General features: G+C 68.2%; 56 protein-coding genes (2 of these 56 running past the window's edge). 29 read left to right on the top strand and 27 right to left on the bottom strand.

What is annotated here, in order from left to right:
• Together ACGFIF_RS24190 and ACGFIF_RS24185 are read left to right on the top strand one after the other, a co-directional pair.
• Positions 1-471, top strand: the 3' portion of a protein-coding gene (locus tag ACGFIF_RS24190; RefSeq protein ID WP_393157442.1) for a cob(I)yrinic acid a,c-diamide adenosyltransferase. It extends 114 nt beyond the left edge of the window; 471 of the gene's 585 nt are visible here — the last part of the coding sequence; the start codon falls outside the window, past its left edge; it ends in the stop codon at positions 469-471.
• Positions 468-1,748 carry an FAD-binding oxidoreductase gene (locus tag ACGFIF_RS24185; protein WP_393157441.1) on the top strand — a complete coding sequence of 427 codons (1,281 nt, stop codon included), beginning with the start codon at positions 468-470 and terminating at the stop codon, positions 1,746-1,748. The genes ACGFIF_RS24190 and ACGFIF_RS24185 overlap by 4 nt, the downstream gene beginning before the upstream one ends.
• Here the strand turns inward: ACGFIF_RS24185 and sppA are convergent.
• The 4 genes from sppA to ACGFIF_RS24165 form a co-directional block, all read right to left on the bottom strand.
• Complete coding sequence (sppA, locus tag ACGFIF_RS24180; protein WP_393157439.1) at positions 1,729-3,381, bottom strand: signal peptide peptidase SppA; 1,653 nt, start codon at positions 3,379-3,381, stop codon at positions 1,729-1,731. The genes ACGFIF_RS24185 and sppA overlap by 20 nt on opposite strands.
• Before the next feature lie 37 nt (positions 3,382-3,418).
• Positions 3,419-4,546 (bottom strand): CU044_5270 family protein, encoded by a 1,128-nt coding sequence (locus tag ACGFIF_RS24175; protein WP_393157438.1) that lies wholly within the window; start codon positions 4,544-4,546, stop codon positions 3,419-3,421.
• Complete coding sequence (locus ACGFIF_RS24170) at positions 4,546-5,172, bottom strand: RNA polymerase sigma factor (protein WP_393157437.1); 627 nt, start codon at positions 5,170-5,172, stop codon at positions 4,546-4,548. The genes ACGFIF_RS24175 and ACGFIF_RS24170 overlap by 1 nt, the downstream gene beginning before the upstream one ends.
• A 147-nt stretch (positions 5,173-5,319) precedes the next feature.
• The gene (locus ACGFIF_RS24165) at positions 5,320-5,652 is read right to left on the bottom strand and encodes a hypothetical protein (RefSeq protein ID WP_393157436.1); all 333 of its coding nucleotides are present in this window, start codon (positions 5,650-5,652) and stop codon (positions 5,320-5,322) included.
• Between the two features lie 132 nt (positions 5,653-5,784).
• Here ACGFIF_RS24165 and ACGFIF_RS24160 point away from each other — a divergent pair, with 132 nt between their 5' ends.
• From ACGFIF_RS24160 to ACGFIF_RS24145, 4 genes are all read left to right on the top strand, one after another.
• Positions 5,785-6,117: an STAS domain-containing protein gene (locus tag ACGFIF_RS24160; RefSeq protein ID WP_393157434.1), complete on the top strand. Its 333-nt coding sequence runs from the start codon at positions 5,785-5,787 to the stop codon at positions 6,115-6,117.
• A 79-nt stretch (positions 6,118-6,196) separates the two neighbouring features.
• A complete protein-coding gene (locus ACGFIF_RS24155; RefSeq protein WP_393157433.1) occupies positions 6,197-8,176 on the top strand; it encodes a protein meaA in 1,980 nt (659 codons plus the stop codon).
• A 497-nt stretch (positions 8,177-8,673) separates the two neighbouring features.
• On the top strand, positions 8,674-9,498 hold the full coding sequence (locus ACGFIF_RS24150; protein WP_393157432.1) for an aldo/keto reductase: 825 nt from the start codon (positions 8,674-8,676) through the stop codon (positions 9,496-9,498).
• A 250-nt stretch (positions 9,499-9,748) separates the two neighbouring features.
• Entirely contained in the window at positions 9,749-11,071 is a 1,323-nt protein-coding gene (locus ACGFIF_RS24145; RefSeq protein WP_393157431.1) for a hypothetical protein, read from the top strand.
• Positions 11,072-11,370: 299 nt separating this feature from the next.
• Here the strand turns inward: ACGFIF_RS24145 and ACGFIF_RS24140 are convergent, their stop codons facing one another.
• Positions 11,371-12,780: an IS1380 family transposase gene (locus tag ACGFIF_RS24140; protein WP_393157429.1), complete on the bottom strand. Its 1,410-nt coding sequence runs from the start codon at positions 12,778-12,780 to the stop codon at positions 11,371-11,373.
• 320 nt (positions 12,781-13,100) lie between these two features.
• Positions 13,101-13,589 carry a pyridoxamine 5'-phosphate oxidase family protein gene (locus tag ACGFIF_RS24135; protein WP_393157428.1) on the bottom strand — a complete coding sequence of 163 codons (489 nt, stop codon included), beginning with the start codon at positions 13,587-13,589 and terminating at the stop codon, positions 13,101-13,103.
• An 84-nt stretch (positions 13,590-13,673) separates the two neighbouring features.
• Here ACGFIF_RS24135 and ACGFIF_RS24130 point away from each other — a divergent pair, with 84 nt between their 5' ends.
• The gene (locus ACGFIF_RS24130; protein WP_393157426.1) at positions 13,674-15,551 is read left to right on the top strand and encodes a hypothetical protein; all 1,878 of its coding nucleotides are present in this window, start codon (positions 13,674-13,676) and stop codon (positions 15,549-15,551) included.
• Here ACGFIF_RS24130 and ACGFIF_RS24125 read toward each other — a convergent pair.
• The 3 genes from ACGFIF_RS24125 to ACGFIF_RS24115 form a co-directional block, all read right to left on the bottom strand.
• Positions 15,544-16,251 (bottom strand): isocitrate lyase/phosphoenolpyruvate mutase family protein, encoded by a 708-nt coding sequence (locus ACGFIF_RS24125; RefSeq protein ID WP_393157424.1) that lies wholly within the window; start codon positions 16,249-16,251, stop codon positions 15,544-15,546. The genes ACGFIF_RS24130 and ACGFIF_RS24125 overlap by 8 nt on opposite strands.
• Before the next feature lie 8 nt (positions 16,252-16,259).
• Positions 16,260-16,721, bottom strand: coding sequence for a carboxymuconolactone decarboxylase family protein (locus ACGFIF_RS24120; RefSeq protein ID WP_393157422.1), 462 nt, complete (start codon positions 16,719-16,721; stop codon positions 16,260-16,262).
• A 79-nt stretch (positions 16,722-16,800) separates the two neighbouring features.
• A complete protein-coding gene (locus ACGFIF_RS24115; protein WP_393157421.1) occupies positions 16,801-17,634 on the bottom strand; it encodes an alpha/beta fold hydrolase in 834 nt (277 codons plus the stop codon).
• A gap of 227 nt (positions 17,635-17,861) precedes the next feature.
• Here ACGFIF_RS24115 and ACGFIF_RS24110 point away from each other — a divergent pair, with 227 nt between their 5' ends.
• Both ACGFIF_RS24110 and ACGFIF_RS24105 read left to right on the top strand, forming a co-directional pair.
• Complete coding sequence (locus ACGFIF_RS24110; protein ID WP_393157419.1) at positions 17,862-18,794, top strand: GTP-binding protein LepA; 933 nt, start codon at positions 17,862-17,864, stop codon at positions 18,792-18,794.
• Positions 18,791-19,375: a TetR/AcrR family transcriptional regulator gene (locus tag ACGFIF_RS24105; RefSeq protein ID WP_393157417.1), complete on the top strand. Its 585-nt coding sequence runs from the start codon at positions 18,791-18,793 to the stop codon at positions 19,373-19,375. The genes ACGFIF_RS24110 and ACGFIF_RS24105 overlap by 4 nt, the downstream gene beginning before the upstream one ends.
• Positions 19,376-19,390: 15 nt before the next feature.
• Here the strand turns inward: ACGFIF_RS24105 and ACGFIF_RS24100 are convergent, their stop codons facing one another.
• The 5 genes from ACGFIF_RS24100 to ACGFIF_RS24080 all read right to left on the bottom strand — a co-directional run bounded on the left by ACGFIF_RS24100 (position 19,391) and on the right by ACGFIF_RS24080 (position 22,708).
• Entirely contained in the window at positions 19,391-19,810 is a 420-nt protein-coding gene (locus tag ACGFIF_RS24100) for a VOC family protein (RefSeq protein ID WP_393157415.1), read from the bottom strand.
• Positions 19,811-19,916: 106 nt separating this feature from the next.
• Positions 19,917-20,348, bottom strand: a complete 432-nt coding sequence (locus tag ACGFIF_RS24095) for a DUF5994 family protein (RefSeq protein WP_393157413.1) — start codon at positions 20,346-20,348, stop codon at positions 19,917-19,919.
• A gap of 42 nt (positions 20,349-20,390) precedes the next feature.
• The gene (locus tag ACGFIF_RS24090; RefSeq protein WP_393157412.1) at positions 20,391-20,759 is read right to left on the bottom strand and encodes a lipopolysaccharide assembly LapA domain-containing protein; all 369 of its coding nucleotides are present in this window, start codon (positions 20,757-20,759) and stop codon (positions 20,391-20,393) included.
• A 114-nt stretch (positions 20,760-20,873) separates the two neighbouring features.
• On the bottom strand, positions 20,874-21,548 hold the full coding sequence (locus ACGFIF_RS24085; protein ID WP_393157411.1) for a response regulator: 675 nt from the start codon (positions 21,546-21,548) through the stop codon (positions 20,874-20,876).
• The gene (locus ACGFIF_RS24080) at positions 21,545-22,708 is read right to left on the bottom strand and encodes a sensor histidine kinase (protein WP_393157410.1); all 1,164 of its coding nucleotides are present in this window, start codon (positions 22,706-22,708) and stop codon (positions 21,545-21,547) included. Before ACGFIF_RS24080 ends, ACGFIF_RS24085 begins: the two co-directional genes overlap by 4 nt.
• 151 nt (positions 22,709-22,859) lie before the next feature.
• Between ACGFIF_RS24080 and ACGFIF_RS24075 the strand changes: the two genes are divergently transcribed.
• The 3 genes from ACGFIF_RS24075 (at position 22,860) to ACGFIF_RS24065 (ending at position 25,546) form a co-directional block, all read left to right on the top strand.
• Positions 22,860-23,759: an ABC transporter ATP-binding protein gene (locus ACGFIF_RS24075; RefSeq protein WP_393157408.1), complete on the top strand. Its 900-nt coding sequence runs from the start codon at positions 22,860-22,862 to the stop codon at positions 23,757-23,759.
• Positions 23,756-24,562 (top strand): ABC transporter permease, encoded by an 807-nt coding sequence (locus ACGFIF_RS24070; protein ID WP_393157407.1) that lies wholly within the window; start codon positions 23,756-23,758, stop codon positions 24,560-24,562. Before ACGFIF_RS24075 ends, ACGFIF_RS24070 begins: the two co-directional genes overlap by 4 nt.
• A 63-nt stretch (positions 24,563-24,625) precedes the next feature.
• Positions 24,626-25,546 carry a hypothetical protein gene (locus tag ACGFIF_RS24065; RefSeq protein WP_393157405.1) on the top strand — a complete coding sequence of 307 codons (921 nt, stop codon included), beginning with the start codon at positions 24,626-24,628 and terminating at the stop codon, positions 25,544-25,546.
• A gap of 36 nt (positions 25,547-25,582) precedes the next feature.
• On the opposite strand, the gene ACGFIF_RS24060 is transcribed toward ACGFIF_RS24065, so the two are convergent.
• Positions 25,583-26,071: a hypothetical protein gene (locus tag ACGFIF_RS24060; protein WP_393157404.1), complete on the bottom strand. Its 489-nt coding sequence runs from the start codon at positions 26,069-26,071 to the stop codon at positions 25,583-25,585.
• On the opposite strand from ACGFIF_RS24060, the gene ACGFIF_RS24055 reads away from it, so the two are divergent.
• Together ACGFIF_RS24055 and ACGFIF_RS24050 are read left to right on the top strand one after the other, a co-directional pair.
• Positions 26,061-26,330, top strand: a complete 270-nt coding sequence (locus tag ACGFIF_RS24055) for a hypothetical protein (protein ID WP_393157403.1) — start codon at positions 26,061-26,063, stop codon at positions 26,328-26,330. The two genes, ACGFIF_RS24060 and ACGFIF_RS24055, sit on opposite strands and share 11 nt — an antisense overlap.
• A 99-nt stretch (positions 26,331-26,429) precedes the next feature.
• A complete protein-coding gene (locus ACGFIF_RS24050) occupies positions 26,430-27,509 on the top strand; it encodes a TRAP transporter substrate-binding protein (RefSeq protein WP_393157402.1) in 1,080 nt (359 codons plus the stop codon).
• Positions 27,510-27,528: 19 nt separating this feature from the next.
• Here ACGFIF_RS24050 and ACGFIF_RS24045 read toward each other — a convergent pair whose 3' ends face one another.
• Entirely contained in the window at positions 27,529-28,209 is a 681-nt protein-coding gene (locus ACGFIF_RS24045; RefSeq protein ID WP_393157400.1) for a TetR/AcrR family transcriptional regulator, read from the bottom strand.
• A 120-nt stretch (positions 28,210-28,329) separates the two neighbouring features.
• Here ACGFIF_RS24045 and ACGFIF_RS24040 point away from each other — a divergent pair, with 120 nt between their 5' ends.
• From ACGFIF_RS24040 to ACGFIF_RS24025, 4 genes are read left to right on the top strand one after another with little or no spacing between them, the layout of a single operon-like run.
• Entirely contained in the window at positions 28,330-29,322 is a 993-nt protein-coding gene (locus ACGFIF_RS24040) for an NAD(P)-dependent alcohol dehydrogenase (RefSeq protein WP_393157399.1), read from the top strand.
• A gap of 42 nt (positions 29,323-29,364) precedes the next feature.
• Positions 29,365-30,264, top strand: coding sequence for an ABC transporter ATP-binding protein (locus ACGFIF_RS24035; protein ID WP_393157398.1), 900 nt, complete (start codon positions 29,365-29,367; stop codon positions 30,262-30,264).
• Positions 30,261-31,064 (top strand): ABC transporter permease, encoded by an 804-nt coding sequence (locus ACGFIF_RS24030; RefSeq protein WP_393157397.1) that lies wholly within the window; start codon positions 30,261-30,263, stop codon positions 31,062-31,064. The genes ACGFIF_RS24035 and ACGFIF_RS24030 overlap by 4 nt, the downstream gene beginning before the upstream one ends.
• A 26-nt stretch (positions 31,065-31,090) precedes the next feature.
• A complete protein-coding gene (locus ACGFIF_RS24025; protein WP_393157396.1) occupies positions 31,091-32,485 on the top strand; it encodes a PLP-dependent aminotransferase family protein in 1,395 nt (464 codons plus the stop codon).
• 4 nt (positions 32,486-32,489) lie between these two features.
• Here ACGFIF_RS24025 and mmuM read toward each other — a convergent pair whose 3' ends face one another.
• From mmuM to ACGFIF_RS23995, 6 genes are all read right to left on the bottom strand, one after another.
• Positions 32,490-33,368, bottom strand: coding sequence for a homocysteine S-methyltransferase (mmuM, locus tag ACGFIF_RS24020; RefSeq protein ID WP_393157395.1), 879 nt, complete (start codon positions 33,366-33,368; stop codon positions 32,490-32,492).
• Positions 33,358-34,284: an FAD-dependent oxidoreductase gene (locus ACGFIF_RS24015; RefSeq protein WP_393157394.1), complete on the bottom strand. Its 927-nt coding sequence runs from the start codon at positions 34,282-34,284 to the stop codon at positions 33,358-33,360. The genes mmuM and ACGFIF_RS24015 overlap by 11 nt, the downstream gene beginning before the upstream one ends.
• A 21-nt stretch (positions 34,285-34,305) precedes the next feature.
• Positions 34,306-35,400: an esterase-like activity of phytase family protein gene (locus tag ACGFIF_RS24010; protein WP_393157393.1), complete on the bottom strand. Its 1,095-nt coding sequence runs from the start codon at positions 35,398-35,400 to the stop codon at positions 34,306-34,308.
• Between the two features lie 70 nt (positions 35,401-35,470).
• Positions 35,471-36,793 (bottom strand): enolase C-terminal domain-like protein, encoded by a 1,323-nt coding sequence (locus ACGFIF_RS24005; protein WP_393157392.1) that lies wholly within the window; start codon positions 36,791-36,793, stop codon positions 35,471-35,473.
• The gene (gene kdgD / locus ACGFIF_RS24000) at positions 36,790-37,704 is read right to left on the bottom strand and encodes a 5-dehydro-4-deoxyglucarate dehydratase (RefSeq protein WP_393157390.1); all 915 of its coding nucleotides are present in this window, start codon (positions 37,702-37,704) and stop codon (positions 36,790-36,792) included. The genes ACGFIF_RS24005 and kdgD overlap by 4 nt, the downstream gene beginning before the upstream one ends.
• Positions 37,705-37,787: 83 nt before the next feature.
• Positions 37,788-38,687: a LysR substrate-binding domain-containing protein gene (locus ACGFIF_RS23995; protein WP_393157389.1), complete on the bottom strand. Its 900-nt coding sequence runs from the start codon at positions 38,685-38,687 to the stop codon at positions 37,788-37,790.
• A 117-nt stretch (positions 38,688-38,804) separates the two neighbouring features.
• Between ACGFIF_RS23995 and ACGFIF_RS23990 the strand changes: the two genes are divergently transcribed.
• From ACGFIF_RS23990 to ACGFIF_RS23975, 4 genes are read left to right on the top strand one after another with little or no spacing between them, the layout of a single operon-like run.
• Positions 38,805-39,815 carry a tripartite tricarboxylate transporter substrate binding protein gene (locus ACGFIF_RS23990; protein WP_393157388.1) on the top strand — a complete coding sequence of 337 codons (1,011 nt, stop codon included), beginning with the start codon at positions 38,805-38,807 and terminating at the stop codon, positions 39,813-39,815.
• Positions 39,816-40,313: a tripartite tricarboxylate transporter TctB family protein gene (locus ACGFIF_RS23985; protein ID WP_393157387.1), complete on the top strand. Its 498-nt coding sequence runs from the start codon at positions 39,816-39,818 to the stop codon at positions 40,311-40,313. It begins immediately after the preceding gene.
• Positions 40,314-40,321: 8 nt separating this feature from the next.
• Positions 40,322-41,821 carry a tripartite tricarboxylate transporter permease gene (locus ACGFIF_RS23980; protein ID WP_393157386.1) on the top strand — a complete coding sequence of 500 codons (1,500 nt, stop codon included), beginning with the start codon at positions 40,322-40,324 and terminating at the stop codon, positions 41,819-41,821.
• Positions 41,818-43,071, top strand: coding sequence for a glucarate dehydratase family protein (locus tag ACGFIF_RS23975; RefSeq protein WP_393157384.1), 1,254 nt, complete (start codon positions 41,818-41,820; stop codon positions 43,069-43,071). The genes ACGFIF_RS23980 and ACGFIF_RS23975 overlap by 4 nt, the downstream gene beginning before the upstream one ends.
• Here ACGFIF_RS23975 and ACGFIF_RS23970 read toward each other — a convergent pair.
• Positions 43,046-43,801 carry a FadR/GntR family transcriptional regulator gene (locus tag ACGFIF_RS23970; protein WP_393157383.1) on the bottom strand — a complete coding sequence of 252 codons (756 nt, stop codon included), beginning with the start codon at positions 43,799-43,801 and terminating at the stop codon, positions 43,046-43,048. The two genes, ACGFIF_RS23975 and ACGFIF_RS23970, sit on opposite strands and share 26 nt — an antisense overlap.
• Positions 43,798-44,925 (bottom strand): mandelate racemase/muconate lactonizing enzyme family protein, encoded by a 1,128-nt coding sequence (locus ACGFIF_RS23965; protein ID WP_393157381.1) that lies wholly within the window; start codon positions 44,923-44,925, stop codon positions 43,798-43,800. The genes ACGFIF_RS23970 and ACGFIF_RS23965 overlap by 4 nt, the downstream gene beginning before the upstream one ends.
• A gap of 198 nt (positions 44,926-45,123) precedes the next feature.
• Here ACGFIF_RS23965 and glsA point away from each other — a divergent pair, with 198 nt between their 5' ends.
• Positions 45,124-46,551, top strand: coding sequence for a glutaminase A (glsA, locus tag ACGFIF_RS23960; RefSeq protein ID WP_393157380.1), 1,428 nt, complete (start codon positions 45,124-45,126; stop codon positions 46,549-46,551).
• A gap of 51 nt (positions 46,552-46,602) precedes the next feature.
• On the opposite strand, the gene glmS is transcribed toward glsA, so the two are convergent.
• Both glmS and ACGFIF_RS23950 read right to left on the bottom strand, forming a co-directional pair.
• Positions 46,603-48,423, bottom strand: coding sequence for a glutamine--fructose-6-phosphate transaminase (isomerizing) (gene glmS / locus ACGFIF_RS23955; protein ID WP_393157378.1), 1,821 nt, complete (start codon positions 48,421-48,423; stop codon positions 46,603-46,605).
• Between the two features lie 71 nt (positions 48,424-48,494).
• Complete coding sequence (locus tag ACGFIF_RS23950) at positions 48,495-48,773, bottom strand: hypothetical protein (protein ID WP_132213826.1); 279 nt, start codon at positions 48,771-48,773, stop codon at positions 48,495-48,497.
• 263 nt (positions 48,774-49,036) lie between these two features.
• Between ACGFIF_RS23950 and ACGFIF_RS23945 the strand changes: the two genes are divergently transcribed.
• Positions 49,037-50,917, top strand: coding sequence for a M4 family metallopeptidase (locus tag ACGFIF_RS23945; RefSeq protein ID WP_393157377.1), 1,881 nt, complete (start codon positions 49,037-49,039; stop codon positions 50,915-50,917).
• On the opposite strand, the gene nucS is transcribed toward ACGFIF_RS23945, so the two are convergent.
• Entirely contained in the window at positions 50,918-51,583 is a 666-nt protein-coding gene (nucS, locus tag ACGFIF_RS23940) for an endonuclease NucS (RefSeq protein WP_393157376.1), read from the bottom strand.
• 73 nt (positions 51,584-51,656) lie between these two features.
• Here nucS and ACGFIF_RS23935 point away from each other — a divergent pair, with 73 nt between their 5' ends.
• The 5 genes from ACGFIF_RS23935 to ACGFIF_RS23915 all read left to right on the top strand — a co-directional run.
• The gene (locus tag ACGFIF_RS23935) at positions 51,657-51,980 is read left to right on the top strand and encodes a hypothetical protein (RefSeq protein WP_393157374.1); all 324 of its coding nucleotides are present in this window, start codon (positions 51,657-51,659) and stop codon (positions 51,978-51,980) included.
• Positions 51,977-52,858: a class I SAM-dependent methyltransferase gene (locus ACGFIF_RS23930; protein ID WP_393157373.1), complete on the top strand. Its 882-nt coding sequence runs from the start codon at positions 51,977-51,979 to the stop codon at positions 52,856-52,858. The genes ACGFIF_RS23935 and ACGFIF_RS23930 overlap by 4 nt, the downstream gene beginning before the upstream one ends.
• On the top strand, positions 52,858-53,307 hold the full coding sequence (locus tag ACGFIF_RS23925; RefSeq protein WP_393157665.1) for an NUDIX domain-containing protein: 450 nt from the start codon (positions 52,858-52,860) through the stop codon (positions 53,305-53,307). Before ACGFIF_RS23930 ends, ACGFIF_RS23925 begins: the two co-directional genes overlap by 1 nt.
• Positions 53,308-53,371: 64 nt before the next feature.
• Positions 53,372-55,150, top strand: coding sequence for a 3-hydroxyacyl-CoA dehydrogenase family protein (locus ACGFIF_RS23920; RefSeq protein ID WP_393157372.1), 1,779 nt, complete (start codon positions 53,372-53,374; stop codon positions 55,148-55,150).
• 47 nt (positions 55,151-55,197) lie between these two features.
• Positions 55,198-55,473 carry the beginning of a hypothetical protein gene (locus tag ACGFIF_RS23915; RefSeq protein WP_393157370.1) on the top strand. It continues 726 nt past the right edge of the window, so 276 of the gene's 1,002 nt are visible here — the first part of the coding sequence; the start codon lies at positions 55,198-55,200; the stop codon falls past the right edge of the window.

The raw sequence follows: 55,473 nt of genomic DNA, 5'->3' as shown, positions 1-55,473 counted from the left end.
GTGGACGAAGCGAACTCCGCGATCGGAGTGGCCATCGCCGCCGGGCACCTGAACAGCACCCTGGTGCTCCTGCTGACCAGGATCCAGAACGATCTGTTCGACGTCGGCGCCGACCTGTGCAACCCGGTCACGCCGAATCCGGAGTACCCGCCGCTGCGCATCACCCAGGACTACATCGACCGGCTCGAAGGCTGGTGCGACGACTACAACAGCCGGCTGACCAAGCTCCGCTCGTTCATCCTGCCCGGCGGCACCGAGGGCGCCGCCTACCTGAACGTCGCCCGGACCGTCGTACGGCGGGCCGAACGCGCCGGCTGGGCCGCCGTCGAGGTGCACGGCCCGTCGGTGAACCTGCTCGCCCTCACCTACCTCAACCGCCTCTCCGACCTGCTGTTCATCCTCGGCCGCGTCGCCAATCTCTCCTCCGGCGGCGATGTGCTGTGGGTCCCGGGCGGCGAGCGCACTCCGTGACCGTCGGCTGGCTCCGGCCGGGTTCCGTCGAGTACGAGGCGGCCCGCCGGCCGGCGATGCCCCGGTACGGCGAGATCCGCCCGGCCGCGATCGCGCGGTGCTCATCGGCAGCGGACGTGGTCGAGGTGCTGGCCGAGGCACGAAGGACCGGAGTGCCGGTCGTACCTCGCAGCGGCGGGCATTGTTTCGCCGGCCGCTCGTCGACCACCGGCATCGTCCTCGACGTCTCCCCGTTGACCTCGGTCGAGGTGACCGACGGCGTGCTGTGTGCCGGTGCGGGCATCCGGCTCAACGAGCTGTACGACGCGCTCGACGCGGCCGGCGTGACCATTCCGGGCGGCTGCGGTCCGACCGTGGGGATCGTGGGCCTGACCTTGGGTGGCGGGATCGGTCTGCTGGGCCGGATGCACGGGCTGACCTGCGACAGTCTGGTGGCGGCGGACGTCGTGCTGGCGGACGGCCGCGTCATCACCTGCTCCGACGAGGACGACGCGGACCTGTTCTGGGCGCTTCGCGGTGCGGGTGGCGGGCAGTTCGGAGTGGTCAGCCGGCTGTGGTTCTCGACCCTGCCGGCTCCGGTCGCGACGCGGTTCCACCTCACCTGGTCGCGTGCGGACGCGGTCGCTGTGATCGACGCGTGGCAGCGCTGGGCGCCGTACGCGCCGGACGAACTCAACGCCAACGTCCGCTTGGCCGCCGACGCGGTTCACCTGTTCGGGCTGACCGTCGGTGAGTTCGCCGCTCCTGTTGACCTCCCGCCGTCGTCCTCGATCGTCGAGGAGTTGCCCTATCGCCAGTTGAAGCGGTCCTTCGTCGGGCTTGGCGCGGAGGCCGATGAGGTCCAAAGGATCGAGGTCAGTAAGTCGGAGTTCTTCGCGCAGCCGATTCCTACGGCGGTGCTTGAGGAGTTGGTGCGGGCAGCTCCGGGCGAGGTGAACTTCACGCCGATGGGCGGCGCCTACAACCGCGTCCCCGCCGACGCGACCGCGTTCGCCCACCGCGACACGGCCTTCCTGCTGGAGCTCATGGCGAGCGCACCTGCGGTGAATCTCGAGGCGACCGAGGCCGACCTTCGCGCGAGACTGGCCGGTGTCTTCAAGCCACTCGCGCCGTACGGCACCGGCCGGGTCTACCCGAACTTCCCCGACCCCATGCTCGAAGACCCACACCTGGCGTACCACGGCGAGAACCTCGACCGTCTGCGGAAGGTCAAGCAGGCCTACGATCCGGACGGGTTCTTCGCCTTCCCGCAGTCGCTCAGCCCAGCTGCCAGTTGAGGGGCATCCGCAACAGCCCTTCCGGCGGCAGGCCCAGCGCGCTGTAGATACCAGTGGTCAGGCCGTCGAGGGTTAGGGGCTGAGCCTTGACGGCCAGGTCATCGGTGGTCGTCGGCGCACGCAGCTGGTCCAGGAGGTTCCGGTGCGGAACCGTGGCGAGCGCGATGTTGTCGCGGTCCAGGCCGGCCCGGTTGCAGGCAATGGTGAGCGCGTGCTGGAAGCCGCCGAGCTCGTCGACGAGCTTGCGGGCGTGCGCGTCGGCACCCGTCCAGACCCGGCCGCGCGCGAGACTCTCCAGCTCGTCCTCGGGTAGCCCGCGGTCCTGCGCCGCCTTGGCGACGAAGTCCTTGTAGATGCGGTCGAGAGTCTCCTCCAGCCGCGCCCACTGCTCGTCGGTGAATTCCTCCTGCGCGGAGAACATCCGTGCGTTCTCGCCCTCTGACACGGCCTGCTGCGTGATCCCGATCCGGCCGAGCGCATCCCGCACGACGCCCTTGCCGGTCAGTACGCCGATCGAGCCGGTGATGGTGCCCGGTTGCGCGACGATCACATCCGCCGGCATCGCGACGAAGTACCCGCCGGACGCGGCCACACTGCCCATCGACACGATCACGGGTCGTCCGGTGGACCTCAGCCGCAGTACCTCGTTCCGGATCGCGTCCGACGCGACGTACGACCCACCTGGGCTGTCCACCCGCAGTACAACGGCCCTGACCTTGTCGTTGTCGGCCACAGCACGCAGCGCGGCTCCGACCGTGTCAGAGCCTGAGCTGGAACCACCGAGCGGGCTACTGGAGTTGCGGCCCACGTTGATCGCACCAGAGACCCGTACGACGGCCACCACCGGTTTCTGCGGCCAGGGGAGCTGCTTGCGCAGGTCGTGCAGAGTCCGAGGCCCGCGGCGGATGTACCGCTCGGCCAGGAGCCGGGTGGTCTCGCCGAGTCCCTTCCGCAGCTCGTCGTACACATCGGAGCGGTAGCCAAGCCGGTCGACCAGCCCCACTTCGAGTCCGGTCTGTGCCGGCAGCGGTGCACTGTCCACGAGCGCCCTCACTCGGGCGGTGTCCAGCCGGCGTCGTACGGCGATGCCCTCGACGATCTGCTCGTACGCCGATTCGGCCAGCCGCGACGCCATCTCGCGGGCCGGCTCCGTCATCTCCTTCTCGGTGAAGGTGTCCGCGGCGGTCTTGTACTCCCGGCGCTTGCCGAACTGCGGGATCACGCCGGCCTTGTCCAGGGCTGCGCGAACGAAGACGGCCTGCACGGAGATGCCGGTGATCGCGAGGTCGCCGGACGGCTGCATCCAGATCTCGTCGAACGCGGTGGCCAGGTAGTACGGCACGGTCCCCTGGCCGGTCTCGCCGAACGACTCGGTCCACGCGACCGCGGTCTTGCCCGACGTCCGGAAGTCCGCGACCGCCTCACGCAGGTCCTGCACCTGGGCGAGCGACAACCGCTGGCCACCCAGATGGGCGACCAGACCGACGACATTGTCGTCGCGCGCACCCTTCCGAAGGGCCGCCACCAACTCACGCAGTGTCGGCAGGTGCCGCGACCGGAACGCGGCCACCGGCGAAGCGGGCGGCGTCTCCAGCACACCCCTGGTCAGATCCAGCTCAAGCAGAATCCCCATACCCCGACCCTAGTCGCCTCTGACAAGACCGTGTGGGTCAGCGGATGGTTGGGGACGGTGGCTTGGGGTTTTGGTCGGTCCAGCCGGATTCGAGGACGACGGTCGCGCCGGGCTTGCCGTACGTCGAGCTGAGCAGGCGACCGGTGGTGGGGTCGATGATGTAGCGGGCGCCGCCACGGAACAGGAACGTCCTGCCGCCGCTCGGCTCCTTCGGGTTCACGTTGATGGTGATCTCGGTGCCGGTGCGGCCGATCGGGTCCTTGACCCCGGTGCGGACGTGGGTGCCGGGGAGCGCCGCCAGGACGCGGAGGGCCGCGCCGCGAAGCTTCGGGGGAGAGGGCATCTCGAACAGCAGCCGGCCGGCGGCAGCGAAGACGACGTAGTCGCGCATGGTCGCCGTCGAGCCGGGGTCGGCGCCGCGGGCGAGGACGGCCTGGAGCTTGACCGGGTCGGTCGGGAGGGCCGCGATCTGCTGCGCAGTCAGGGGTTTGTCGCCGGTCAGGTAGTAGCCGGGCGGGACGTCGTCGAAGGCCATCTCGTTCACCACCGGATCGGTGGCAGCGACGGTGATCGGGTCCTTCTCGTACTCCAGCTGCCACGATTGTGGTGAACCCTGTGCCTGCCATTTGGACGCGTCGGTCGGGGTGGCGGGTCGATAGCCGAGGTTGACCCAGCCGAACCACGACTGCAAACCCGGCTTCATCGGCATCCAGCTCTCGCTGATCGACCGCCGCTCCAACGTGTACTTCGGGCTCCCGACCCGCGTCGTCGCAGTCAGCTGCAGACTCCGCACCCGGAAGAACTTCCCCGAGACCTTCTCATTGGTCTCCTGCTGCACAGCCGCCTCGATCAACACCCGGCTTGCGGCCGTCAATCGCGGTGCGGTCGGTGTGATCGTTGCCGGTGCCGCTCCCGGCGCATCCCCGGAACCAGGTCCTCTAACCAACGGCACCCCCAGACCCGCCACGACCACCACAGCGGTAGTCGCGGTCAGAGCAGTCCCCACCCACCCCGCTCTAGCAGCACCCCACCACCTCTGCGGCGCTGTCTCCACTTCCGCTTCGCGGATCACCAACTCCACCCGCCGTCGCGCAGCGGCGGTCGTCTCCGGAGTTGGGCCCTCCGGCTCCGGGAAGGCCTTCCGCAGGGACTCGAGTTCGTTCATCAGGACTCACCTGCGATCGGGCCGAGGGACTCGCGGAGGATGCGGCGAGCTCTGGACAGGCGGGAGCAGACGGTGCCGTACGCGATGCCGAGTGCTGCGGCCACTTCGTCGTACGTGAGTTGGCCGAGCGCCACCAGCAGCAGCACCTCGCGGTCCTTGGCGGAGACCTTGGCGAGGGCGGCCGCGAGTTCGCGGCTCGCGCCCTGTGCGGTGACCTGCGCGGCGATGCGGTCCTCATGATCGATGGAAGCCGTCGGCGGCGGCAGTTTCGCGACCGCCCGCCAGGCCCGGACCTCGTCGCGGCGGTGCCGCCGGATCAGGTTCGTCGCGATCCCGTAGAGCCACGCACGCACCACGCCGTTGCGCCGGTCGAACCGGTCCCGCTGCCGGAACGCGATCAGGAACGTCTCCGCCGCCAGATCGTCGGCGATATCGGTGCCGAGCCGGCGGGCGACGTACGAGTGCACCTGGGCGAAGTACCGGTCGAAGATCAGCGTGAACCGGTCCGGCTCCCGCACCGACGCCTCCAGCACCCGGCCATCCTCATCGGCTTCGGTCGCGGGTACGGCGGCAGCCGGCAGCCGCCCGGGAAACGCAAGCGTCGCCAAGGCCAGGTCGGGCGTCATCGAACTCCTCACGTCAGGTGTGCCGGTCGGCTCACCTTGTTCTTGTCCGATGTCCCCAGACCCCTTCTCGCGACGCGAAAGCCCGACACAGGGACGCGCGAGAGCGCTCTCCGGAGGACAGGCCGGCGGGAGAGATCTGGCCGGACGTCAGGAAGCGTCGAGCAACCCGCGGGCGGCGTCCTCGTCCTGCGGCCAGACGTAGACGGACCAGCCGTCCTTGGTCCGGGCCGCGGTCGCCTTGATCCCGAAGTCCTTCAGCATCGACACCTTGACTCGAGCCTCGTTGTAGCTGGGCACCGTCCGGACGTCGATCAGCAGGCCGAAGGAGTCCCGTTCCGCCGGGCCCAGGTCGACCCGCCGAACCAGCGAGCCACCCTTCGCCTTCGAGAAAGCCCAGCGACACAGCAGTACCATCAGCCCGGCCAAGGCGATGGCCACGAGAGGGAACAAGAAGTACTGCTCGGCGAACACGGACACCATTGTCTCGCGAAATAATTGGTCGCGAGGTCTTGGCAACCTTCCGTGTCCCCAGGGAGTCTTTACGATCACAAGCATGCACGCTGCAGTGCGGCCGATGACTCGGGGGCCGCAGGGAGAGCGGAGGGCACGGACATGCTCGCACCGACCCACGACGACACAGCACCGAACAACAACGTCATACATCTCACCGGCATCCTGGACGTCCGCACTGTGGGCGACGTCCGTCAAACCCTCAATCAAGTGATCGACACCTCGGTCGGCGACGTGATCGTCGACCTGGAGGAAGTCGACGCCGTCGACGCCACCGGTCTCGGCCTGCTGGTCGCCAGCCACCGCCGTACTCAGTTGCTGGGTCGTCAACTCGTCCTGTGGCACCCGATGCCCTCGGTGATCCGCATCCTCGCGGTCACCCGCCTGCACCGCATCCTGCGGGTCGAACGCACTCCGATGGCGATCTCCGCCTGAGGTTGTGTGATGTAGCCCGCTGGTGACACCGGTCACGAGGTAGGGACTCACAAGGGAACACAGTCCTACTCTCGGGTACATGGCGACCGAGAAGGATCGACCGTGGGTGATGCGGACGTACGCGGGCCACTCGTCCGCGGCCGAGTCGAACGCGTTGTTCCGGCGGAACCTGGCCAAGGGCCAGACCGGACTGTCGGTCGCGTTCGATCTGCCGACCCAGACCGGGTACGACGCGGATCACGTGCTGGCCAAGGGTGAGGTCGGGAAGGTCGGCGTACCGATCGCGCACCTCGGTGACGTGCGCGCGCTGTTCGACCAGATCCCGCTCGCGCAGATGAACACGTCGATGACGATCAACGCGACCGCGATGTGGTTGCTCGCGCTCTACCAGGTGGCCGCGCAGGAACAGGGTGCGCTGCCGGACGAGCTGACCGGTACGACGCAGAACGACATCGTCAAGGAGTACCTGTCCCGCGGCACCTACGCGTTCCCGCCGGACGCGTCGCTGCGGCTGACCACCGACCTGATCGCCTACACCGTGGCCAACGTGCCGAAGTGGAACCCGATCAACATCTGCAGCTACCACCTGCAGGAGGCCGGCGCCACGCCGGTGCAGGAACTCGCCTTCGCCCTGTCGACGGCCACCGCCGTACTGGATCGGGTCCGGGACGGCGGTCAGGTGCCGCCCGAGCGGTTCGGCGACGTGGTGCAGCGGATCTCGTTCTTCGTGAACGCCGGGGTGCGGTTCATCGAGGAGACCTGCAAGATGCGCGCGTTCGTGCGCCTGTGGGACGAACTGACGCTGAACCGGTACGGCGTGACGGACGCGAAGGCTCGCCGGCTGCGGTACGGCGTCCAGGTGAACTCGCTCGGGCTCACCGAGGCGCAGCCGGAGAACAACGTCCAGCGGATCGTGCTCGAGATGCTCGGCGTCACGCTCTCGAAGAACGCCCGCGCCCGCGCGGTCCAGTTGCCGGCGTGGAACGAGGCCCTCGGGCTGCCGCGGCCGTGGGACCAGCAGTGGTCGCTGCGGATGCAGCAGGTGTTGGCCTACGAGTCGGACCTGCTCGAGTACGACGACATCTTCGACGGATCGCACGTGATCGAGGCGAAGGTGGACGAACTGGTCGCCGGTGCGCGCGAGGAGATCGACCGTGTCCAGGCGATGGGTGGTGCCGTGGCTGCCGTCGAGAGCGGCTATTTGAAGCAAGCGCTGGTCGCGTCGCACGCCGAACGCCGGCAGCGGATCGAGTCCGGTGAGCACGTCGTCGTCGGCGTGAACAAGTTCGAGAACACCGAGCCGTCGCCGCTGACCGCGGACCTCGACACCGCGATCCAGACGGTCGACCCGGCCGCCGAGAGCGCGGCGCTCGAGTCGCTGCGGAAGTGGCGGGCCGAGCGGGACGACAAGGCGGTCGAGGTCGCGCTTGCCAAGCTGCGCGAGGCGGCGAAGGGCACGGACAACCTGATGCCGGTCACCCTCGAGTGCGCTCGCGCGGGCGTGACGACCGGGGAGTGGGCGGGGGTGCTCCGGGAGATGTTCGGCGAGTACCGCGCGCCGACCGGGGTCTCCGGATCGGTCGGCGTCTCCGCCGGCGGTGAGGCCATCGCCGCCGTACGCGAGAAGGTCGCGACCACTTCCGAGGAACTGGGTGGGCGGCTGCGGTTCCTCGTCGGCAAGCCCGGGCTCGACGGCCACAGCAACGGTGCCGAGCAGGTCGCCGTACGGGCTCGTGACGTCGGTTTCGAGGTGATCTACCAGGGCATCCGGCTGACACCCGAGCAGATCGTCGCCGCGGCCGTTGCCGAGGACGTCCACTGCGTCGGGCTGTCCATCCTGTCCGGCTCCCACATGGAACTCGTCCCCCAGGTCGTCACCGGCCTCCGCGAGGCCGGCCTCGAAGACGTCCCGGTCGTGGTCGGCGGCATCGTCCCCGACGCGGATGCGCGCGCTCTCCTGTCCGCGGGTGTAGCAGCCGTCTACACCCCAAAGGACTACGACCTCACCGGCATGATGTCCGACGTCGTCGACGTCATCCGTAGAGCAAACAAGCTGTAGATCTCCCCACGCGTGCTACGCGGCCGCTCCTTCGTCGCACCCGCTCCGCGCGCTCCCGCCCACCCGACTTTCCTTGCGGGCTGCCGCCGCGATCAGCGGCTGCCGCCGCATCCGGCGGGCTTATCGCCCACGCGCGGCGGGCTCCTGCGTCGCGCGCGATCGACTACTTCGCTCGGCGTCCGTCAGGCGAACAAGTGTTGTCACGGGCTGATGTCCGACGTCGTCGACGTCATCCGGCGAGCGAACAAACTGTAGATTCCCCACGCGTGCTACGCAGGCACTCTTTCGTCGCTCCCGCTCCGCGCGCTCCCGCCCACCCGACTTTCCTTGCGGGCGGCCGCCGCATCTTGCGAGCTGTCGCCCGTGGCCTCCAGTCCCCCCGAGGCTGCGCGGCTGCCGCCGCGTCTTGCGGGCTGTCGCCCGCGTGCTGCGAGATCCTGCCCACCCCGACCCGCCTGTGTGGGTTGGGTTTTGAGCTCGGGTGGTAGAAGGGATGCATGGCTGATGCTCAGGTGACTCGAAAGCTCTCGAACGGTGCGGAGATCCCGGTGGTGGGGCTGGGGGTCTGGCAGGTGCCGGACGGTCCGGAGTGTGAGCGGGCGGTCGCCGCGGCGCTCGAGACCGGCTACCGGCTGATCGACACGGCGCAGGCGTACGGGAACGAATCGAGTGTGGGGCGAGCCATCCGGAGCAGCGGGATCCCGCGCGAGGAAATCTTCCTGACGACGAAGTTCTACCCGGGGAAGCGGGATGCCCGGGTCGAGGCGGAGAAGAGCTTGGAGCGGCTCGGTACCGACTACGTCGATCTCTACCTGATCCATTGGCCGCAGGGTGGGCCGACGTGGGCCTGGCCTGGGATGGAAGCGGCCAGTGAGGCCGGGCTGACCCGGGGCATCGGAATCTCGAACTTCGGCGCCACCGAGCTCCAGGAACTCCTGAAGGTGAGCCAGATCCCGCCGGCGGTCAACCAGATCCTGTTCAGCCCGTTCGACTACCGCCGTTCCCTGGTCGAGGCCTGTGAGGACGCGGGCGTGGTCGCCCAGGCCTACAGCCCGCTGGGAACCGGACGGCACCTCGACGACCCGGCCGTCGAGCGGATCGCCTCGGCCACCGGACGCACCCCCGCGCAGGTCCTGATCAGGTGGGCTGTCCAGAAGGGGCTGTCGGTCATCCCCAAGTCGACCCACAAGACCCGCATCGAGGAGAACTTCGCCGTCTTCGACTTCGAACTCGACGAGGACGCTGTCTCCGCCCTCGACGCGCTCGACACCACCAACCAGACCCCGGACGCCCTGTCTCGCTCCCAGAAGTGGTGGTCCTGACCGCCTCCAGAGCTAACCACGTCCCTCAGGGGCGCACGAAATCCGTCGCTGTCTAACTCACCGAAGGATTACGAACTGACCGGGAGCGGCAGACGAATCCGGCGATCGAACAACCTGTAGGCAGTAGGTCGGTGGTCGGCAGGACGGCGGTAGTCGTCAGCATCATTCGATGGTCTGACGCTACGGGCAGTTCGCCGATCACGAAGGATGGTTGCGCTGCAACACGTCGTGATGTTGAGTGCACCGCACTATGACGATCTGGACGCAGTTTCTGCCTGGAGTTCGTGATGCTCGACTCCCGCTGGCAGCAGGCTCGGTTTGGGCTCTGGTCGGCTCTCTGCTCTTCCGCTACCTTCCCGATCAAGTCGAACACGGAGAACTTGCCAAGTCGATCCGAACGGCGGTGGCAGTCGCACCGGCGACAGTTGTGGTTGGAGTCGGGCTGTTTGGTGCCTACCTGTTAGGAATCGTGCTGACGGAGCTCAGCCAGATCGTGCTGAGACTCGTCAACGGACTGGCCAGACTCATGCCGGTCCTTGTAGGCATCCTCATTCTCCTGTGGTTCCTCGCGAGCTTCCTGCGTCTTCTGCTTGTGGCTGTTGCGGCGCTGGCCGTACTCGCCTGGCATGAATCACGAAAATCCGGCGGAGTGAGCTACGTGGACTTGCTCTCCTTTTCATTCACCCGGCTCTGCTTGTGGTGCCTGCGTTTCTGCAGTGATCGTTGGCAGGACGTGAAACTGGCCTGGGATCCGTCCCGCGAGCAGATCGCAACCATGGTCAAAGAAGAATCGGCACGGACCCTCGCAGCGTCGGACGGCGTGCGGCACAGTCTCATCAGTCGGATTCCGCGTGGAATGCTGTGGGATGCGCTCCGTGCCACGAACCTCCAAGATGCGGAGTTCCAACGCGTTCAAGCACTGCAGGTCCCGGCGCTTGCGTCCGTCCCATTGGCCCGGGCAGTTCGGAAGATCAAAAAGGTGCCGGAATTGGAGGGGACCATCCGGGCAGCGCTGGAGGAGAAGGTAGCCACTCACAGCGAAGCCAGGCATGCGCTGATCTCAGCAGTGGTGAATATCGCCCGACTGCAAGCTGACGTTCGTAACCGCGTCGACCGAGCACACGTACAGCTCCGCGCGCAATATGAGAGCGTGTACAACGAGTACGATCGGTTGCGCTCCGAGGGTGAATTCAGGACCGGGATCGCACTGCCGTTGACAGCTTTGATCGCAGCGCTTGGTTACGCGACGATCGATGAGTTCGACATCTCCAGGGAGAACGGCATCTGGTTCTATGTGATTGCCGGGGTGACAGGACTCGCCATGCTGACGGCCGGTGAGGGCAAGAAGTCTGAAGCCGCGCATCTCCTCTACTCGAGTGTTCGGCAGCAGTTGGTTCTGCCTACCGAGACTCGAACCTACGGAATCGAGTTCTTTCCGATCAAGCACGCGGGTGTCGAGATCGACCTAGAGGTGTTCAGGCCGCTGATCGATCGAGCACGCAAGGTACGGAGTTGGTTCTGCGCGCTCCCCATCGTTCGGCGTATTCATCGGCGCTTTGGGAAGCACCTCTAGTGCCCTCCCACTGGGGATGATGGCGGTTCTCGTCCAGGTCATTCGCCATGCCCGGGCGCTCTAGCTGTAAATCGGCCGTTAGGTTGTGCCAGTGGCCGGCGGTTGTCTCGCGGACGGGCACCGGTCAGCTAGCCCGGATCTTTCGTGAGTCGGTCGCGCGCGTTGGCGGCGGCTTGATAGCCGGCGCTGGGGGTTGATTCTTGCAGTCGGGTAGGACAGGGACCCGAGTGTCGTCTCGGGGTGGACGCCGGTTCCACGTGCCGGGTCTGTTGCGGGGCGCAGTGACGGGTGAGGCGTCGTTAGCCGGGTGAGGTGAGGGCGCGGATCCGGGTGAGGCCGGCGTGCAGCAGGGTGGTCCAGGCGCTGTCGCTGGCGAGGTGGACGATGGTGCGGCGGCCGGTTCGGGCGATCCTCGCGGCGGTCGAGAACAGCCGTAGTCGTAGGCGTTTGGGTTCCCAGCGGCGAGCTTCGTGGGCGGTGCCGTCGGTGTCGGTGAAGGCGAGTAGTTGCATCCAGGTGGTCAGTTCGCAGGCCAGGGCGACGATGGCGCACCAGATCTGGTTTTGGCCGAAGTCGTGCAAGGGGAGGTTTCTGAGTCCGGTGTCTTTGGCGCAGCGGATCCGGTCTTCGGCGCGGGCTCGGCGGCGGTGGCGTAGTTCGAGGTCGGCGAGTTGGCCGCGGGTGGTGTTGGTGGCGAAGGCAGTGATGCGGTGCCCGTCGACGTCGGTGAGGCGCAGTTGGGCGCCGGGGTGGGGGCGTTCCTTGCGGATGATCACCCGCATCCCGGGCGGCCATTTCGACAGGTTGAGTAGGGCGGTGACGTCGGCGACCCAGGCGCTGTCTCGGACCCGGCCGTCGGCATCGACCGCCGGTGTCCAGGCCTGCTTCGGGATCCGCGGCAGCTTGTCGGCGAAGTCGTCGGGCAGGGGGAACCCGACCGAGTACGACAGCCGCTGGCCGACGATCCAGTCGAGGAACTCGTGGGTGCAGCCGGCCGCGTCGGCACGGATCAACACTCGGCGTCCGGGCCTGGTCCCCGACCGATGACCGGGGATCTGTTTGAGCGCATCGCGGACCACGGTGATGTGGTCGGCGGCGGTGTTCGAGCCGGCGTTCCCGGGTCGCAACATGACCGCCAACGGCTCGCCCGATCCGTTGGGTCCGTGGTCGACGAACGCGCACAACGGATGGAATCCGTAGCCCCGCTTGAAGGTTGGGGCCGCACCCTGCTTGTCCGAATGCGAACCCACCAAGGTGGCGTCGGTATCGATGATCAGCGGATCGTCGGGACTCCTGCCGGCGTCCGGCGCGTGCTCGCCGGCCAGTGCCCACACCCGCGCCCGGGCCGCCGCCCGTGCGACATTGATCGCCTTCAGCACCGCCTCGACGTCGCCGGCGAGCGCGTCGACCGCGCGGGACACCGTCGGATCCGAGGCGACCGGACCAAACACTCCCGGCTCTGCGCGCAGCACCGCAACGTCGGCCAGGCAGTCCCCACCCAGCCCGAGCGCGACCGCCAGATCGGTGACGATCTTGGCCGGGTCGTGCCTGGCCAACGGCCTGCGCCACGGCGCCAACACTTCCGACAGTTCCGCATCCAGGCCACTGACCCGGCACGCGTCGGTGAGCAACAGGCCGCCGGCCTGCGACACCACCCCCGAACCCGCAGCATCAACCCGAACACACGGATACAACCCGGTAGTCTTCACCTCGAAGGTGCTCCTCGGCTCCGCACGACATGGTCCTAGACAAACCACATCGTCGCTGGTCAGGAGCACCTTTCAGTTCACCAACACAGCCTCACCATCAACCACCGTGAAAGCGCCGGGCTAGTCGATGGCGCGCGCCGAAGGAGCGCAGGGCGCGGGCGATAAGCCCGCAGATCGCGGGGCGATAAGCCCGCCACCCGCCGGCGATTAGCCGGCCGCCCCGGGCGGAAGCCCGGCGAGGTGCACCGGCGACAGCCGGGGGGTGGGCGGGAGCGCGCGTAGCTGACGCGACGAAGGAGCGGCTGCGTAGCGCGCGTGGGTCAGCTGGCTGATTTCTCCTGGATGAGGTCCTCGACCGCCTTCGGGATGGTGGTTTCGAAGTCGAGGAGTTTGGCCCAGGTGAGGGTGACGGTGATGACCGCCATCTGGTCGTAGAGGCCTTTCACGCCGGCCTCCCACTCGGGGTACTGCTCGTCGGTCATCACCTTGTGGCCGGCCTCGAGGTAGCCGTCCGGGACGCCCTGGACCAGCTCGACCTCAGCGGTCCCGCGGAGCAGCAGCACCTTCGGCGGGAAGGCGCCCTTGTCGATGGTGAGTGCCACGCGAGGGTTCTTCCGGAGTGCGGCGACCTTGGCCGCCTTCGGCACCGTGGCCATCAGGATCTGCTCGCCCTCGGTCCAGAAACCGATCGGGATCGCCCGCGGGTCGCCGTCGATGCCGGTGTACGCCAGTCGAGCCGGCTCGGGGCCGTTCAGCAGTTGCTGTGAGTACGGCTTGGCCAGAATCTCGGTGATCTCGTCCTTGGTCATGGTTCGGATCCTTCCATCTGGAGGTTGTTCTCACCCAGGGACGAAGCCGCTGAGCGGTCCTCGACATCGATAGGTTGTCGAATCGTGGAAATCTTCGGATTCGGTGCGGGTCAGGTCCACGTGGGTGACGACGGAGCGGTCGCCAAGGTGGTTCACCCCGGTGGACGGCAGGTGCTGTTCGACGAGGGTGGGGTGCACGACAGCCTCCACGCGTGGGGCAAAGGCTTCGTGATCACGGACCGTGGCGGCCACCGCTTCGATCACCCGGCGATGCTCCGCTGGCGGCAGAGCGGGATCGACCTGCTTTACCAACTCCCCGAGCTGGAGCTCCGGGTCGGCCGCCGGTTCGGAGAGCAGTGGACCGAGACGTACGAGCTCCGCAACACCGGCGCCGAGCCCGTCGAGGTCGGGTCGATCGCGATCAGTACGCCGTACCGCGACATCTACCGGTCGAGTCGCGAGAGCCTCACCGGCGCGGTCCATGCGCATGTGTGGACGGGTGGCGCCGACGCGTGGGTCTGGGCGGTCCCGATGGACGGTAGTGGTCCCGGGCTCGGGCTGCAGCTCAAGGAGGGTGAGCTGTGGGCGTACTCGGTCGAGTCCCGCGAGCCCGGCACCAGCAGCAACATCCGCGGTCACCTCTACCTCCACGTCACCGACCACGCCCGCGCACCGCACGCGATGGGCGGCCAGCCGGCGATCACGCTCGCGCCGGGGGCGTCGTACCGCTGGACCTGGCAGCTTTCCTGGTACGACGACCTGCCCGGCTTCCACGCGGATCGGCAGCCACTGATCGGCGCGGACCGGTTGGCGGCCGAAGTGGGGGAGACGATCCAGCTCACCGGGACCGGCCCGAGTGAGGTGACCAGCGACGAGCCGGGGGTGGTGCACGTCGAGGCGACGGACGGTCAGCGGACCGCGCGGATCGCCGTACTGTTCCACCAGCCTTTGAGAGATATCGCGGAACAACGAGTGCGGTTCATCCTCGACAAGCAGCGACGGCCGGAGCTGGCGGACAGCCGCAAGTACGCCTTCGTGCCGTACGACAACGAGAGCGGTCTCACGGTGCTGTCCGGCGCGTGGGGCGATTGGTCCGATGCGCGCGAGCGGATCGGGATGGCCCTGCTGTTGCAGGAGGTTCGCGATCGTGGGTGGGGCGACCGGGCCGAGCTGGACGAGGCGCTCGCCGGGTACGAGGAGTTCGTCCGCGAGCACGTGGTGGACGACGACGGGACGGTCCAGGACGACAGCATCCACCAGGGCAGGGTCCGGCTCTACAACTTCCCGTGGTTCGCGCGCTTCCTGCTCGGCCAGGGCGATGCGGCCGGCGCGATCCGCATCCTCGAGCGGTACTACGAACTCGGCGGGTCGCACTTCCTCGCGTTCGACCTCGGACCCTTGCTGAGCGAGCTCGGGATGCGCGACCGCCTCGTCGAGCACGCCCGCACGTTCATCGAGTACGGCGACGAACTGCCGCCGCACGAGGTCAACTACGAGCAGTCGATGGTCGCGCCGTTGCTCGAGCTGCTCGTCGCGGCGTACCGGATCGCGCCGGCCGAGATCGACGCCGCCGAGCTCACCCGCCGCCTGCCCTGGCTGACCGCGTTCGCTGCCGATCAGCCCGACGTACGCCTGCGGCACGTGTCGATCCGGCACTGGGACGGCTACTGGTTCGGCCGGCTGCGGTTGTGGGGCGACGTCTTCCCGCACTACTGGTCCGTCCTGAGTGCGGCCGTGTACGCCGCTTGGCCGCGCGAGTTGGTCGACGAGCAGCAGGCGGCCTGGCTCGACGCGGCGGGGGAGTCGATCCTGCGCTCGAATCTGATCAACTTCGAGACGGACGGCTCGGCGACGTGTGCCTTCGTCTACCCGAGTTGTGTGAACGGACAGCCCGCGTACGTCGCGGATCCGCTCGCGAACGACCAGGATTGGGCCCTCGTCTACGCGCTCCGACTCAGGTGAGCGACGGCAGCAGCGTCCGAAACGTCACCATCAGGTGCTTGTGCAGGCTGGTGCCGTACGAGATCCGGATCGCACCGGCGGCTGCCAGCTCGGTCGGTGTCGGGCCGCTCGGCGCGGCGTGCGCGTTGATCGGTCCGCCGATCCCGGCGACCAGTTCGGGCAGAACGTCCAGCGGCGCATAGATCGGGTAGACGCAGTCCGCACCGGCTCGACGGTAGGCACGGCCTCGTGCGTTGCCGTCGGCAACATCCTTCCCGTACAGGAAGGTGTCCACCCGCGCGTTGATCACCAGGTCCGCTCCGGCGGTCGCCCGGACCTCGGCCAGGTAGTCCGCGTGCTGTGCCGGGTCGACGAGCACGTCGTCGACCGAGTCCTCGAGGTTGCAGCCGACGGCTCCGGTCTCGAGCAGTCGCTCGGCGAACTCCTTCGGTGGCAGGTCGTAGCCCGCTTCCATGTCCGCGGTGACCGGTACGTCGACCGCTCGAACCATCCGCGCCACCGCGGTGAACATCTCGTCCGGTGGGGTCAGCTGCCCGTCGGCGTACCCGAGGACGCGGGCGACCGCGCCGCTGCTGGTCGCGACCGCGGGGAAGCCGGCCTCGGCCACGAGCCGGGCGCTGACCGGATCCCACGCGTTCGGCAGGACCAGCGGCGTACCGCCGTGGTGCAGCGCCCGGAACAACTCGGCTGTGGATGCCATGTCGGGCCTCAGCTCGGCTTGTAGTGGCCGGGCTCCATCCGCCCGGTGACACCGATGCGGGTCCACGCATTGATCGTGATGATCAAGGCGATCAACTGGGCAAGGTCCTTGTCGTCGAACGCGTTCGCCGCGATGTCGTACACCTCGTCGGGAACGTGATCAACGCTGATCAACGTGATCGCCTCGGTCAACTCCAGTGCGGCCTGCTCCTGCTCGGAGTAGAACTTGCGCGACTCCCGCCAGACCGGCAGCAGAGTGATCCGCTGCTGGTCGTCGCCGAGGTGCAGCAGGTCGAGCGAGTGCATGTCCGTGCAGTAGGAACAGCCGTTCAGCTGGGACGCGCGGATCCGGACCAGGTGGGCCAGTTTGGGGTCGATCCCGGCGTCGGAGACCGCGTCCAGTGCGATCATCGCCTGGTAGAAGTCGGGAACCAGGTTGGCGAGCTTGACCCGCCGTTTCGTTGTGCTCATACCCACCAACCTAGGTCCCGACCGGCCCAGCTACCTGGTCCACTTCCAGAGTGATTCCAAGGGCCAATTGACCCGGGACTCAGGCCTCCGGCATGGGGGCGTCGAGGAACGTCAGCACGACGTCGCGAACCAGGTCGGTACGGGCGAGACCGAAGAAGTGGGTCGTGCCCGGGAAGACCGCCAGCTGCGAGGCGGGTACGCCGACGAAGTCGCCGTTCACGTCGCTTCCGCGCAACTGCGCGAACCGGACCGCGTGCTCCAGCTTGACCGCGTCGTTGTCCCCGACGGTGATCAGCGTCGGTGCGGCGATGCCGCGGATGTCGTCCTCGGACCAGCCGCCGGCGCCGCGGTCGTAGCCGCCGAGCTTGGTGAGGAGCACCTGGAGGTGGTCGAGGTCGGGGTGCGGCGACTTGGCCAGGTACTCGGCCTCCATCGGCGTACCGGCGATCATCTCGACCTTCATCTCGCCCACCGCGTCGGCGTTCTCCTCCCGGTCGCCGCTGGGGTCGAACGACACCGAGGAGATGATCGCCTTGCGAATCAGCTCGGGGTTCTTGATCGCGAGGTGCAGCGCCACGGCCCCACCCACGCTGAAGCCGAAGACGTCGACCTTCGGTACGTCGAGGTGCTGCAGCAGCCCGACGACGTCAGCGGCCAGCCCGACGGTGCCCAGCGGGCGATCGGCATCGTTCGTCCGCCCGTGCCCCTGGAAGTCGGCGGCGATGACTCGGCGGTTGGCGGCCAGGCTCGGCAGGAGCTCACCGAACTGCAGGTCGATGTTGAACAGTCCACCGTGCAAGAGCAGCAACGGCGTCCCGCCGGAACCGTGGAGCTCGTAGTACATCTGCAGGCCGTTCACCGGCGCGTAGCCGGTCTCCGGTGCGGACGGAACTGGAGCGGTCTGGTCGGTCACGGCGGCTCTCCCCTTGGTCGATGCTGAACGGAACGCCTGAAGCGCGGCTGCGCGGGCGTTTCCGCGATGCTAGCCGCCGGACCCGTCCATCGGTGCTGCCGTCACGAAGGGTCGGGGACAGCCGAATGTCGTTGACTTCACAGGTATCTGACTGACTGATCAGTCAGTTACTCGCTACGATGGAAGCGATCGATCGGACATTCCTTCGATGGGGTGAGGTGCCGCAGATGGCGCTGGTGGATGTGTCTGTCGCTCGGCGGGGAAAGCGTCGGCGAAATCAGGCGAAGTTGGCCGACCATGTCGATCGGCTGGGGGAGGAACACCCGCCGATCCCGCTCGACAGTGTCGACTACACGATGAACCGTCCCGACCTGCTCGCCGAGCGCTTCGGACCGGTGCTGTCCTACATGTCCCGAGTCGAGCTCGAAGTCGAGCGGAACGTCCTCGAGCTGAACCTGCTGCTCCCGGATCCACCGGAGGTCGACCGGCATTTCTATGCCGACGTCTGGCTGCCGCAGGAGACGCACCACGGGATCATCCTCGATCGGCTGCAGGTGCAGGCCGGTCTTGAGGCCGCCACTCCCAACGTGTCCGACGTGTCGTTCAAGCTCAAGGTGCTCGGGGCGCTCGGCCGGGTGGGCGCCGTACAGGACGTGAGCCGGATGCTCTACTACCTGACCGGACTGGCCACCGAACGATCGGCGGTGCTTGCCTACAACAAGCTTCACGCCGGGCTGGTCGAGCTGGGTGAACGGGCCATCGCGGCCACCGTGGTCGCGCCAATCCGGCGCCAGGAGCCCGGTCACTTCGCCTACTACCAGTTCGCCGCGCGTGATCTCTGGCCCCAGCTGGCTTCCTGGCAGCGGTGGCTGGTGCGCACGTTGCGGCGGAAGACGTTCGGCCCGGTCGGTGTCGACACCAAGCAGCAGAAGGTGGAGTTCGGGCACGTGATGACGGGCCTGGGCATCAACACCGGCGACGAGGCGGACCTGCGGCACTACGCCACCCAGGTCGGACGGGTCGAGCACGAGTTGCTGTGGTCGCACCGGAAAGGCCTGCGCGTGCCGGACTACGTTTTCAAGGCACTCCGGAGCGCTGCCGGGGCAGCCGCGGACCTGAAGGGGGATCGCCGGTCAGCCACCGAACGGGGTGAAACATGACCACCACCCATGCACCGGGGCGCAACACCAAGCGGCAGGCCATCATCGAGACCGCCGAGCGGCTGTTCGCCGACTACGGGTACGACGCGACGTCCACGGCGCGGATCGCCCACGAGGCGGGTGTTCCGTCCGGCCTGGTGTTCTACCACTTCGCCACCAAGACGGATCTCCTGCTCGCCATCGTCCGCGAGCGGCCGACCCCCGGCGAGGTGCTGCTCACCGCAGCGCGGGGGCGCTCGGTGCACAAGCGGCTGCGTGCCGTCGTCACCGTGATGGCAGAGGAGTTGGAACGTAACCGCTCGGCCCGGATCATCGTATTCCGGGAAGCGCAGGCACGTCCGGAGATCGCCGCCCGCGCGGCCGAGCTGTTCGCCGAAGCCGCCACCACCATCGCCGAGGTGCTCAGCGGCGCCGAGGACGTCGTCGCCGACCCGGCCCGGGTGCGGACAGCTGCCGAACTCATCGTCAGCACCGTGTTCCTGGACATCATCGCCCTGGGCCGGTCGGACACCGCGGCCAAGCGGCACGAGGACATGATCGACATGCTCGAAGAGTCGCTCACCGTTCCCCATCCGCACTGACCGCCGGCCGGGTCTTCACTCGGTCGCGTACTCCGCATACGCCGCCGCGAACTCCGGTGACGGCGGGATCGGTGTGATCACGTCGACCAGCGTGCCGGTCGGATCGACGGTCATGAAGTGACGCTGACCGAAGTCCTCGCTGCGCAGGCTCAGCGCGATCTCGTGACCGGCCGCACCGATCCGCTCGTGTACGGCGTCGACGTCGTCGACCTCGATCGACACCAGGACACCGGCCGGGCGCAGCCGGAAGGCCTCCGGAACACTCGGATGCTCCCGCTCGACGATCCCGATCTGCGGCCGGCTGCCGGTGGGAGCCTCGAGCTGGACGTACCACCCGCTGTCGAAGATGACCCGGAAGCCCAGCCGGTCGACGTAGAAGTCCCGCGTGGCCGCCACGTCGTCGGCGCAGATGGTCGGAAAGATGCTGGTGATCACGGCAGATCCCCTCTCTCGGTGTTGGTGCCACCGACGCTCCACCCTCCGGTCACCGGAGAGTCAAGCCCGGTGCCGAGGGTGTGGGGGAGTCTGCCGAAGCAGGCAGCTAGCTTCCGGACGAACCGTCGACGACACTCGCGACCAGGTCCTGAGCGTGGATCCGGTTGCCGTTGGTGGCGGCGAGCGTCATCACGGTGTCGGCGGTGTCCGGCGCGGTGTCTGCCGGGATGATCACCAGGTCGACGCGGGCGCCGGCTTTCCCGGAGAGCGCGGTCAGCAGGCCCGCGGGCTGGCTGGCGAAATAGCCCAGCCGTACGAGCCGGCCGTCGACGGCCAGGCGGCGCGGCTGGCTGTCCCAGTCGTTGCCGTGGAGCATCAGCCGGGTGATCGGCCCCTGGAGCTCGTCGATGGCCAGCACGAGGCCGGGAATCTCGGCGACCGGATCGCTCGAACGAGGCCACCAGCCGCCGTCGAGGAGCCCGGTTGCGGTGCCCGACCCGAGGCGCAGCCGAGGTGTCGACGGTTCGGTCGGGGACATGACGGTTCTGCCGTCGCTGGCGGTGAGTGTCACGACAAGACCTCAGTTCTTCCGGGCCCGCACGAGGCGGCGCAGTTGGGTCATCCGGGCCGCGCCGATCGTCGTGGCCACGATGGTCGTGCCGACGCCGGCGATGAACAGTGCCAGGGCGAGCGGCAGGGAGCCTTCCATCCAGAGGAAGTTGACCTCGACGCTGCCGGTGTTCTGCAGCATGAAGATGATCAGCACGACGAGGCCGACCACGGCGGCGCAGATCCCCAGCCAGACGCTACTGATCCGGGTCCGCGGCACCCTCGGCGGCACCGGTTCGGACAGCTCGTCGACGGCCGACGGCGGTGTGGCTGATACCGGTGCGGCGGCTGCCGGCTCCGGAGGTTTGGACGTGTTTCGGCTGCGGTGAAGTACGGACATGACATCCCCTACAGGAGGGCCGGTGTGGCGTGCACCTCAACTGGGATGTCGTCGATTCCGGAACTGCCCCAATACTACGCCTGTCTGGACCGGAAAGCCCTTCCACGACTCTGATCAGAGCAGGCCTGCGTCATGGATGCGGTTCGCTATCTGCACCCGGTTCGTGGCTTCCAGCTTCATCATGACGCGTGAGACGTGCGCCTTGACGGTGGCCATACTCAGGTAGAGCTCCTCGGCGATCTGCGCATTGACCTTGCCTTCGCCGACCGCGATGGCCACCTCGCGTTCGCGGACGGTCAAGGTCTCGGCCAACGACCGCGCGTGGATGACCTGCTGGGTTTCCGGCTCGTCGTCACCCAGCCGGGCGATCAGCTGGGCGGTCACGCTGGGGGAGAGCATGTGGTCGCCTGCGGCGACCTTGTGCACCGCCTCGACGATCTGCGCGGGTGGGGTGTGTTTGAGGAGGAATCCGCTGGCTCCACCGCGGAGGGCCCGCAGCACGTAGTCGTCGGCGTCGAACGTCGTCAGCACGATCACTTTGGGCGGTGCCGGTTGACCCATCAGCCGGGCGAGGGCCTCGAGGCCGTCCAGTCGGGGCATCCGGATGTCCATCAGTACGACGTCGGGCGCGGCCCGTGCGATGAGTTGGAGCCCGGTCCGGCCGTCGTCTGCTTCGCCGGCCAGCTCGATCGTGGCGTCGTCGCGCAGGATCATCGCGAGGGCGGCGCGGACGAGCGCATCGTCGTCGATGATCACGACCCGGATCGGAGCACCGGCAGGCCCGTTCATGCCGGCCACGGCAGCCAGGCGCGGACGACGAAGTCTCCGTCGGAACTCACGTGCTCGAGGCGGCCACCGATCAGCTCGGCGCGTTCGGTCAGCCCGAGCAATCCGAGACCCGAGCCGGGTGTCGCACTCACCGCGGAGCCGAGCCGCAGGGGGTTCCGTACCTCGAGCACGAGTTGCCCACCCGGCCGCCCGCTGAGGGTGACGTCGACCGCGGTGTTCGGCGCGTGTTTGCGCGCGTTCGTCAAGCTCTCCTGGATCATCCGGTACGCACTGCGCCCGATCGCGTCGGGCGCGCCCGCCAGGTTGTCGATCTGGTTGTGCAGCCGAACCCTTGTGCCGCCGCCCACGGCCTCCTGGATCAGTGCAGGAAGGTCGAGCAGGGTCGGTTGCGGGCGCTCCGGTGGTGAGTCGGCTTCGAGTGTCCGTAGGACGCCGAGGATCTGGTGCAGGTCATTCAGGGCGCTGTGGGCGCTCTGCCGGGTGATAGCGGCCGCTTCGGCCACTTCGGCGTCACTCAGCGCCCGGCAGTACTCCAGCGCGCCGGCGTGCAACGCCACCAGGGACAGTCGGTGGGCCAGAGCGTCATGCATCTCGCGGGCGATCCGGGCCCGCTCGGTGACTTGCGCCTGCTGGACTCGCAGGCCCTGCTCGCGTTCTGCACGGTCCGCGCGTTCCCGCAGGCTGGCCAGCAGGTCCCGGCGGGCGCCGATGTACATGCCGATGGCGATGATCGCGCTCACGAAGACCACCGTGAACAGCACAGAGATCGGCAATGCCGCCTGGCCGGGCTGGGTCTCGAAATAGACGACGGAGGCAACCACACCCACGACCGCCAGCGGCACGATCTCTCGCCATCTCCGTCGGGTTGCCATCGACACGGCGGTGACGACGACGGCTCCCGATGCGGCGGAGGAAACACCTCCGATGGCGCTGACGAGCAGGGCGATGGCCAGTGGGTAGCGCCGTCTCCAGCGCATCAACACGACGCTGACGACGCCGAGGAGGAGATCAAGGGCCAGGTACGGACGGAGGTTCCAGCTGTAGGCGTTGTAGAAGGTCGCAGTCCAGAAGCCGGCGCCGACGATGATGGCGAAGAGGTAGCGCCACGTCGACTGCCAGTGGCTCAGCGGAGGTGGTGGAGCGGCTTGGATGGCGTCCACCCTGCCCACGGTACGGGAGGCAAGTGATTCGAGGCAGGGACCGCGGACCAGCCGACCCCCTACTGCGGGCTACGCAGGTCTATCCCGTGGTCTCCGGTCCTAGCGCTGCGGCCTGATGTGCCGGGCCTGGGCTCGGGCCCAGGCTCGACCCATGATCACAGTCGAAGAACTCAGCAAGCGCTACGGCGCACACCAATCCGTCGACCGGGTGTCCTTCCGGGCGCAGCCCGGATCCGTCACCGGCTTCCTCGGTCCGAACGGGGCGGGCAAGTCGACCACGATGCGCATGATGACCGGGCTGACCCCGCCGTCCGCGGGTCGCAGCACCATCCTCGGCGTCCCGTACGCCCAGCTCCCCAACCCGGGCCGGCACGTCGGGGTCCTTCTCGATGCCTCCGCGCAGCACACCGGGCGGACCGGACGAGAGATCCTTCGCCTCGGCGCCACCGTCATGGGCCTCCGTCGCCAACGGGTCGACGAGATGCTCGAGATCGTCGGCCTGTCCGGCGCCGAGGGCGACCGTCGGGTCGGCAACTACTCCCTCGGCATGCGGCAGCGGCTCGGCATCGCGCACGCCCTGCTCGGCGACCCGCAGGTACTGATCCTGGACGAACCGGCCAACGGACTCGACCCGGCCGGCATCCACTGGATGCGCGGGCTGCTCAAAACCTTCGCCGACCGAGGCGGGACCGTCCTGCTGTCCTCGCATCTCCTGCACGAGATCGAGGTCATCGCCGACCACCTGGTCGTCATCGGCCGCGGTGTCATCGTCGCCGACGGCAGCAAGACAGAACTGCTGAACGCTGCGGGCACGCTGGTCCGCGGCCTCGAACCGGACGCCTTGGCCCACTGCCTCGACGCCGCCGGCTACCCCTACCAGACCACCCCGGACGGCGCCTACGTCGTGGAGGCCACCCGCGAGCAGATCGCCGCGGCCACCGCGCAGCACGGTGTCGTCGTCACCGAGTTGCGCGGCGCGGACGGCGCCGGACTCGAGGACATGTTCCTGCAGCTCACCGCCGACGACGCACGAGAGAAGGTCTCCGCATGAGTACCGCGACCCACCAAGCACCGTTCCACTTCGAAGCAACTCCGGACCCGAGCGTGACAGCCGTCCCCTTCAACCGCCTGCTGCGGGTCGAGCTGCGCAAGCTCGTCGACACCCGAGCCGGCTTCTGGCTGCTCACCGCGATCGGCGTCATCACGGTCGCCGTCATCGTCGTGTTCCTGTTCGTCGCCGATCCGGACCAATTGACCTTCATCAACTTCGTCGGCGCGACGGCGACCCCGCAGAGCATCCTGCTGCCGGTGCTCGGCATCCTTGCGGTCACCGCCGAATGGAGCCAGCGCACCGGGCTGGTCACCTTCACGCTCGAACCGAGCCGGATCCGCATAGCGGTGGCCAAGCTGGTCGCCGTGGTCCTGGTCGGCCTGCTCGCGGTGGTCGTGGCGCTCGGAGTCGCAGCCCTGAGCAACGTGGCCGGGATGGCATTCATGGACGGCGCCGGCAGCTGGAACGTCGGAGCTGCCAATGTCCGCGACTTCTTCGCCGTCCAGCTGATCGGCATCCTGCAGGGCTTCGCCTTCGGCATGCTACTGATGAACACCGCCGCCGCCATCGTCTTGTACTACGTGATCCCGATCGCGTGGAGCGTGCTCTTCTCGATGGTGGGCGCACTCGAGCACTCTGCCCCCTGGCTCGACCTGAACACCGCCATGGCACCGGCCTTCGAACAGCAGACCTTCCAGGCCGGGGACTGGGTGCACATCGCAGTCGCCGGGACCATCTGGGTCGTCCTGCCACTTGCTCTTGGCCTCCTGCGGCTGCTCCACCGCGAGGTGAAATCCGCCTGACCGCGCCGTCGCAACTTATGACCCGCCGATCGCATCCAGCTGGGTAACCAAGGGGGAGCTTCGATGAAGAACGGATCGAGAGCGATGGGGGTGCTGGGAGCGGCCGTCCTTGCGGCGGGTCTGCTACCCGGAACAGCGATCGGAACGCCGGGCACAGCCGCGGCGCCGAGTACCGCCTCGACACCCTGCGCGGTGGCCTTGGGTTCCGTGTCGGCATCGGGCGACCACCAGGGGCAGGGTCTCTTCGCGACGTCGCCGCCCACGAACCACGGCATCGGTGTCGTGCTCCGTGACCTGTATCCCGACGGACAGGCGCGGCTCAGCACCGCCATGGTCCAAGAAGGCACTGCCGGCGGCCTCAGGGTCCACGGCTACGTGGTGATCGGCTCGGCGCTGTACAGCACGTCGTACGACAGCATGGATCCCGAGTCGGTCCGCGTGGGACGGGTCGGTGGCGGCTGGGGACCCTTCATCGCCTTGGAAGAGTCTCGCTATGCACCCGGCGGAAGCTTCCAGCGAAGGACCGAGTACGGACTGCGGAGCGACGGCGTCCTGTTCCGGTGGACCCCCGATGCCCGAGGCGTTTGGCGGAATGCCGGGTCCGCCCCGGGGTTCGCCTCGGTGAAATCGATGGTTCTGATCAGCAAGACGCAGACCTACGACACCTTCCTGGCCAACACCAAGGGCGGTGCGCTCTACACCATCCACATCCCGACGAGCGCACCGATGAAGCCGGTGGTGAAGAAGGTGCGTGGCTCGACCTGGCAGGGATTCGAGTCGCTGGTCGCGGAAAAGTGCGGCAGCCGGGGGACGCTCCTGGTCGGCATCGACAAGGACACCCATACCGCCCATATGTACGCCGTAGGCCACGCGCAGGGCACGTCCACCGTCATCCGCAGCATCGGCAAGATCTCCGGTACCTTCGACGCCCCGGTCTATTTCCGCTGGGCAACTCTGGACTTCGACGAGCTCTTCGGCGAATAGCCGGCGAGCACCGGGAGAACGGTCTGCCTCGTCGGCTCAATGGATTCTGAGGCTCTGGAGCATGGCCTCGAATTCGGCGAAGAATTCGGGTGCGTCGGCGTCGCCCTGCTGCGTCCTTGCCCAGGCGAGCAGGGTCCTGCCATCGAGGTTGACGACGGCGATCCGGAGAGCGAGGTCGGATTGCAGGCCGAAGCAGGCTTGCACCGGGGTTGTCGCAGCGGGGCAGCCCAGCGTGCCGTCGAGTGCCCGTGTGGCGGTGCCGGTCAACAAGGTCGCCTGTTGACCATCGACGGTCGTCGTGCTCTGGTCCACGAAGGTGGCTCCGGCATTCACCAGTCCGAGGAGGTAGCTCGGGTAGTCCTTGGGTGGCGGCTGCGGGGTGGTGCCGTCCGGGTGGTAGACCACGACCGGAAGAAGAAACCTGACGCCATTCTGGCCGGTGACCGCGCCCCAGCTGATCAAGGTCTTCGTGTCCTCGCTCGGCTGCGGTTCGAGCGAATTGGGCAGCGTGACGGTGAACGGCACCGAAAATACCTGGCTGGTGAAATTCGGTGAACCCGGCGCCGATGAGGGCGGCACGCCGGGTGATGACTGGTCTTTCGCACTGCAGCCCAGTGGAATTGCCGTCAGTGCCGCGATGGCGAGCATCGAGCTGACCCAGCGGGTTCGGCCGCTCATATTTCTCACTCCTTCACTCGGCGCCACCATGCAATTACTCGCACCAATCGAGGTGCGCCGTACTCCTTTGACGGTGCGCCTGATTCGCGCCGATCACCAGAGTTGACCACGCTTTCGGTCGTGACGTTTCGGGCGTTGGAAGGTTTCGGCGTTTGAGAGGTGGCGGAGCGGATCGGGCAGTGCGACTGTGGTTTAGGGGGCAAACATGAGAAGATTGTCATCACGTTATTGGGCATTGGCGCTGGGATTCGCGCTGATTGCCACCGGAGCAGCCTGCAGCGGCAGCTCGTCGGAACCGGAAACGATCGAAAATCCTGGCCCGCTGTCATTGAAAATCGGAACCGCCGACGACGATTCGCGGCCGGGTGGCCTGGCGATCGTGGAGTTCGTCGATCAGGTCAGGACGCTGTCGGGCGGGAAGATCCTGGTTTACCCGGTCTGGGAGGCAGCAGGCGAAGGCGTCCAGCAATGGGACCAGGTGGTCGCACGGATGCTGAAGGACAAGGAACTCGACCTCGCCATGATCCCCAGCCGCAGCTGGGACACCGAAGGTGTGACCACTCTGCGCGCGCTGAACGCGCCGTTCCTGGTGACGTCGGATGCGCTTGCCGACAAGATCGTCACCGACAAGGACATGTCGGGCCAGTTGATGGCCGGCCTCGACAAGGCCGGCGCCACCGGTCTCGCGCTGATGCCCGAAAGTCTGCGCCACCCATTCGGCTTCCATCAGGCGCTACTTGCCCCGGCCGCCTTCCAAGGCCAGGGAATCCGCACCGCGAAGTCGGATCTCGGTGACGCGACGATCCGTGCGCTCGGTGGCAAGCCGGACGACCCGGTCGGCGACGCGGTCGAGGCCGGCATCAGAGACGGCACACTGGCCGGCGCCGAGACGGGATTCGTCCTCTCCGACGGTCTTCCGCTCCCCGGGATCGCGGCCGCGAACGTCACCTTCAGCACCAAGGTGAACACGCTGGTGGCCAACTCCGGGATGCTCGGCGGGTTGTCGGCGGAGAACCGCGAGATCCTGCAGAAGGCAGCCGAGGCGACCCGCGAGTGGGTTCTCGTTCACCGGACCACCGAAGCCGCCAATGCGGCCGCCTACTGCAATCGCGGCGGCAAAATCGTCAAGGCGAGCGCCGCCGACCTGCAGGCACTCGACCGGGCGGTGCAACCGGTGTACGCCGAGTTGGACCAGGACGCGAGTACGAAGGCGATGATCGACCGGATCCGGGAGCTGAAGTCGTCCGTGCAGATCCCCGCGACCGGCGTCGGCGCACCGTGCTGACACAAGCGCCCAGGGAGAGTCAGTCGGCCCCGCCGGGAAGCGAGGGGGTCAGACCGTCGAGGATCAGGTTGAGGCCGAACTCGAACTCGTCGCCGAAGTCGTAGCCGGGTTTGAGGTAGTACTCGGTCGCCATCTCGACCAGATGGGGATAGTCGCCGGCGGCGAAGTGCTCCATGATCGGCTCGGCGACGCTGCCCACGGTCTCGGGCCCTTCGAACGGCAGCGCGGCCTCCTGTACGGCGAACCCGTACACGTAGGCGTCCAGCAGGGCGTACGCGTGAGCGGTCATCGCCCGCGAGAAACCCGCCGCCCGCAGCGTGGCGATGACCGCGTCATGATGCCGTAGCGTCGCCGGCCCCGGGGTCGTCCGCGACTCCATCAGCGCGATCGCCCAGCTGTGCCGTCGCAGGACCTGGCGGGCCGACACCGCGCGCCGCTGGATCTCCGCCCGCCAGTCGCCGGTGGCCGACGGCAGCTCGATCTGGCTGAAGACGAAGTCGACGATGCCGTCGAGGATCTCGTCCTTGTTGGCGACGTGGTAGTACACCGACATCGGTTTGACCCCGAGTTGCTGGGCGAGCGAACGGATCGTCAGCGATCCGAGCCCGCCCGTGTCGGCGACCGCGACCGCGGCGCTCAGCACCCGATCCCGGCTGAGCCGGGTGCGCTCCTGGGGCTTGTCGGGTTCAGATCTTTTCATCCCCGGACCATAGCAGTTTCGTACAAAGTACGATACGTTAACCGTACTAAGTACGAAAGACCATCGGTGCGCGGGGCACCGACGTCGGTTCCGCCCCTCGATCACACTCAGAGGAACACCATGGCCAGCAGCACCACCACATCCACCATGCGGGCGATCGTCCAGGACAAGTACGGCTCGGCCGACGTCCTGCGCCACGACCGGATCGCCCGGCCCGAGATCAGCGGCGACGAGATCCTCGTCCGCGTCCACGCAGCCGGCCTCGACCGCGGCACGTGGCACCTGATGACGGGCAAGCCGTACCTCCTCCGCCTGGCCATGGGCCTGCGCGGACCGAGGAACCCCGTGCCCGGGCGCGACGTCGCCGGCACCGTCGAGGCCATCGGACCGGAGGTGACCAAGTTCGCCGTGGGTGACGAGGTGTACGGCGTCGCGCCCGGCTCGTTCGCCGAGTACGCCGTGGCCCGCGAGAGCAAGCTCGCCCGGAAGCCGGCCAACCTGTCCTTCGAGCAGGCCGCGGTGGTCCCGATCTCCGCGCTCACCGCCCAGGATGCGGTGACCGTTGGCCGGGTCCAGGCCGGCCAGCACGTGCTGATCTCCGGTGCCTCGGGTGGCGTCGGCAGTTACGCCGTACAACTGGCCAAGGCCCTCGGGGCCGAGGTCACCGGCGTGGCCAGCACCGCCAAGCTCGATCTGGTCCAGGCACTCGGGGCGGACCACGTCATCGACTACACCCGCGAGGACTTCACCGCGACCGGCAACCGCTACGACGTGATCATCGACATCGCCGGCAACCCGTCACTGTCCCGGTTGCGGCGCGCGCTCACTCCCACCGGAACGGCCGTCGTCACCGGTGGCGAGGAGGGCGGCAGTCTGACCGGCGGGATGAACCGGCAGTTGGGCTTCCTGATCGTGTCGCTGTTCATCCGCCAGCGGCTGACCATGGTCCTCAACAAGGAAAGCGGCAGCAATCTCGAACGGCTCACCGCCCTGATCGAGGCCGGCCAGGTGACGCCGACCGTCGACCGCACCTACCCGCTCGACCAGGCCCCGGACGCCATGCGCCACCTCGCCGCCGGAAAGGCCCGCGGAAAGGTCGCCATCACCATCTGACCAGCATCACCACACCTGCACGTCAACAGGGGGGAACTGTCCGTGATCACCATCGAAGGACTCACCAAGAAATACGGCAGCACGCTGGCCGTCGACGACGTCAGCTTCACCGCCGCCGCAGGGCGGGTGACCGGCTTCCTCGGCCCGAACGGAGCCGGCAAGTCGACCACGATGCGGATCATGGTCGGGCTCACCCGGGCCACGTCCGGGACCGTCACGATCTCCGGGCGCAGGTTCGCGGACCTGCCGAACCCAGGCCTCGAAGTGGGCGTTCTCCTCGATGCGTCCGCTCAGCACGCCGGCCGCACCGGCCGCGAGATCCTGATCCTCGCCCAGCGGTTCATGGGGCTGCCGCGCAGCCGCGTCGAGGAGATGCTGGAGGTGGTCAGCCTGACGCCGGACGAAGCGTCCCGGCGGGTGGGTGAGTACTCCCTCGGCATGCGTCAACGGCTCGGTATCGCGACCGCCCTGATCGGGGACCCGGAAGTGCTGATCCTCGACGAGCCCGCCAACGGGCTGGACCCGGCCGGCATCCGCTGGATGCGCGACCTGCTGCGCGGGTACGCCGACCGCGGCGGAACCGTTCTGCTGTCGTCTCACCTGCTCCATGAGATCGAGGTCATCGCCGACGACATCGTCATGATCGGCCACGGCCGGATCGTCTCCCAGGGGACCAAGACCGAGCTGCTGCACGCGGCCGGCACCGTCGTACGCGCGGCTGACCTGGCCCACCTCGAGCAGGCTCTGAACACCTGGGGACTGGCCACGAGCCCGTCCGGCGACGGCGCTCTGCGGACCGACGCGGACGCCGCACTCGTCGGGACGGTGGCGCTCGAGGCCGGTGTCGCCCTGACCGAACTGCGCGCCGCCGAAGGCGCCGGCCTGGAGGAGATGTTCCTCGAAGTCACCTCGGCCACTCAGCGAGAAGGAGCACCGGCATGAGCGCCATCGCAGCAGGAACCATCCGCACCGGCCGAGCCACCGTCGACCGGATCCCACTGAGCCGGATCACGGCTGTCGAGCTCCGCAAGATGTTCGACACCCGCTCCGGTTTCTGGTTGATCGCCAGTATCGCCATCTCCGCCGTACTGGCGGCCGCCGGCGTCATCCTGTTCGCTCCGGACGACCAACTCACCTACTCCACCTTCGCGACGGCGATCCGCTTCCCGGTGGTGATCATCCTGCCGCTGATCGCGATCCTCGCTGTCACCAGTGAATGGAGCCAGCGCACGGGCCTCACGACGTTCACCCTGGTTCCGCACCGGAGCAGGATCATCGCCGCCAAGGCGATCTCGTCGGTCGTCATCGCGATCGCGGCGATGGCGCTGACCTTCGCGGTCGGTGCCGTCGGCAACCTCCTCAGCGCCGCTGTCACCGGCACGACCCTGGTGTGGGACGTGACGGTGACCCAATGCCTGTACTACGTCCTCGGGATGGTCCTGAGCCTGTTGATCGGTTTCATGCTCGGCGTCCTCATCCGCGCCTCGATCGGGGCCATCGTGGCGTACTTCGTCTACACCTTCCTGCTGCCCACGGTCTTCGGCCTGCTGGCGTCGAGTCAGCAGTGGTTCCACGACCTGCAGCCGTGGATCGACATCCAGTTCGCCCAGAGCGGTCTGTTCGTCTTCGACAAGTCGCTGACCGCGGAGCAGTGGGCCAACATCGGCGTCACCGGCATCGTCTGGCTCGTCATCCCCCTGCTCATCGGCCTCCGCCTGGTGATGAGGACAGAGGTCAAGTAGGGGCGCGGTGGCATAGGGTCCATTGCATGGAGGGTTCAGGGGCCAACGCCGCCGGGGCGGATCTGCATCTGGATCTGGCCGCGTCGCGGGGACGGAACGACCTGGTTCGGGCGTTGCACGACTCGATCCGGAGCGGGCGGTTGCCGGCCGGGACCCGGCTGCCGTCCTCGCGGTCGCTGGCGAAGGACCTCGGGATCGCCCGGAACACGGTCGCCGACGCCTATGGGCAGTTGGTGGCCGAGGGGTGGCTGACCGCGCGGCAAGGATCCGGCACGGTGGTCGCCAACCGCGCCGGTACGCCGCCGGACGCCGTACCGCCGCCGGCGTCGTCGTTGTCCGAGGCAAAGAGCTTCCGGTACAACCTGATGCCGGGTTCGCCCGATGTGTCCACGTTCCCGCGGAGTGAGTGGCTGGCCGCGGCGCGGAAGGCGTTGCCGTCGGCACCCAACGAGGCGTTCGGGTACGGCGATCCGCGCGGCCGGATCGAGTTGCGCCGGATGCTCGCGGACTACCTCGCCCGGGCGCGCGGCGTCCGGGCCGATCCGGAGCGGATCCTGATCTGTTCGGGCTATGTGCAAGCGTTGAGTCTGCTCGGCGAGGTGCTGAAGTCGCAGGGTGGGACGACCGTCTCGGTGGAGGAGTTCGGGTACGCGCTGCACCTGGACGTGATCCGGTCCCGCGGCCTCGAACCCGTGCCGGTGCCGGTCGACGAGTTGGGTGTGCAGGTTTCCGGCTTGACTGGTCAGGGTGCGTTGCTCACGCCGGCGCATCAGATGCCGACGGGCGTTCCGCTCGCGCCTGAGCGTCGTACGGCGGCTGTCGCGTGGGCCCGGGAAGCCGGTGCGGTGCTGATCGAGGACGACTACGACGGTGAGTTCCGGTACGACCGGCAGGCGGTGGGTGGCCTGCAGGCGCTGGATCCTGAGCGGGTCGTGTACACGGGGACGGCGAGCAAGAGCCTCGCACCGGGGCTGCGCCTGGCCTGGATGGTGTTGCCGCAGTGGCTGATCGAGCCTGTGGTCGCGGCCAAGCGGACCGCCGACTATCAGACGGCAACGCTGGACCAGCTGACCCTCGCGGAATTCATTGCCTCCGGCCACTATGACCGGCAGGTACGACGGTCCCGTCTGCACTACCGTCGACGCCGCGACCGCCTGGTCGAGCTCCTCGCCGTCCGCGCCCCTGAGGTCAAGGTCGCCGGCATCTCCGCCGGCCTGCACGTCCTCCTCGACGTCCCCGGCGACGCCGAAGACATCGTCGCCCGAGCCGCCCGCCAGGGCCTCGGCCTCAACACCCTGAGCAACTACCACTTCAACCCCGCCGCCTCGACCCGCCAGGCGGTCATCGTCGGCTACGGCACCCCACCCGACCACGCCTACCCCGGCGCCCTGGACCTCCTCTGCCAGGTCCTCGGCGTCTGATCGTCTACGCCGAGAACTGAGCGGACAGGGCCCGGATGTCGGCCGGGCCGACTCGGCAGCAGCCGCCGATGTAGGTCGCGCCGGCGTCGAGCCACCCGGACGCGAGACTCGCGCTGTTCGCAGCAGCTCCGGTCCAGCGGCGTCCGCCGGCGTCCCACGACTCACCGCTGTTGGGGTACGCGACCGCCGGCTTCCCGGTGACCGCGACGGCTGTTTCAACCGCAGCCTGTACGTCGTCCGGCGCGCAGCAGTTGATGCCGACAGCAACCACCTGGTCGGCGGCGACCACTCCGAAAGCATCCTCCAGCGGCTGACCGGCCCGGGTGTGGGAGCCCGAGATGGAATAGGAGAACCAGGCGGGGAAGTCCAGTTCCGCCAGCAACTCGACCAGGACCGCGGCTTCGTCGGCGTCCGGGATGGTCTCGACCGCGAGGAGATCCGGCTCGGCGCCGATCAGCAGCTCCAGCCGGGGGCCGTGGAAATCGCGGAGGGCTTTCGCGCTGACGCCGTACCGGCCGCGATACTCCGAGCCGTCCGCGAGCACAGCGCCGTACGGTCCAACCGATGCTGCCACCAAGCGCAACCGTCCGTCGGTCAGCGAGTCGCGGACCTCGCGTGCGATCCGGACGCTGCTGGTGATCAGGCGTTCGGCCTCGTCCCGTCCCACTCCATAGCGCTCGAAGCCGGCCACACTCGCCTGGTAGCTGGCCGTCGTGGCGACCATCGCGCCCGCTTCGTAGTACGCGCGATGAACCGCGGCGATCTCCGCCGGTGCGTCGCGCAGCAGTCGCGCCGACCACAACGCGTCGGAGAGATCGTGTCCCCGATCCTCCAGCGCGTTGGACATGCCTCCGTCGAGGATGATCGGCCGGTCAGATGCCATGGATCAGCTCGAGGACCTCTCCTGCGCAGCCCCAGGACAGCGTCACGCCGGAGCCGCCGTGGCCGTAGCAGTGGATGACCGGTTCGCCGGTGGTGGTGCGGACGAGTTCGCAGCGGATCGTCGGCCGGGCGGGGCGGAGGCCGACGCGGTGGCGGAGGATCTTGGCCTTGCGGAGTTGGGGGACGAGTTCGGCGGCGCGGGTGATGATCTGGTCCGCGGTCGTCTCGTCGACGGCGAGGTTCCAGTTGCCGGGTTCGCTGGTGCCGCCGACGACGATGTCCTTCTCGCGGGGGATGACGTAGGTCAGGTCGTTCGGGCCGCGGTCGGCGACGAGCCAGTCGGTCAGCCCGCACTGCTCGACCGTCATCACCTGACCGCGGACCGGGGTGACGGTCGGGTCGGAGGCGGTCAGCCGCGCGCCGAGGCCGGTGCAGTTGACGACCACATCGGCCGTCGTGGGCAGCGCCGACAGCGCCGCGCGGGTCAGCGTGCCGCCGGCCTGCTCCAGGCGCTTGACCAGAGACTGCAGATAAACCGGCATCTCAACCACGGGCGAGGTGAACGACCAGCCGTCCTCGAACCCGGTCGGCGGCGACGCGACCCTGGTCAGATCAGGCAGTACGTCGGCCCAGCGCGGATCCGGCGTCCGGTGCACCAGGAACTCGCGCCCGTGCCGCATCCGCACCGACGGCTCGCTCTCGGCCAGCTTGGCGAACTCGTCGTACGACGTCCTGGACCAGGCCGCGACCCGGTCCTCGGGCGCGGACAGGTACGGGTACCAGATCGCGGCCGCCACCGCCGACGTCGTCTCCAACGGCAGGTCGCGGGCGAGGACGGCAACGTCGTACCCGCCCTCGGCCAGCCGGACGGCGCAGCTCAGCCCGATCACGCCCGCACCAACCACGATCACGCGCATTCACACATTGTGACGTGCGCGTCAATCCAGGTCGACTGCCAAGGAGTAGAAGCGGGTGATCTGGGTGGCGCCGTTGTTGTCGTCCGACAGCAGGTAGAGCTGGCGGCGGCCGCCGGGCAGGTGGCCGCCGAGGGCGAGGGCTTCCACGTTGTCCAGCAGCGGGTTCGGCTGCGGCTGCTTGGCGACGGCACCCGACGGCGGGCAGTTGACCAGGTCGAACAGCAGTTTCTTCTGCAGGAACACCTTCTCCGGCGCATCCGCCAGCGAGGCCCGCGCGGTCACGTCGGCGGCGCGACGAAGCGACACCGTGAACACGCGGATCGTGTTGCCAACACCGGGTACGAACGTGCGCTCCATCGACACCAGGTCGTCCCGATTCACCACGGCCAGCTCGACCAGGGACAGGCCCGGGTCGGTCTTGTAGGCGTACTGCGCGACCGGCCGGTAGTCGTGCCCCGGCAAACCGGCGTACCGGATGATGCGGTTCCGTGCCCGCCCGTCGGCGTCCGTGCCGTCCGGCGCGAGCGGTCCTTCCATCCCGGCGTACAGCGACAGCCCGTCCTTGCTGACCGCAAGCGACTCGAACGTGGCGTTGGTCGTCGCCTCACCGGCCGGCGCGACCTGGAAGCGCGCGGGCACCGGCAGCGAGCCGATCTGCAGCCCGTCCGACAACCGGAAGCGACGGATCGACGGCTCCCGCTCGGACGTCGCGAGGATCGTCCGCTCACCGCGCTCGACGACCAGTCCCTCGCCGTCGAAGTCGGCACCCGTGTACGGCGTACCGTCCGGCCGCCGCAGGATCGTCATCCCGTCCACACTGACCGTCGGCTTGCTGCTGATCTTGAGGTCGAAGACCCGCGCCGGTGTGGTCGCGACGTTGTCCACCAAGGCCACCGCGCTGTTCCGGCCGGTCACGTTCAGCGCGGACAGTCCGGCCACGGGCTGACCTTCGAACGTCGTCTTGTCCAGCGCGTCGCTGAACCCGAGGAAGCGGGCGTCCGGCGAGCAGTCACCACCTCCACTGCCAGGATGCCCGGCCGGCGTCGCCGAAGCGGTCAACGTGGTGGTGAGAGCGGTCAGGACAACAGCAGCGGCGAGCGGCTTCTGCCAGCGCATGACATTCCTCCGACGAGGTCTGGACGACTGCAACCGATCGAAACCTACCTCGGGCAACGCCAGGTGAACATCAGCGCACCAGACAGGGCCGCTTCGGGTCGAAGGTCCAGTCCTTGATCAGGTACTGCATCGCCACCGCGTCATCCCTGGCCCCGAGCCCATGCTCCTGGTACAGCTCGTGTGCGGCTGCCAGCGCGTCCCGATCAACGTCGATGCCGAGCCCCGGACGTGTCGGTACAGCGATCGCACCGTCGACGATCTGCAGTGGCTCCTTGGTCAGCGCCTGACCGTCCTGCCAGATCCAGTGCGTGTCCAGCGCGGTGATGTCGCCCGGCGCGGCCGCGCCCACATGGGTGAACATCGCCAGCGAGATGTCGAAGTGGTTGTTCGAGTGCGAACCCCAGGTCAGCCCGAAGTCGTTGCACAATTGCGCCACCCGCACCGACCCGGCCATCGTCCAGAAGTGCGGATCGGCCAACGGGATGTCCACCGCACCGGCCCGGACCGCATGCGCCAGTTCGCGCCAATCGGTCGCGATCATGTTGGTCGCCGTACGCAGTCCCGTCGCCCGCCGGAACTCCGCCATCGTCTCCCGACCCGAGAACCCCGGCTCGGCGCCGCAGGGGTCCTCGACATACGCCAGTACGTCGTCCAGACCCGAGCACAACGCGATCGCCTCGCGCACCGGCCAGGCGCCGTTCGGATCGACCGTGATCCGTGCCGACGGGAACCGCTTCGCCAGCGCGGTCACCGCCTCGATCTCCGCCGCGCCGGCGAACACGCCACCCTTGAGCTTGAAGTCGGCGAAGCCATACCGCTCCTGCGCCGCCTCGGCCAACGCCACGATCGCGTCCGGTGTGAGCGCCGGTTGCCGTCGCAACGCAGACCAGCGATCGCCGAACCCGTCACCGGTCAGATAGGGCAGGTCTGTACGCGCAGGATCACCCACAGAGAAGAGGTAGCCGAGCACCGGCACCTGCTCCCTCTGCTGCCCATCACCCAGCAGCTCCGCCACCGGTACGCCGAGATGCTGGCCGAACAGGTCGAGCAGTGCCGACTCGATCACGGTCACCGCGTGAACAGTCGTCCGCAGATCGAACGTCTGCAGACCACGGCCGCCGGCATCGCGATCGGCGAACGCCTGACCGATCGTCCGCAGCAGTTGCCGATAGCGCGAGATCTCCTTGCCCACCAGGAACTCCGCCGCCTCGGCGATCGTCGAGGCGATCTTCCCGCCACCCGGCACCTCGCCCAGCCCGGTGTTTCCGGAGCTGTCGGTCAGGATGACCACGTTGCGGGTGAAGAACGGCCCGTGCGCACCACTCAGATTGAGCAGCATGCTGTCGTGCCCGGCAACCGGGACAACCTCGATCGACGCGATCGTGGGTGTCACTTGATCTTGCCGATCAGGTCGGTGAGCTGGGCGAGTTCTTCGCCGGTCAGGTCCTGCAGCGGTGGGCGGACGGGGCCCGCGGAGCGGCCGATCGCGGTGACGCCGGCCTTGACGATCGAGACGGCGTACCCCTTCGTCCGGTCCCGGATGTCGAGGTAGGGGAGGACGAACTCGTTCAGCTTGCGGTAGACGGCAGCGCGGTCCTGGGCCAGGACGTCGGCGTAGAAACCGAGGGCGAACTCGGGCACGAAGTTGAAGATCGCCGACGAGTAGGTGCTGACGCCGAGTTGCAGCAGCGGCAGGGCGAAGGTCTCCGCGGTCGGCAGGCCGCCGATGTACGTGAGCCGGTCGCCGACCCGGGCGTAGGTGCGGGTCATCATCTCGATGTTCCCGACGCCGTCCTTGAGGCAGACCAGGTTCTCGTTGCGGTCCGCGAGCTCGGCGACGGAGAAGTCGGTCAGGATCGCGTTGGCCCGGCTGTAGATGGTGACGCCGAGCGACGTACTGCGGCAGACGGCGGACACGTGCTCGATCAAACCACGCTGGCCCGCCTCGGTCAGGTACGGCGGGAGCAGCAGCACACCGTCCGCACCGGCGGCCTCGGCCGCTTGTGCCTGGGCGATCGCGGTCGCGGTACCGCCGGTGGCCGGTGCGAGGACCGGGACCTTGCCGTTGACCTCCGAGACCGCTGCCCGGACGACGCTGTCGATCTCGGCCGGGGTGAGCGAGAAGCCCTCGCCGGTGCCGCCCGCGGCGAACAGCCCGGCCACGTCGTACTGGCTCAACCAGGCCAGGTGCTGGCGGTAGCCGGTCTCGTTGAAGCTCAGGTCGTCGTGGAAGTGCGTGACGGGGAAGGACAGGAGGCCGGTCTTGAGCTGGGCGGCGAGCTCGGTGGGGGAGTAGTGGGTCACGCCGTCAGGTTAAGAATCCGTTCAGATGCCTGTCCAAGATCATTTTTGGATCTATTGATGCTCTGAGAGCATCAATGACAATTTCACACAGAACCCGCCTTCGGCGGGGTGGTGGGGTCGAGCATCGTGAGCACGCGGTGCAGGACCGGGTTGGTGGAATCGCGGTTCCAGATCGCGTGGAGTTCGACGGGCTCACCCGGTACGCCGACCTCGCAGAACGTCACGCCCTCGACGCCGAGGCTGCGGGCCGAGGCGGGGACGAGCGCGACCCCACGTCCGGCGGCGACCAGCAGGATCACGGTCAGGATCTGCTGGACCCGCTGCTCGATCCGCGGATGGGCGTCGGCCAGGAACCGGACCGTCAGTTCATGGAAGTAGCGGGCCTGGGTCGGCGAATAGCTGATCACCTGCTCGTCGGCGAAATCGGCCGGGGTGAGCGGCCGGCCGAGGGCCCCGAGCCGATGGTTGCTCGGGACAACGGCACACAGCGGCTCGCGGAACACGATCCGGGAGTCGAGCACCTGGGTGTCGAAGGGCGGCCGGCCCAGCCCGAGGTCCAGTTCGCCGCGGATCAGACCGTCGATCTGGGCCGGCGTGACCCGCTCGTGCAGGATCACGTCGACGCCTGGAAGTTCCTCGGACATCCTGCGCAGCAAGGGACCAAGCGTGCGGATGGCTGACGTCGCGGTGAAGCCGAGGCGGAGCGTGCCGGCCGCGCCCTGATCGACCCGGCGGGCCAGGTCTCCCGCGGTCTCGACCAGCGCCAGCACCCGGCGGGCCTCGGTCAGGAAGGCGCGGCCGGCCTCGGTCAGCACCACCCGGCGGTTGTCCCGCTCGAGCAGCCGGACCCCGACCGCCCGCTCCAGCTTCTGGACCTGCCGGCTCAGCGGCGGCTGGGTCATGTTGAGCCGCTCGGCCGCGCGGCCGAAGTGCAGTTCCTCGGCGACGGCGACGAAGGCGCTCAGTTGGTCGAGCGAGAACATGATTCCCGAAAGGTATCACTCGATGCCTTATCGGCCTTGGACAGGCATTATCGCCCCTCCCTACGCTCACGCAATCGGCCCGGTGTGTCACCGCCCGTACTCACACGAGGAGGATCGATGAAATTCACACAGATGAGCCGCCGCATCCTGGTGACGGCGGCCGGCGGTGTGACGGCAACCGTCGTACTGACCGCCTGTGGCGGGGTGAAGACGACCTCCACCGGCGGAGAGGGCGACTTTCCGACCGGCAACATCCAGATGAGCGTCGGTGCGTCGCCCGGCGGCAGCACCGACCTGATCACCCGGGCCATCGCGGAGGGGCTCGGCAAGGAGTTGGGTGTCTCGGTGCCGGTGGTGAACAAGCCCGGTGCGAACGGCGCGCTGAACGCCAAGGAGCTGCAGTCGGCCAAGCCGGACGGCTACAAGATCGCGGTCCAGAACGCGTCGCTGTTCACCATCACCCCGCTCGCCGTGTCCGCGAACGAGGCGGTGAAGCTCGACGACTTCGACCTGATCGGCGGCATCTCCCAGGACGACTACGTCCTGATCGCGCCGCTCAGCTCGGGCTACAAATCCATCACCGACCTGAAGAAGACCGGCAAGAACATCAAGTACGGCACCACCGGTGTCGGCACCGGCGCGCAGTTGGCGTCCGCGCTGACCTTCCAGCAGGCCGGCATCCCGGCCACCGACGTGCCGTTCGACGGCGGTGCGCCGGCGCTGACCGCGCTGCTCGGCAGTCAGGTCGACGTGGCAACGATCCAGGTCGGCGACAGCATCGAGCAGATCAAGGCCAGGAAGGTCGTCCCGCTGGCGGTGTTCTCGCCGGAGCGGATCAAGTTCCTGCCCGAGGTCCCGACCGCGAAGGAGCAGGGGTACGACGTGGTCGTGTCGCAGTACCGGTTCCTGACCGCGCCGAAGGGTACGCCGGACGACGTCAAGACGAAGCTGGCCGAGGCGGCGAAGAAGATCTACGCGACCGACGCGTACAAGAAGTTCAACGACGGCCACTGTCTGACGCCGATCGAGGGCTCGCCGGACGAGGTGCGCAAGATCCTCGACGAGTACGCGACGAAGTACAAGGCGCAGCTCGACCAGTACGGCATCTCGCTCGCGGGCAAGAAGTAGATGTCCGAAGTCTTCGACGAGGAGGCGTTGCGGGTGGAACTCGCCGAGGACCGCCCGCCGCACGCCGGGCCGTGGTCCCAGCTGGGTGCGGCGGTCGTCACGGGGGTGATCGGGCTGGCCGGGGTGGTCGGTGCGCTCCAGCTCGGTCTCGGCCGGCTCACCCAACCCGGGCCGGGCCTGTGGCCGTTCGTGGTCAGCGTCGTCATCACCGTGCTGTCGGTGGTGCTGGCGCTGACCGGGCGGCAGGGGACCGACACCGAGAGGTTCTCCCGGGCCAGTGTGCTGACGGCGATCGCCGTACTCACCTTGGTTCTGCTGGCGTTCGCGCTGCCGCTGATCGGGTTCGAGATCCCGTCGCTGCTGCTGACCTTCGTGTGGTTGCGTTTCCTGGGCAAGGAGTCGTGGCGGTCGTCGATCGCCATCAGTGTCGGCACGGTAGCGGCGTTCTACGTGCTGTTCGTACTGCTCCTGCAGATCCCGCTTCCCAGGCTGATTTAAGGGTCGTCATGGATTTCCTCAACCCGGTGGTCGACGGCTTCGGCGTCGTACTCGAGCCGGCGCACCTGCTCTACTGCCTCGTCGGTGTCGTCATCGGCATGCTGATCGGCGTGCTGCCCGGTCTCGGCCCGGCAGCCACCATCGCCATCCTGCTGCCGATCACGTACGGCGTCGAACCGGTCTCCGCGATCATCATGCTGGCCGGCATCTTCTACGGCGCACAGTACGGCGGCACGATCACGTCGGTCCTGCTCCGCCTTCCCGGTGAGGCCTCGTCGGTCGTCACGGTCTTCGACGGATTCGCGCTCGCCAAACAAGGCAAGGCCGGTACGGCGCTCGGCATCGCGGCGATCGGGTCGTTCATCGGTGGCACCGTGTCCATCGTCGGCCTCACCCTGCTGGCGCCCTTGGTGGCCGAGGTGGCGCTGGACTTCGGTCCGCCGGAGTACGCGGCGCTGTCGCTGTTCGGCGTACTGCTGGTGGCGACCGTTGGGAACGGCGGCCGGCTGAAGTCGGTGATCGCTGCCGGGCTGGGGTTGCTGCTGGCAACGGTCGGGCGGGACACCTTCACCGGGGCAAGCCGGTTCACCTTCGACAGCCTGAATCTTGCCGACGGCATCGATTTCGTGCCGATCGCGATGGGTCTGTTCGGGCTCGGTGAGATCCTCTACAACCTGGAGGAGCGGCATCACAAGGTGCAGGCGCCGGCCAAGGTCGCCAACGTCTGGCCGTCTCGCCAGGACCTGCGGCAGTCCCGGGGTGCGATCGGCCGTGGTTCGGTGATCGGGTTCGTCCTCGGCGTACTGCCGGGTGGTGGTGCCACGCTGTCGTCGCTGGTCGCCTACGCGGTGGAGAAGCGCCGGGCCAAGCAGCCGGAGCGGTTCGGCCGCGGTGCGATCGAGGGCGTCGCGGCGCCGGAGACCGCGAACAACGCGGCCGCGACCTCGTCGTTCATCCCGTTGCTGACGTTGGGTATCCCGGCCAACGCGACGATGGCCCTGATGTTCGGCGCGCTGCTGATCCAGGGCATCCCGCCGGGGCCGCAGCTGGTTTCCGAGCACCCGGATCTGTTCTGGGGTGTGGTCAACTCGATGTACATCGGCAACATCCTGTTGCTGATCATGAGCATCCCGATGGTCGGGCTGTTCGTCCGGATCCTGCGGGTGCGGCCGGCGATCCTGGCGCCGATCACGGTGCTGATCACGCTGCTGGGTGTGTACACGGTGGCCAACCAGGTGTTCGACATCTTCCTGGTGATCGTGTTCGGCGTGGTCGGCTATCTGATGAAGAAGTTCGGGTTCGAACCCGGGCCGCTGGTGCTGGCGTTCGTCCTCGGCAGTGTGATGGAGATCGCGGTCCGGCAGTCGTTGCTGATCTTCGGCGGCAACCCGGCCGGCTTCTTCACCCGGCCGATCTCGGGCACCGTGCTGATCGTGCTCATCCTGGTCCTCGCGCTCCCCGGGGTGCGGTACCTGACCCGCAAGTCCCGGCAGAAGGAGTACGTGTGAGCAAGGTTTCCAGGATCGAGATCACGCCGGTCGCGTTCGCTGACCCGCCGCTGCTCAATGTGTCCGGGGTGCACGAGCCGTTCGCGTTGCGGACGATCGTCCAGGTCCACACCGACAACGGGAGTGTAGGCCTGGGGGAGACGTACGCCGATGACGCTCATCTGGCCCGGCTGCGCGCGGTGGCCGATGTCCTGCCGGGGCTGGACGTCTTCGACATCAATGGGCTGCGGCGGCTGGTGGTCGACGTACTGGCGGTCGTCGAGGGTGGTGCGAAGGTCGGCGGGATGCTGAACCTGCAGGACCCGGCGGATGTCGTGTTGTCGCCGTTCGAGGTCGCGTTGCTGGACCTGCAGGGCAAGGAGCTCGGCCGCCCGGTGGTGGACCTGCTGGGTGGTGCGGTGCGGGAGTCGGTGCCGTTCAGTGCCTATCTGTTCTACAAGTGGGCAGCGCATCCGGGTGCGGAGGCGGACTCCTGGGGTGCGGCTCTTGATCCGGATGGAATCGTTGATCAAGCACGATCAATGGTTGATCAGTATGGATTCACCGCGATCAAGCTGAAGGGTGGGGTGTTCGAGCCGGCGCAGGAGGTCGAGGCGGTGCGGGCGCTCGCGGCGGCGTTCCCGGAGCACAAGCTCCGGATCGACCCGAACTGCGCGTGGACGGTCGAGACCTCGGTGCGGGTGGCTGCCGAGCTCGAAGGCGTCATCGAGTACCTCGAGGATCCGACGCCCGGAATCGACGGGATGGCGGCGGTCGCGGCCCGGACCGGCATCCCGCTGGCCACCAACATGTGCGTGATCGCGTTCGCGCATCTGAAGCCGTCGGTGCTGGCGGACGCTGTCCAGGTCGTGCTGTCGGATCACCACTACTGGGGTGGGTTGCGGCGGTCCCAGTTGCTGGCCGGGATCTGCGACACGTTCGGGATGGGGCTGTCGATGCACAGCAACTCGCATCTCGGGATCAGCCTGGCCGCGATGACGCATCTGGCCGCGGCTACGCCGAACCTCACCTACGCGTGCGACACGCACTACCCGTGGAAGACCGAGGACTTGATCAAGCCGGGCGTGCTGTCGTTCGTCGACGGCAGCGTGCGGGTGCCCGACGGTCCCGGGCTGGGCGTCGAGCTGGATCTCGACGAGCTCGGCCGGCTGCACGAGCAGTACCTGGCGTGCGGGATCCGCAAGCGCGACGACACGTCGTACATGCGGACCGTGCAGCCGGACTTCAGTCGGAATACCGCTCGCTGGTGAGGCGGTGCCGGGTGTTCGACAGGTGCACCCGCGCCGCCGCGCGCGCCGCTTCGGGATCGGAACGGGCGATCGCGTCGTAGATGTTCTCGTGCTCGAGGACGACCCGGGCGAGGTGGGTGGCGTCCGACATCTCGTACGCCGGGTCCAGCCGGGTGCGCGGCAGCATGATCATCATCGGGCCCAGTGAGCCGATCAGGTCGCTGTAGAAGCGGTTCCCGGACGCGGTCGCGACCTTGAGATGGAACGCGAAGTCCGCCTCGACCGACCTGCTCGGGTCGTCACCGATCCGCCGGAAATCCGCCAGCGCTCGCTCGATCGCCTTCAACTGATGGTCGGTACGGCGCCCCGCCGCCAACCCGGCCGCCTCGCTCTCCACCCCGATCCGGAAGTCGAGCAACTCCAGCACATCCCGATGCGACCGCACCTCCCGGAGACCCGAGGCCCGTTCCGGCACCTCCAGGACGAACGAACCACGTCCCTGGAAGGTCTCCACCAGCCCCGCGGCCTGCAGCCGCAGAACCGCCTCCCGCACCACCGTCCGGCTGACCCCGAACTCATCCACCAAGGAACTCTCAGCCGGCAACTTCTCCCCAGGTGAGATCTCCCCGCTGAGAATCCGCCCCTTCAACCGCTCCACCAGCTCATGCGCGAGCCCCCGCCCGGTCTCACGATCCAACCCGTCCGCCACCTCACCCTCCTGCGTGCGGAGGGTGAGCTTCGGCGCGTTCATCGGGTGCCGAACTCGCAGCTGTCGACCGTCCAGGCAGCGCACTGCTCGGAGGTGGTGAAGCCCAGCCCCGGGCGATCGGGCACGAGCATGCGGCCGTCCAGCGTCTCCAACCGCTCGTTGAACAGCGGGTTGAGCCATTCGAAGTGCTCGACCCACGGCTCGCGCGGGTAGGCGGCGGCCAGGTGGAGGTGGATCTCCATCGCGAAGTGCGGCGCGAGCTGGAGGCCGTTGTGGTCGGCGAGCGCGGCCAGGCGGAGGAACGGGGTGATGCCGCCGATCCGGGGAGCGTCGGGCTGGATGATGTCGGCGGCGCGGGCGTCGATCAGGCGGACGTGTTCGGTGACGCTGGACAGCATCTCGCCGGTGGCGATCGGGGTGTCCAGCGCGGCCGCGAGGTGTGCGTGACCTTCGGCGTCGTACGCGTCGAGCGGCTCCTCGATCCAGACCAGGTCGAACTGCTCCAGCACCCGCCCGATCCGCAGTGCCGTCGGCCGGTCCCACTGCTGGTTGGCGTCGACCATCAGCGGTACGTCGTCGCCCAGGTGCTCGCGGACGGCGCGGACCCGGTCCAGGTCGATTCGGGTGTCCGGCTGGCCGACCTTGATCTTGATCCCGCCGATCCCGTCGGCCAGCGACTTCGACGCACGTTCCTTGACCTCCTCGATCGGCGCGTGCAGGAACCCGCCTGAGGTGTTGTACGCGCGGACCGAGTCGCGATGGGCCCCGAGCAGTTTCGCCAGCGGCAACCGGGCCCGCTTCGCCTTCAGGTCCCACAACGCGATGTCGATCGCCGCGATCGCCTGCGTCGACACCCCGGACCGGCCGACCGACGCACCGGCCCACAGCAGCTTGTCGTACACCTTCCCGATATCCGACGGGTCCTCGCCGATCAGATTCGCCCCGACCTCCTTGGCATGCGCGTACTGCGCCGGTCCACCGGCCCGCTTGGAGTAGCTGAACCCGATGCCGTGCTGATCGTCAGCGGTCGCGATCTCGGCGAACAGGAACACGATCTCGGTCATCGGCTTCTGCCGGCCGGTCAGCACCTTGGCATCGCTGACCGGCCGCTCGAGCGGGAGAACGACGGACGAGAGACGGACGTGGCGGATCTGATCACTCGGCATCCAGTCATCATACAAGTTATCAACCTGTATGACGACTAGCTCCTAGTGCCGGCCAACGCCTGTTTGACGCCGCCGTAACGCGGTGGATCCGGCCCGGAAACACGCGCCGGAAAGGCTGGCGGTTCCGCCCGACAGCGTCGTCGCGTGCGCGACCGCTCGTCATCTGGGGCTGTGCTGCTGGGAGAGGGGAAATCAGCGATGGATGTGTCGGAGTTGGCCCACCGCCGGCTGTTCGATGCGCTCGACAAGGATCGGGACGGTCAGATCTGGGCCTGGGAGCTGCTCAGCCCGCTGGGACGCGCCGGGATCCAGCCGGGCGACCTGCGGGTCCGGGCGGCGCTGGCCGGACTGCGCGATCCCGACGGCCGGCCGCTGGGGATCGACAGCCAGCCGGTGCGGATCGACTACCAGCAGTTCACTCAGATCGCGGCACACAGCGACGGCTTGGTCCAGCGGGCGCTGGAGGGAAAGCTGGCGGTGTCGCCGTCGGAGTTCATGGATCTCGCCCGGGGAATCGAGCGGATCCACGCCGAGCTGCTGGACGATCGCCGCGGCGGGGTCGCCGACTACATCCCGACGCTGCGCGACGCCGACCCGGAGAAGTTCGGTATCGCGATCTGTACGGCCGACGGCCAGACGTTCTCGATCGGTGACGCCGATCTCGAGTTCAGCGTGCAGTCGACGTCGAAACCGTTCAGCTACGCGATGGCGCTGGAGGAGCTCGGCCCGGCGGAGGTGCACGAGTGGGTCGGCCAGGAGCAGAGCGGTGGGACCTTCAACGATCGCACCCTGTCCCTGAACGCGGCCGGCAAGCCACAGAACCCGATGATCAACGCCGGGGCGATCGGGACGCTCGCGCTGGTCGACTCCGGCAGCGAGGTGTCCGACCGGTTCGCCACGGTCCAGCGGACGTGGACCACGATGATGGGCCGACCGCCGGGCTACGACAACGCGACGTTCCTGGCCGAGCGGGACACCGGGCACGGGAACCGTGGGCTCGCCAGCCAGATGGCCAACGCGGGGAAGCTGAAGGGTGGCCTGGACGGCCGGGATGCCCCTGCGGACACGGCCGAGTTCTACTTCATGGTCTGCTCGCTCGGAGTCGATGCCCAGCGGTTGGCGGCGGCCGGTGCCACGCTGGCGAACGGTGGCGTCGCGCCGTACAGCGGTGAGCGGGTGTTCTCCCAGGAGACCGCCGGCCGGGTGCTGTCGGTGATGGGGCACAGCGGCATGTACGACGGCTCGGGCCGGTTCGCCGACGACGTCGGGCTGCCGGCCAAGAGCGGTGTCTCGGGCAACGTGCTGATGGTGGTGCCGGAGAAGCGGCTGGCCGTGGTCACGTTCTCGCCCCGGCTGGACGAGGCCGGCAACTCGGTCCGCGGTGTCGAGGTCTGCCGCCGGCTGGTGGGCGAGTTCGGCCTGCACCCGTACAAGGGACTGGGCGTGGAGCGCGGCCGGCAGACCGAGGAGGACCGGAAGGCCGCGACGGCCGAGGCGATCCGGCAGGCCCTCGGTGGAACCGCCGGTGGTGGTCGCGTGAGCGTTCCGCAGAGCGCCGGTGCTCAGGAGGCTGCCAACCCGGCTGCCCGGCGGAGCGGGAAGCAGGCCGGCGGCCAGCAGCTCTGACAAAAGGAACAGCCCCCGCCACGTGGGCGGGGGCTGCGGTGCTGCTGGTGCTTACTCGACGGTGACCGACTTGGCCAGGTTGCGCGGCTTGTCGACATCGTGGCCGAGGGCAACGGCTGCGTAGTACGCGATGATCTGCAGCGGGATGGTCAGCAGGATCGGGTCGAGCTCCGGCTCGTTCTTCGGTACGACGATCTTCGCCGCCACCCCGTCCGGCACGTCCACGCCCGGGTGCGTCACGACGTACAGCGGACCGGAGCGGGCGCCGATCTCGTGCAGCGCGCCGATGTTGCGGTCGAGCAGCTCGTCGTCCGGCACGATCGCGACACTCGGCACGTCCGGCGAGATCAGCGCCAGTGGGCCGTGCTTCAGCTCCGAGGTCTGGTACGCCTCGGCGTGCCGGTAGGAGATCTCCTTCAGCTTCTGCGCACCCTCGCGGGCGACCGGGTAGCCCCGGGTTCGGCCGACGAAGAACAGGCTCTCGTGCTGCGCGAGCCGGCCGGCGATCTTGGCCAGCTCCTCCTCCTGGGCGACGATCTCGGCGATGTGCCCGGGGATCTTCTTCAGGCCCTCGATCAGCCGGCGGCCGTCGGCGGGGGAGACGTCGCGGATCCGGCCGAGGTGGATGCCGAGCATCGCGAACGCGACGGCCATGTTGGTCAGCGCCTTGGTCGAGGCGACCGAGACCTCCGGGCCGGCGTGCAGGTAGACACCGCCGTCCACCTCACGGGCGATGCTGGAGCCGACCGCGTTGACCAGGCCGATCACCCGGCCGCCCTTGCGCTTCAGCTCCTGGACCGCGACCAGTGTGTCCAGCGTCTCGCCGGACTGGCTGACCGCGATGTAGAGGGTGTCGCGCTCGACCACCGGGTTGCGGTAGCGGAACTCCGAGGCCGGCTCGGCGTCGGCGGGGATCCGGGCCACCTCCTCGATGAACTGCGCGCCCATCTGGCCGGCGTAGTACGCCGAACCGCAGCCGAGGATCTTGACCCGCTTGATCTCCCGGGCCTCCCGCGCGTCCATGTTCAGGCCGCCCAGGTGGACGGTGTGGAAACGCTCGTCCAGACGGCCGCGGATGGCCCGGCCGACGGCGTCCGGCTGCTCGTGGATCTCCTTCATCATGAAGTGCTCGTGCAGGCCGCGCTCGTACTCGTCGGCCTCCCACTCGACCGTCTTGGCGGTCTTGGTGGTGGCCCGGGCGTCCTGGGTGAAGGTGCGGTAGCCGTCGGCGCGGACGGTGGCCAGCTCGCCGTCGTCCAGGTAGACGACCTGACGGGTGTAGCGGATCAGCGCGGCCGCGTCGGAGGCGACGTGCATCTCGCCGTCGCCGATGCCGAGGATCAGCGGGCTGCCGTTACGGGCGACCACGATCCGGTCCGGGAAGTCCAGGTCGATCACGGCGATGCCGTAGGTGCCCTCGATCCGGCGCAGGCTGGCCAGCACCTTGTCCTCGAGCGTGTCACCCTCGGCCTGCTCGATCAGGTGCGCGAGGACCTCGGTGTCGGTGTCGGAGCGCAGCTTGACGCCGGCTTCCTCCAGCTGGGCGCGCAGCGCGCCCGCGTTGTCGAAGATGCCGTTGTGCACGACGGCGATCCGCTCGTTGCCGCTCACGTGCGGGTGCGCGTTGTCCTTGCTCGGGCCGCCGTGGGTCGCCCACCGGGTGTGACCGATACCGAGCTTCCCGCCGAACCGCTTGGGCAGCGACGCCTCCAGCTCGCGGACCCGGCCGGCGTCCTTGTGCACCTTCAGCTCACTCGACCCCAGTACGGCGACACCGGCCGAGTCGTAGCCGCGGTACTCCAGCCGCGCCAGTCCGTCCACCAGGATGGGCGCGGCCGGCTTGGTGCCGACGTACCCGACGATTCCGCACATGTGTTCATGCCTTTCGGAGGTTGTCGTGGGAAGGCCCGCCGCTCGGCGGTGCCGCAGTGTGTCTGTCCCCGTCAGCCGTAGACGATCCGTCGGAGCTGCCGGGCGGAGAGTTCGGGTGAGCGGACCGGCCAGTGCCGGAGCTCGGTGCCGAGCCGGGCGAAGATCTCGTCGTTGCGGGCACCGTAGGTCTGCAGCTCACGGTGCCGGCGCCGGACGTATTCCTCGGTGGTCTCGGTGAAGTAGGCCAGGACGTCGGCGACCACCCGGCGCGCGTCGTCCGGGGGAAGGCCGGTGGTCCGGCTGATCTGTTCGGCGAGTTCGTCCACCGGACCCGCCGTCGCCTCACTGATCACTCGTCAACTGTGCAGTGTTTGAGGGTCTAACGCCAAGGTCTTGCCCGAAATCGGGCAAATTTCCCTGTTTCTACAACAGGAGACCAGACCACTACCGGGCGTGGACCTTACTCCTGCCACCCAACCGATGCGAAATCGACGCGCCAGGTCTTGCCGGTCATCGGACCCGGGCGTACGACTGGCCTTGAAGCGCGGGGCGACCCTCGGGGCTGGGATTCGGCCGACCCGTCGACCATCCGCTCGACCGGGAGGTCCCCGTCATGCACCGATCCACCCTCGTGGCCGTACTCGCGGCCCTCGCACTGGTCACCGCCGGCGGCGCCACCGCGACCGCCGGTCAGGCGGCCACCACACCACTCCGGGGCGGGTCGATCGCCCTGTCCGGAGCGGATGCCCGCGCCTTCGCCGTACCGCCGGGGATGGTGAAGCTCTGGACGGCCGACCGGGCCGGCGGCGGTACCCAGACCCGCTACCAGCAGGTGGTCGGCGCCGCCCGCGTTCTCGGCGGCCAGCTGACCGTGCTCACCGACAAGGCCGGCAAGACCACCGCCGTGATCGGCGCGTACTTCCCCGGCCTGAAGGCCAAGAACAGTGCCTCCGTCTCGGCCACGACCGCCCGCGGGATCGCGGCCAAGCGGGTCGGTGCCGACGGCAAGTGGTCGTCCTCGCTGCGGATCGATCCCAGGGACGGACGGCTCTTCCACCAGATCGAGAGCCGGCGAGCCGATCAGCGTTGGGTCCAATGGGTCGACGCCACCTCCGGTGCGGTCAAGAAGCAGTACGACGCGGTCGCGCACGGCGACGGCACCGGCGTGAAGGGCGACCCCAAGCAGTTCTCCACCATCCGGATCGGCAGCACCTTCTTCCTGCGGTCGCAGAACGGGCGCCAGGAGACGTACGACGCCGGCAACAAGCAGGTGCAGCCCGGCGTGATCATGACCGACAGCGACGACCACTGGAACTTCAACAAGCCGAAGTTCCTGTCGCCCAGCCAGGCGCCGGGTGTCGACGCGCACTACTACTCGGACGTCGTCGACGACTTCTACCTCGGCGTGTTCGGGCGCAACAGTCTTGACGACGAGGGCATGCCGCTGATCTCGACGGTCCACTTCGCGAACCGCTACTGCAACGCGTTCTGGAACGGCGAGCAGATGACGTACGGCGACGGCGACGGAACCAGCTGCCTGCCGTTGTCCGGCGGCCTGGACGTGGTCGGGCACGAGCTCACCCACGGCGTCACCGAGTTCACCTCGAACCTGATCTACGAGAACCAGTCCGGGGCCCTGAACGAGGCGTTCAGCGACATGATGGGCAACACGATCGAGTTCTACGCGGCCCAGAACCGCCGGGACCCGGCCGGGACGCCGGACTGGCTGATCGGCGAGGACGTCATCAAGGTGCCGGACCTCGCACCGGGCTTCCGGAACATGGGCGATCCGCAGGAGGACGCCGATCCGGACCACTTCAGCGAGTTCATCGTGACCACCGCGGACAACGGTGGTGTGCACTCCAACAGTGGCATCCCGAACCACGCCTACTACCTGGCCGTCAACGGCGGCAAGAACGCCGGCTGTGGTGGGAGCCTGAGCACTCACACCCACACCGCGGACTGCAACGTGACCGTGCCGGCGCTCGGGCTAGCCAAGGCGGCGCAGATCTTCTACGACGGCTTCACCAGCCTGCCGGAGTTCGCGAACTTCTGCGACGCCCGCAACGCGACGGTCGCCGCCGCTGCGCCAGGGCCCGACCGGACCGCAACCAGTGCCACGTGGGCCGCGGTAGGTGTCCACTCCGGTTGTACGCCGGCCACCCCGCCGCCACCGCCGTGTGTCAGCGATCCGGATGCCAGCATCCCGTTCGGGTCACCGCACCCGTACGGCAACAACGGCGACTGCACCTGGACCTATGACAACGGGACCGGCGGATTCGCGTTCCACTTCAGCCTGCTCGACACCGAGAAGGACTTCGACTACGTCATCGTGTACGACGGAGCCGGAAACGAACTGGCCCGCTACACAGGCACCGACAAGAACGGTGCGACGTCGCCCTGCATCTCGACCCCAACCGGCGTGGTCCGCCTGCTGACCGACGGATCCGTCACCGCGCAGGGCTTCACCGTGGATGCGGTGGTCGCCTGCTGATCAGAAGAGACGGAGGACGTCGGACTCCATGCCGCGGAGGGCGTCGTAGTCGACGGTCAGGCACTCCAGGCCTCGGTCGGTGGCGAGGACCTTGGCCTGGGGCTTGATCAGCTGAGCGGCGAAGATGCCGCGGACCGGGGCCAGCAGCGGGTCGCGGTTGAGGAGTTCGACGTACCGGGTCAGCTGCTCCACGCCGTCGATCTCGCCGCGGCGCTTGATCTCGACCGCGACGTGTCTGCCGTCGGCGTCGCGGCAGAGCAGGTCGACCGGCCCGATCGCGGTCGGGTACTCGCGCCGTACCAGGGTCCAGCCCTCGCCGAAGGTGTGGACGTGCTCGGCCAGCAGCTCCTGCAGGTGCGCCTCGACGCCGTCCTTGATCAGCCCGGGGTCGGTGCCGAGCTCGTACGCGGTGTCGCTGTGCACCTCCTCGAGGGTGATCCGGAGCTCCTCGCCGGCCTTGTTGGTGACGCTCCAGACACCGGCGTCGGCGTCCTCGGTCAGCTTGCACGGCGGCGACATCCAGTTGAGCGGCTTGTAGGAGCCGCCGTCGGCGTGGATCAGCACGGAACCGTCCGCCTTCACCATCAGCAACCGCGGTGCCATCGGCAGATGAGCCGTCAGCCGGCCGGAGTAGTCCACAGAACAGGTAGCAATCACCAAGCGCACGAGAAAGCACCGTAGTCCACAACGGGCCGATGACCTATGCCGCCTGGCCGTCGGGAGTGGCAGGCTGGTGGGCATGATGCCGAAGGTCAGCGAACAGGCGGTCGCCGAGTACGACGCGGTTGCGGCCGGACTGGTGTCGTCCGGCGTGGTCCGGGGCAGCATGTTCGGCATGCCCTGCCTCAAGATCGGCAAGAAGGTGCTCGCCGGGATGTACGGCGACGCGATGACGTTCAAGCTCCCGCCCGAGCCCCGGGAGAAGGCGCTCGCGCTGCCCGGTGTCGAGCCGTTCGACCCCGGGATGGGCCGGCCGATGAAGGAGTGGGTCCTGATCCCGCTGAGCCAGTCCGCGGTCTGGCCGGACTATGCCGCCGAGGCGCTGGAGTACGTGCGCGGATGAACCTCATGTGCCCCGCGCGGATCCTGTTGTTGCCTGGTGACGTGGTGGAGCCGGCGGTCGAGGAGCGGATCGCGCAGGTGTACGCGGGGCCGTTCGAGGCGGCGGCCGGGGCGCGGTTGGCGGAGCGGCTCGGTGTGCGGCTGACCGTCGTACCGGAGCTGGTACGGCGTCCCGACGACGAGTTGCAGGCGATCGCGGACCTGCATCGGGGCGAGACGGTGGTCGTGCTCGGGGTGGATCTCGGGCTGCGGATACCGGCGATCGTCGAGCACAACGGTGACGGGTGGACGCGGGTGCCGAGCGACAACGAGGTGACGCTGGCGGCGTACGAGCAGGCCGCCGAGCAGTTTCGGGAGTCGATTCCCACCGAGCCCAACACGCTGCTGATCGATCTGCTCGACGAGGCGATCGGGCCCGGCGCACGCGTGCTCGAGCTCGGCAGCGGGACCGGCCGCGACGCGATCGAGCTGGAGCGGCGAGGTTTCGTCGTACGGCGGACCGACGCGACGCAGGCCTTCCTCGACATGATGCGCGCCGACGGGTACGACGCCGATCGGCTGAACGCGATCACCGACGACTTCGGCGGCCCGTACGACGCCGTGTTCGCCGACGCGGTGTTCCTGCACTTCGACCGGGCGCAGCTGACCGCGATCCTGCGCAAGGCGGTGCGGGCCGCGCCGGTGCTCGCCTTCACCACGCGCGAGGGCAAGGGCGAGGAGTGGTCCAACCGGAACCTCGACCTGCCGCGGCATTTCGTCATGTGGCAGGAGGAGCCGTTGCGTGAGCTGCTCACCGCCACCGGCTGGAAAGTGGAGCGTTTCGACCGCGGTGAGACGAGGATCGGATTCTGGTTCCACGTGCTGGCGAGCCGCGCGTGATGCGGGCCGGGATCGTGCTGCTGACCACTGACGGCATCGCCGCGATCGAGCGGGTCCGGGGCGGGATGACCTACCACACCTTGCCCGGCGGCCAGGTCGAGGACGGCGAGAGCCCGGCGGAGGCCGCCCGGCGGGAGGCGTTCGAAGAACTGGGTGTGCTGGTGAAGATCCGGGGGCTGGTGGCGGTGGTGCATTTCGGGCTGCGGACCCAGCAGTACTTCCTGGCCGAGTCCATCGGCGGTGCCTTCGGGACCGGGGACGGACCGGAGATGACGAGTTCCGCGGAGTCGGAGCTGGGGAGTTATCGGGCCGTCTGGCTGCCCGTCGCCGAGCTCGCCGGGTGCGATCTGAAGCCGAAACCGATCGCGGCCGCGCTGAGCCAGGCGCCGGATCCGGACTGGCTGCTCGACGGCTGGCTGGAGTCGCCGGTGGTGTTCGAGGAGGTGTGAGGTTGGCCTCCCGGGTGACTCAGCTCATGGGCGGACCAGTAGTGGGACTGGCATAGTTCGGCCCATGGCTCGGGATTTGAAGACGGTGGGTGTGGTCGGTCTCGGCACGATGGGCGCCGGGATCGCCGAGGTGTTCGCGCGCAACGGGTTGACCGTGGTCGGCGTCGAGCGGGACGAGGCGGCGGCCGAGCGTGGCCGCGGGCACATCCAGCACTCGACCGACCGGGCGGTGAAGCGCGGGAAGCTGTCGGTCGAGGAGCAGCAGGCGCTGTTCGACCGGGTCACCTTCGCCACGTCGATGGACGCCCTGGCCGACTGTGACCTGGTGGTCGAGGCGGTGATCGAGCGGCTCGAGCTGAAGCGGGAGATCTTCGCCGCGCTCGACAAGGTCGTCCGCGAGGACGCGATCCTGGCCACCAACACCTCGTCGTTGTCGGTCACCGAGATCTCGGTTGCCACCCAGCGCCCGCGCCGCGTCGTCGGCATGCACTTCTTCAACCCGGCGCCGGTGCAGGAGTTCGTCGAGGTGATCAAGACCGTCGTCACCGAGCCGGACGTGATCGAGGACGTCCAGCAGCTCGCCCGCCGGCTGGACAAGGTCCCGGTGGTCGCGGCCGACCGGGCCGGGTTCATCGCCAACGCGCTGCTGTTCGGCTACCTGAACCACGCGGTCTCGATGGTGGAGTCGCGCTACGCCACCCGTGAGGACGTCGACGCGGCGATGCGGCTCGGCTGCGGCTACCCGATGGGCCCGCTCGCGCTGCTCGATCTGATCGGCCTCGACACGGCGTACGAGATCCTCGACACGATGTACAAGCAGGGCCGCAACCGGCTGCACGCACCGGCCCCGATCCTCAAGCAGATGGTCACCGCCGGCCTGCTCGGCCGCAAGACCGGCCGCGGTTTCTACACCTACGAGGCGCCGGACTCCCCGGTCGTCGTGGACGACGAGCTCACCCCGAAGCCGAACGGCAAGGACACCCCGGTCCGCCCGGTGCGCCAGGTCGGCGTGGTTGGTTCCGGGACGATGGCGGTCGGCATCATCGAGGTCTGCGCCAAGGCCGGGTACGACGTGCTCTACGTTGCCCGCGGCACCGAGAAGGTGGACCAGGTCCAGGCCGCCCTGGAGCGCTCGCTGGAGAAGGGCGTGCAGCGCGGCAAGCTGTCGTCGGAGGAGCGCGACGCGGCGCTGCGCCGGATCACCGGTACGGCGAAACTCGACGACCTGGCCACGGTCGACCTGGTAGTCGAGGCCGTGGTCGAGGAACTGAGCGTCAAGCAGGCCCTGTTCGAGACGTTCGACGAGATCTGCAAGCCGGGCGCGATCCTGGCCACGACCACCTCCTCGCTGCCGGTGATCGACCTGGCGATGGCGACCAAGCGGCCGAGTGACGTGGTCGGTCTGCACTTCTTCAACCCCGCTCCGGTGATGAAGCTGGTCGAGATCGTGAGCACTGTGAGCACGTCCGCTGACGTGGCCGACACGGTCGCGGCGCTGGCCGTTGCCGCTGGCAAGCACCCGGTGCGGTGCGGTGACCGGGCCGGTTTCATCGTCAACGCGCTGCTGTTCCCGTACCTGAACGACGCGGTCCGGATGCTTGAGGCGCACTACTCGAATGTCGACGACATCGACGCCGCGATGAAGCTCGGCTGCCGCCTCCCGATGGGCCCGTTCGAGCTCCTCGACGTGGTCGGCCTGGACGTCTCGCTGGCCATCCAGCGGACCCTCTACCTGGAGTTCCGCGAGCCCGGTTTCGCCCCTGCCCCGCTCCTCGAGCACCTGGTCACCGCCGGCTACCTCGGCCGCAAGACCGGCCGCGGCTTCCGGGACTACACCAGCTGAACCCGGCCCCGTGGGAGCTTGGGTTGCCGGCGGCCTAGGCTCGGCGTGTGAAGAGACCTACGCCGCAAGCGATGAAGTTGCGGGCCGATGCCGACGGTCAGTGGGTACGGCGCTGGACCGGTGACGACTGGTTCGCCGAGGCCGATGGCTGGGTGCGAGCGCAGTTGGCCGCCGCGGGGACCGCGGTCTCGGCGGCCCCGGTGCCGTACAAGATCCGCTTCTGGGCAGCTGTCTGGTGCTATCCGACCGACCACGGGCTGTTCTGGTTCAAGGAGAACAATCCCGGCCAGGCGTTCGAGGCCGCGTTGGTGGGAGCGATGGCG

Source organism: Kribbella sp. NPDC049174, assembly GCF_043197365.1.
Taxonomy (GTDB): Bacteria; Actinomycetota; Actinomycetes; order Propionibacteriales; family Kribbellaceae; genus Kribbella.
The sequence above is the reverse complement of the archived record's forward strand: the minus strand, read 5'-3'. Positions and strand labels throughout refer to the sequence as shown.

Coding starts and splice junctions, on each gene's coding strand:
- sppA (WP_393157439.1), bottom strand. CDS start 3,381: ATGGGGATTCTGCTTGAGCTGGATCTGACCAGGGGTGTGCTGGAGACG.
- ACGFIF_RS24175 (WP_393157438.1), bottom strand. CDS start 4,546: ATGAACGAACTCGAGTCCCTGCGGAAGGCCTTCCCGGAGCCGGAGGGC.
- ACGFIF_RS24170 (WP_393157437.1), bottom strand. CDS start 5,172: ATGACGCCCGACCTGGCCTTGGCGACGCTTGCGTTTCCCGGGCGGCTG.
- ACGFIF_RS24165 (WP_393157436.1), bottom strand. CDS start 5,652: ATGGTGTCCGTGTTCGCCGAGCAGTACTTCTTGTTCCCTCTCGTGGCC.
- ACGFIF_RS24160 (WP_393157434.1), top strand. CDS start 5,785: ATGCTCGCACCGACCCACGACGACACAGCACCGAACAACAACGTCATA.
- ACGFIF_RS24155 (WP_393157433.1), top strand. CDS start 6,197: ATGGCGACCGAGAAGGATCGACCGTGGGTGATGCGGACGTACGCGGGC.
- ACGFIF_RS24150 (WP_393157432.1), top strand. CDS start 8,674: ATGGCTGATGCTCAGGTGACTCGAAAGCTCTCGAACGGTGCGGAGATC.
- ACGFIF_RS24145 (WP_393157431.1), top strand. CDS start 9,749: ATGACGATCTGGACGCAGTTTCTGCCTGGAGTTCGTGATGCTCGACTC.
- ACGFIF_RS24135 (WP_393157428.1), bottom strand. CDS start 13,589: ATGACCAAGGACGAGATCACCGAGATTCTGGCCAAGCCGTACTCACAG.
- ACGFIF_RS24125 (WP_393157424.1), bottom strand. CDS start 16,251: ATGGCATCCACAGCCGAGTTGTTCCGGGCGCTGCACCACGGCGGTACG.
- ACGFIF_RS24120 (WP_393157422.1), bottom strand. CDS start 16,721: ATGAGCACAACGAAACGGCGGGTCAAGCTCGCCAACCTGGTTCCCGAC.
- ACGFIF_RS24110 (WP_393157419.1), top strand. CDS start 17,862: ATGGCGCTGGTGGATGTGTCTGTCGCTCGGCGGGGAAAGCGTCGGCGA.
- ACGFIF_RS24105 (WP_393157417.1), top strand. CDS start 18,791: ATGACCACCACCCATGCACCGGGGCGCAACACCAAGCGGCAGGCCATC.
- ACGFIF_RS24095 (WP_393157413.1), bottom strand. CDS start 20,348: ATGTCCCCGACCGAACCGTCGACACCTCGGCTGCGCCTCGGGTCGGGC.
- ACGFIF_RS24090 (WP_393157412.1), bottom strand. CDS start 20,759: ATGTCCGTACTTCACCGCAGCCGAAACACGTCCAAACCTCCGGAGCCG.
- ACGFIF_RS24085 (WP_393157411.1), bottom strand. CDS start 21,548: ATGAACGGGCCTGCCGGTGCTCCGATCCGGGTCGTGATCATCGACGAC.
- ACGFIF_RS24075 (WP_393157408.1), top strand. CDS start 22,860: ATGATCACAGTCGAAGAACTCAGCAAGCGCTACGGCGCACACCAATCC.
- ACGFIF_RS24070 (WP_393157407.1), top strand. CDS start 23,756: ATGAGTACCGCGACCCACCAAGCACCGTTCCACTTCGAAGCAACTCCG.
- ACGFIF_RS24065 (WP_393157405.1), top strand. CDS start 24,626: ATGAAGAACGGATCGAGAGCGATGGGGGTGCTGGGAGCGGCCGTCCTT.
- ACGFIF_RS24050 (WP_393157402.1), top strand. CDS start 26,430: ATGAGAAGATTGTCATCACGTTATTGGGCATTGGCGCTGGGATTCGCG.
- ACGFIF_RS24045 (WP_393157400.1), bottom strand. CDS start 28,209: ATGAAAAGATCTGAACCCGACAAGCCCCAGGAGCGCACCCGGCTCAGC.
- ACGFIF_RS24040 (WP_393157399.1), top strand. CDS start 28,330: ATGGCCAGCAGCACCACCACATCCACCATGCGGGCGATCGTCCAGGAC.
- ACGFIF_RS24030 (WP_393157397.1), top strand. CDS start 30,261: ATGAGCGCCATCGCAGCAGGAACCATCCGCACCGGCCGAGCCACCGTC.
- ACGFIF_RS24025 (WP_393157396.1), top strand. CDS start 31,091: ATGGAGGGTTCAGGGGCCAACGCCGCCGGGGCGGATCTGCATCTGGAT.
- mmuM (WP_393157395.1), bottom strand. CDS start 33,368: ATGGCATCTGACCGGCCGATCATCCTCGACGGAGGCATGTCCAACGCG.
- ACGFIF_RS24015 (WP_393157394.1), bottom strand. CDS start 34,284: ATGCGCGTGATCGTGGTTGGTGCGGGCGTGATCGGGCTGAGCTGCGCC.
- ACGFIF_RS24010 (WP_393157393.1), bottom strand. CDS start 35,400: ATGCGCTGGCAGAAGCCGCTCGCCGCTGCTGTTGTCCTGACCGCTCTC.
- ACGFIF_RS23995 (WP_393157389.1), bottom strand. CDS start 38,687: ATGTTCTCGCTCGACCAACTGAGCGCCTTCGTCGCCGTCGCCGAGGAA.
- ACGFIF_RS23990 (WP_393157388.1), top strand. CDS start 38,805: ATGAAATTCACACAGATGAGCCGCCGCATCCTGGTGACGGCGGCCGGC.
- ACGFIF_RS23985 (WP_393157387.1), top strand. CDS start 39,816: ATGTCCGAAGTCTTCGACGAGGAGGCGTTGCGGGTGGAACTCGCCGAG.
- ACGFIF_RS23980 (WP_393157386.1), top strand. CDS start 40,322: ATGGATTTCCTCAACCCGGTGGTCGACGGCTTCGGCGTCGTACTCGAG.
- ACGFIF_RS23970 (WP_393157383.1), bottom strand. CDS start 43,801: ATGAACGCGCCGAAGCTCACCCTCCGCACGCAGGAGGGTGAGGTGGCG.
- ACGFIF_RS23965 (WP_393157381.1), bottom strand. CDS start 44,925: ATGCCGAGTGATCAGATCCGCCACGTCCGTCTCTCGTCCGTCGTTCTC.
- glsA (WP_393157380.1), top strand. CDS start 45,124: ATGGATGTGTCGGAGTTGGCCCACCGCCGGCTGTTCGATGCGCTCGAC.
- glmS (WP_393157378.1), bottom strand. CDS start 48,423: ATGTGCGGAATCGTCGGGTACGTCGGCACCAAGCCGGCCGCGCCCATC.
- ACGFIF_RS23945 (WP_393157377.1), top strand. CDS start 49,037: ATGCACCGATCCACCCTCGTGGCCGTACTCGCGGCCCTCGCACTGGTC.
- ACGFIF_RS23935 (WP_393157374.1), top strand. CDS start 51,657: ATGATGCCGAAGGTCAGCGAACAGGCGGTCGCCGAGTACGACGCGGTT.
- ACGFIF_RS23930 (WP_393157373.1), top strand. CDS start 51,977: ATGAACCTCATGTGCCCCGCGCGGATCCTGTTGTTGCCTGGTGACGTG.
- ACGFIF_RS23925 (WP_393157665.1), top strand. CDS start 52,858: ATGCGGGCCGGGATCGTGCTGCTGACCACTGACGGCATCGCCGCGATC.
- ACGFIF_RS23920 (WP_393157372.1), top strand. CDS start 53,372: ATGGCTCGGGATTTGAAGACGGTGGGTGTGGTCGGTCTCGGCACGATG.